A 43530-nucleotide genomic window follows, 5' to 3' on the forward strand; every position below is an offset into this window, starting at 1 on the left:
AGATTAATCCAAGAAAAAATAATAAAGACAAGTCCCTATTGGGATTGTCATGGCCTGCGGTGCGCGGGTATCGGCTCGAAAATATTAACATTCCACTCATCAGGGGGTATGTTAAAAAATCGAGAATCCCCAACTTCTTAAAAGTTGGCGGAAGTTCAATTAGAAACATATTTTATTGTTAAAAATATATTAGAATTTCTCTAAATTATTCATTTTAATTTCATACATATCTGAAAATATCAACGGATTGGTCCTAAAAATATATTACATTGGTTATCTAACATTTATTTATGTACAAGGATATGATAATCATCAGGGGAGCAAGGGTTCATAATCTAAAAAATATCGATGTCGATATTCCCTTGGGAAAGATTGTGGCCATCAGCGGAGTTTCAGGCAGCGGTAAATCTTCTCTCGCATTGGGGGTGCTTTACTCCGAAGGCTCACGCAGATACCTCGATGCCCTTTCAACATATACCCGTCGAAGAATTTCACAGACAAAAAAGGCCAGTGTCGATTTGATACAGTATGTTCCGGCAGCGTTGGCACTGAATCAGAGGCCTAACATTCCGAATATCAGATCAACATTCGGTACCTCGACTGAACTTTTAAATTCCCTCAGATTATTGTATTCAAGATGTGGAAACTATTTCTGTCCCAACGGACATATGCAGGAGCCGACTATGAACGTTGCCCGTGAAATGCCAATCAAATGTCATGAGTGCGGTGAGGAATTCTACGGTCTAGGTGCTGAGGAATATGCATTCAACTCAGACGGTGCATGTCCGACATGTGGAGGAACAGGTTTCATACGTGACGTGGACACATCAAAACTTGTTTTGGATGATACAAAAACACTTGAAGAGGGTGCTGTGGCTGCATGGAATCAGTTTGGAATATCCTGGATGTATCTGGTTGCAGGAGAACTTGGAGTTCGGGTTGACGTTCCATTTAGGGATTTGACCGATGAGGAAAAGGATATCGTATATAACGGACCCGCCGTTAAGAAGTATATCAACATCCCATCCAAAAACGGCAAGCTGTTTGAGTTGAACGCAGAGTATCGAAATGCCCACAAGGCAATTGAGGAGGCATTGAAAAAGGCAAAAACCGAAAAGGGATTGACCAAAATCAACAAGTTCCTCACAACCAAGGTCTGCAGTGACTGTGGAGGGACCCGTTTAAACAAAAAGGCCAATCAAACCCTTCTGGGTGGAATAAATCTCTCAACTGCCTGTGAGATGAACCTTCAGGAATTGGTGCTGTGGATTCCGGAGGTAATTGAAGGTTTGCCTGGAGAGATGCAGCCAATGGCCGAGGCAATTGCTGAGGAGTTCATGGACAATGCAAATATCCTTCTTGATTTGGGCTTAAGCTACATTTCACTTGACCGTCCTGCAAACACATTGTCAACCGGTGAGCTTCAAAGGGTGCAGCTTGCAAAAACCCTGAGAAACCATACGACCGGTGTGCTGTATGTTTTGGATGAACCGTCAATCGGTTTGCATCCCGACAATGTCGACGGTCTGATAAGTGTTATAAGAAGGCTTATTGATGACGGAAACTCCATTATTCTGGTTGACCATGATATAAGAATATTGTCCATTGCAGACTATATGATTGAAATGGGTCCTCGTGCAGGGGCTGACGGCGGAAACATAATAACCCAGGGACCATTGTCTGAAATTGAAGATGACCCTGCATCACAAATCGGACCGTTTTTAACAAACTCCGAAAAAATCATCATCAGGGATAAAAGTGATGATATCTTTGAAAACGGAGAGATTTCAATCAGGACATCTGAAATTCATAACGTAAAAGGATTGGATGTTCGCATTCCCAAAGGAAAGCTCACTGTGGTAAGTGGAGTTTCAGGCAGTGGAAAGACAACTCTACTTCTGGAAGCACTGTACCCTGCAGTTAAGGCGGTTATAAATGGTGAAGACTTGCCTGATGAGATTTTAGACATTGACTGTGGAGACATCAAAAAGATCGACCTCATTGACAGCGTTCCTATCGGCCAGAATGTCAGAAGTACCGTTGCGACATACTCAAAGGTTCTCGATGACCTTAGACGTGAATTTGCCAAGCTGAGCGATGAGTATAAGATGTCCGATTTTTCATATAACACAGGTAAGCTGCGCTGTGAGACCTGTAACGGTACTGGTAGCGTTTCAATGGATGTTCAGTTCCTGCCGGATGTGGAAATCACATGTCCGGACTGTGACGGTTCAAGGTATGACAAGAAAGTTGAGGAGATTACATATAATGGACTTTCCATCGCAGATGTCATGTCTCTCACTGTCGATGAGGCGTTGGAGGAGCTCTTCGGTCTTGAAAAGGTAACCCGTAAACTGCAGAAACTGTCTGATTTGGGACTGGGCTATCTGACTTTGGGAGAAGCCACACCTAGTCTGTCCGGTGGAGAGGCTCAAAGGCTGAAGCTGGCTTCTGAAATCGGAAAGTCACAGAAAAATTCAATATTCATTTTTGATGAGCCTACAATAGGACTTCATCCGCTTGATGTGAAACGCCTGATCAATGTTTTGGATTATCTGATTGATAGGGGAGCTACCGTCATTGTCATCGAGCATGACTTGGATTTAATTGCCAATGCGGACTACATCATTGATATCGGTATTGATGATAACTATTGGGGCGGAGACATTTTGGCTTCAGGTTCACTTGAAGAAATTATCACATCTCCAAAGAGTCTGACAGGCAAATATTTGGCTGAAAAGGATTTGTCCTGAATTCTTTGGCCATTTCAGATACTATTGACTTTCAACAATTAACTTCTCCGTAGGTAATTGTTGAATTACTTTCTTCTTTTTATAGTATACTTTCTAATATCTTACCATGAAAGCTATATTTGACAATACAAAATTCGGTAATCTTGATGTTTCAAGTCGTATAATCAGAAATGGTCTGTGGGAATCTCAGAACGATTCATCAAAAAACCTGACACAGGAAATCTTTGACAGGTACAAAACATTGGCTAAAAACAATGTTGGGGTCATTACAACAGAGATGATTTCAATGTATTCTCATGACCGTTTCAGTGACTTTACTCATTATATTAATTCTCCAATGTTTATAAAGGATTTTAAGGAAGTTGTTGATGATGTACATGACTATAATGTCCCGATACTTGCACAGATTGGTTTTGTAAACTGCAATGTCAACGGCAAGCAGATGATGGAAGTCAACGATTTGACAATTGAGGATATAAGGACAATTCAGGCGGACTATGTGGTGGCTGCCAAAAAGATAATGTTTGCGGGCTTTGATGGAGTTGAACTGTGCATCGGAAACAATTTCTATCTCTCAAGGGTCATGGATCCCTTTGAAAACACACGTGGCGATGACTATGGTGGAAATACATACAACCGTGTAAGAATGATCATTGAAATAATTAAGCTGATTAAAAAGACAACCAATCTTCATGTGCACTGCAAGGTCAATCTCTATCAGGATAAGGATGATTCATTGGAGATATGTAAGATTTTGGCTGAAAACGGTGCTGACCGCTTACAGATTACCAGATTCCTCTCACCTCAATACTTCAGAAAGGGTCAGGATAATCAGGACATGCTTGTTGGCTTTGCAGATAGGGTGGCAAGTTCTGTTGATGTTCCAGTTGTTTTAGGAGGGGGATGGAAAGATATGGAAACCATGGAAAATCTGCTTAACTCTACAAATATTGATTTCATTTCCATGCAAAGGCCTTTCGTTAAAAACCCCGGATTTTTAAGTGAATGGAAGAAAAACGGCTATGGCAAGTCAGAGTGCAGGACCTGCAATAACTGTTACTGGAAAAAGGAAAGCGTTTGTCTGATTGATTCGGACAAATAGTTTTTTTTTAAAACTTAAATATAAAAATTGTTAATATATTATATTGAAGGTGATTAGATGGATTTCATAAGACAGACTGAAGTAATTCAATGGAAAGATGGAAAATACGAAACAATCAAGGAAAACAGTGTGGATGATGAATATACATATCTGTTCATCGATTATTTGCCTCCAAGGAAATTTTCCACATATCCCAAGGATTTGGAGGACTTTGCAATTGGATACTGTTTAGGTGAGGGACTCATCAAGGATTACTCGGATATTGAATCCATCAGGCTCGATGGGACAAATGTGCTCGTTTCAACAAAGCTCTCACATGATCCTGAAGAGGACATGGAACAGGAGGGCATAGTTCAGGAGAGAAAAGGCAACTGTGAACATGCCTGTGTTTGCAGGCTATTGGAATATCAGGGGGTAAACTCTGACAATGCCGGAGGGATTCGTTCCGAACTTAAAACCATAGAGCCCAACACCTCTGATTTGACAATTGATGCAACACAAATCATCAGGGATATCAAGCACCTGACAGATGAGGCCAAAATTTGGCAGAAAACTGCAGGTGTTCATGTTGCACAGCTGAAATTTGAGGATAAAATCATCATCCGTGAGGATGTAAGCCGTCACGTTGCGGTGGACAAGGTAATCGGAGCCGCTTCAAAAGAAGGTTATGATTTTAGCAGATGTTACATTTCATACAGTGGAAGGATGCCCGCTGACATGCTGATTAAGGTGATACGTGTCGGTGTGCCAATAATCATATCAAATGCTGCGCCCGCATCATCAGGTATTGATGTGGCCCAGGCGGGAAATATTACGATGGTCGGTTTTGTCCGTGACAACAGGTTTACAGTATATACCGCACCTGAAAGGGTGAATCTAAAAAAATAAGGTTTAAAGTTCATTTAAAGAAAATGAACTTAAATCAAGCAGGTCGAAAGTCAATATATTTGGAGCTACGGTAACCTTACCGACTCCTGTAATTATTTTATATGCCTCCATCGCCTCAAGACATCCGATCAGATTCGGAGTTGCCGCAATGACCGGTGGAACACCTGATGTAACGTTCTTCAGGGCATCAATGGTTTCATCATTTAGCTCTTTTCCAACAGAAGGCAGGTTGAACATTTCCTCGTAAGTTTTGTCGCTGTTTGGAAGGAATACGGTGATTTGGCCTAATGTTCCATGAATTGCGCCGTGAATGTATGGTATTCCTTTTTCCTTAGCCTTTCTGGATACTATGACACGGGTCAATACATTGTCAAGTGCATCAATTACGATGTCTGAGTCTCCAATGACTTTGTCAATATTGCTTTGGTCTACATGCTCGTCATAGGCGGTAACCTTTACATAGGGATTTATCAGTCTGACCTTTTCCTTGGCAACTGCACTTTTGGAAAGGCCCAATTCGGCAATTGATGCCAATGTTTGGCGGTTAAGATTTGAAAGGTCAAATGCATCCTCATCGACAAGCACCAGTTTTCCGATACCCATTCTTGCAAGCATTTCAATTGTCTGTCCGCCTATTCCTCCACAGCCAATGACCGTGATTTGGGCATCCTTGAATCTTTCCTGTTCACTTCTGGTTACTATACTCATTTGACGGGAAGCTATTTCCCAGTATCCGTCACCTATGTATCTTGTTGGCATGTTATTCACCTATATTTCTTCTTAATTTTGGTAGTATGTTCATGAATGCATTCAATGCATCTTCATAAGTCTTAAAGTCGTTTCCCTCAACCAATCCGTTTTGGCTGATTGCAATATTTTCTAATTCAATTTTGTTTTTGGTTTCATTAATAATTTTACTTTTGATTTCGGACATTGTATTTTCAAGGTTTATTGTAAACGGCAGCCTGTATGAAAATGAACCCATTTCATAGTCAAGAACAATGTCCTCGTTATCATCAATTTGTGATAAATTTAATGCAACTTTTCTAAATCCTTGCCCTTTTAATGCATCATTGATTTCATTATATTTGCCGTCCCTTAAAATTTCACCGATGTCATCCACTTCAATAATACCAACTTCCCCATTGTCCCTGACTTTGACTATTTCACAGTTGGTATTGCCTAAAATGTAATCCTCACAGAAGCTGATTTTTCTGATTTTTTCAGGTGTTGTGGGGGTATTTGCCGCAATTCTTGTTGCAAGACAGGTTGTTGACCTGGAGTAAGGGATATTGTTTCGGTTCAGATATTCATGAATCTCTTTTGAAGTTAATCTTGCCTCAATCAAGGGGGTGTTGAATCCCTTTGAATAGGTTATCAAAATTCCCGGCCTGTCAATTACAAGATCACTTATGTTGTTTCCGTCACAGATAAAGTCAAAGCCTTTTTTGCGGGCAAGCTTTTCGATTTCATCATACATCATGCTGCGGCATGTGAAACATCTTTTCAGGTCATTTTTTAGGAAATTCTCATTTTCATAAAAATTGATGTCGATAATCTCATGATTGATTTTAAATCTTTCACACATTTCATTTACATGATCTATAAAACCGGTTGGAAAGAGATGATTGTCAATTGTTATTGCTAGTGTGTCCTCTGCATATTTTGATGCCAGATGGGCTATCAGCGTTGAGTCCGCACCGCCTGAAAATCCGATGGCTACCTTTTCATCCTTTAGGATGTCTTTGACAATATTGATTTTATCTTCCAGATTCATTTTATCACATATACATTTGTCGTCTCAAATTTAAATATATTAAGAGCACCGGATTAGTGGTGCTCTTGGCGAGTTTCTTGTTTTTGTTGGTAGAATATATATTAAGGAGTTTTGTTTAGACTCTACCTTCTGAATAACTTAATCAAATAACATTTATGCTTTTTTCAAGTTATTTTGTATGGAAAAAATAGAATTGCTTTGAAATGTTAATTATATAACAATAGTTATTTTTTCCATGAAGTTAAGTTAGTACAAAATAATATTTAAATATTTTGAAATTGGATTAGTATTTTATATTAAAAAATGTATAAAATATTGTATATAATAATAAAATTTGGCGAACATGAGGAATATTGTAGTTGTTGAAGTTGCTTCAACAGGGGTAAATTTTATTCAGGATATAATCAACAGGAATTATAATCCTGTTGTATTGCGATTGAATGTAGATGAAGTTACTGAAGAGAACAAGGAATATAACCGAATGGTTGATGAGTATGCCAATTCCATCGATGCTGATTTTGAGACAATATATGAAAAGGATTCCTATGAGGAAACTCTTGAGATGGTTAGGGGATATGACCCGTTGCTAGTGATTCCGGCTTCAGAAAAGGGAGTTATTTTAGCCACACGATTGGCGGATGACTTGAATTTGTTGGGTAATCCCTACAAAAACATTGACTATTTGACTTTGAAGGACAAGATGCAGGAAAAAATTGCAGAAAGTGGCCTTAGACATATAAAGGGTCAGGTCATAACTTCAGTTGAACAGGCCATTGAATACTATGACAGTGAAGGTCTGGAGGAAGTTGTTGTCAAACCGGTCTACAGTTCAGGTTCAGTGGGTATGAGGATTTGTTTAAATCGGCAGGAGTTGATTGAGCATTTAACTGAACAGTTTAAAAGAGTAAACCTCTATGGTGATGAACTGAAAGAATTTGTCGTCCAGGAGCGTATTAAGGGCGATGAATATATTGTGAATACCGTTTCCTGTAATGGAGTGCATCGCGTAACCACCATTTGGAAATATCATAATGTTTCTTCTTCTGATGGTACCTATATCTATGATTATATGGAAACCATTAATGATCTGGGTCTTGGAGAGGCAGATATTGTTGAATATGCATATAATGTGGCTGATGCATTGGGAATCCAATATGGTTCCGTTCATGAAGAGTTTATGGTTGACGATAATGGGCCGGTTTTGATTGAAGTCAACTGTCGTCCTATGGGCGGTAACATGCCAATAAAGTTTTTAGACTTGATTTCAGGTCAGCATGAAACCGACAGTATCCTTGATTCATATTTAAATCCTGAAAATTTTGAATTTGAATGCAGAAGAGGATACAAACTCTACGAACATGGTGCAATTAAATTTTTCATCGTTCCAAGAGAAATTGCTGCTAGATCATCTCCAATTGCAAAAATTTCAAATAATATGAAAAGCCATTTCAAAACCACTGAAATAAGTTTTGACACAATAAAAAGATTTGTCAAAACACAGGATTTAGAAACCATTGGGGGAACAGTATATCTGTGTCACACTGACGGGTATGCTGTTTTAAAGGAAAATATTCATAATTTAATTTTAATATAATCCCGATGTTTTACTGATTCTTACATAGTCTATGGGAATATGAAGTTTGATTTAAAAATCGAAATAACTAATCTAAAGCCTATTTTTTACAAAATGGTTATATAATAAATTAAATAAAGTTAATAACAATATAAACATATTTTCTAATTATTTGTGGGTAATTAAAATGTCAACTCAAAGTGAAGCGGTTTTAGAAGATAATTTAATTAAAAGATTGTCAAATAGTGGATATGAGAGAATCAAAATTAGAAATGAAGAGGAATTAATTGCTAATTTTAAGGTTCAATTAGAACGATTAAACAAATGTGAATTGACAGATGAAGAATTTAAAAAAGTTTTATTGTTTTTGGACCAGGGTTCTATATTTGATAAGGCAAAAAAATTAAGGGATCATTTTTTTATTGACAGGAAAGATAATCCTTTTTATATCAAATTTTTAAACCAAAAGGATTGGTGTAAAAACATCTTCCAAATTTCAAATCAAATAACTATGAAAGGCAAACATAAAAACAGGTATGATGTTACGTTATTAATTAATGGTTTACCTTTGGTTCAAATAGAACTTAAAAGACGTGGAATGCCATTAAAAGAGGCATTTGACCAAATTACTCGCTACACTTTACATTCCTACAAAGGTCTTTTCAATTACATTCAGATATTCGTTGTAAGTAATGGTGTTAACACCAAATATTTCGCTAATGGACTTAAAAAAGACTTGCAATATGAATTCACATTCTTTTGGAAGGATGAGGAAAATAACAATATCCATTCACTTGATGAGTTTGCAGATACCTTTTTGGAAAAATGTAATATTGCAAAGATGATTTCTAAATATATGGTTTTAAATGAGTCATCAAAAACACTAATGGTTTTAAGAGCTTATCAGAAATATGCTGTTGAAGCGGTCCTTCACCAGGCATTGGAAATTAAACAAAATGGTTATGTCTGGCATACAACAGGTTCTGGTAAAACTTTGACTTCTTATAAAGTTAGTCAATTGCTTGCAGAAGATGAATCAATATATAAAGTAATATTTGTTGTTGATAGGCGTGATCTGGACCTTCAAACAAATAAGGAATTCAATAGTTTCTGTGATGGATGTGTGAACACAACAAAACATACAGGAGTATTAATCAAAAACCTAACAACTGATGGAAAAGGTAAATTGATAACTACCACTATTCAAAAGTTATCTAAGGCTGTTAAAACTGCAGGGGATAAGGCTAAACTTCAAAGAATTAAGGATAAAAATATTATATTGATTTTTGATGAGTGTCACAGGAGTCAATTTGGTGAAATGCACAAATCAATCACAGATTTCTTTACTAATGCATTATCCTTTGGTTTTACTGGAACACCAATTTTTGCAGCAAATTCTGACGGTACAAGAACTACAAAAGATATATTTGGTAAAAAACTCCATGAATATGTGATTAAGGATGCAATTGCTGATAATAATGTTTTGGGTTTTTCAGTTGATTACTTTGGTGGAGCGAAATTAAAGGAAATTCCGGATAAAGAAGTTTCAAAAATTGATACTAAGGAATTTTTGGAATCTGATAAACGTTTAAATCAGATTGTAGATCATGTTATTGAAAGTTATGATAGAAAAACTCGCAATAGGGAATTTAATGCAATGTTTACAGTTTCGCGAGGTGGAGTAATTCATAAATATTATGATTTATTTAAGAAAAAAGACCATGATTTAAAAATTGTAACAATATTTACTTTTAAGGCTAATGAGGATTTAAGTGAAAGTGAGCATTCCCAAGATTTATTGGATAAGTATATGCAAGATTATAATGAAATGTTTGAAACCAATTTCACAAGTGATGATTTTAAGCTGTATCATGCAGATGTTTCTAAGAGAATGAAAAATCGTGAAATTGATTTATTACTTGTAGTGGATATGTTTTTAACAGGTTTTGACAGTAAACTGCTTAACACATTATATGTGGATAAGAATCTGCAATATCATGGTTTGCTTCAGGCATTTTCAAGAACTAATCGTATATATAACAAGCGAAAATCACAGGGAAATATTATTTGCTTTACTAATTTAAAAGAAAATGTCGATAATGCTATTGCACTGTTTTCAGATCCTAATGCACTTGATGAAATTATCATGCCTCCGTATGAAACATTTGTTAAATGGTTCAACCAGGATTTGGAAAGATTGTTTAAATTAGTTAAAACAGCTAGTGATGCATTAGAACTTCAGAGTGAAAAAGATAAAGAAAGTTTTGTTTTAATTTTCAGAGATTTGATACGTAATAAAAATAAATTGGATATCTTCACTGAATTTGATTGGAAAGATGTTAAAATTGAAGAGCAGGAATTCAATGATTTTAGAAGTGTCTATTTAGATATTTATGCTGAAATTAAAACTCCTGGTGGTGAGACTGAATCTATTTTAAAAGATATAGATTTTGAGCTGGAATTGCTTAGAAATGATCAAATCAATGTTGATTATATTTTAAACCTTCTAGCCGATTTAGATAAAAATAGTAGTAGTTTTGAACATGATAAACAGCGTATTATTAGCATAATGAAAGAACATGAGAATTTACGCAGTAAAATTGATTTGATTGAGAAATTCATCAATGAACGACTTGGCAATATAGATACGAAAATTACTAATGTTAGTGAAGAGTTTGACAAGTTCATGCGCCATGAGAGGAAAGAGGCTATGTGTGAAATTGTTGATAAGGAACATTTAAATGAAGATAAAGCTCGTAAAGTCTTTGAAATATTTGAATTTTCTGGAAAAATTGATGATGATTTACTTAAACAATCATTTATTGATAAATTAAAATTCAAAGAACGTAAAAAGAAAGTTAATACTATAAAAATTGAAATCATTGATTTATTTAAAAAATTTGATTATTAATTGTTGACTATATGGTTTGGAGGTAAAGACATGTCAAATTATCAAAACAGTTTAGAAAGCAAACTCTGGGCAATAGCAGATGAGTTAAGAGGAAACATGGATGCAAATGAATTTAAAAATTATATTCTTGGATTTATTTTCTACAGGTACTTATCTGAAAAACTGGAAATGCACATGAATGAAGAATTAAAAGAAGATGAATTAACATTTGCAGAAGCTTGGAAAAAAGATGATTATAAAGCAGATTTGGAAGAAGAGGGAATTTCATCATTAGGATATTTCATTGAACCTCAATATTTATTTAGTAATATCATAGAAAATGCTAAAATTGATAAATTCATACTGGAAGATTTGATGAAATCTCTAAATTATATCAGTAACTCTTCAATGGGTGCTGACAGTCAAGATGACTTCAGCAATCTATTTGAAGATGTTGACTTGAATTCTTCAAAACTTGGAAGAAGTGATGATGATAAAAACAAACTGATTTCAAAAATCCTTTTAAACTTAAATGACATTGACTTTAAACTTGATGATGATGAATCAGATATTTTAGGAGATGCTTATGAATACTTAATAAGTCAGTTTGCATCTAGTGCCGGTAAAAAAGCTGGAGAATTCTATACTCCTCAGGAAGTATCAAAAATCCTTGCTAAAATTGTCACATTGGGAAAAAATAAGCTTAAAAACGTTTATGATCCAACATGTGGATCAGGTTCGTTACTTCTTCGAGTTTCAAAAGAAGCTCAAATTGGTGATTTCTATGGTCAGGAGTTAAATCAGACTACTTATAACCTTGCAAGAATGAATATGATTCTTCATGGGGTAAAATATGCTGATTTTGATATAAAACAGGGTGATTCATTAGAATATCCTCAACATATTGACACTAAATTTGAGGCTATTGTAGCCAATCCTCCATTTTCTGCAAAATGGTCTTCAGATAAATCATTTTTGGATGATGAAAGATTTTCCGCTTATGGTAAACTAGCACCAAAATCAAAGGCAGATTATGCATTTGTACAACACATGATTTATCACTTGGATGAAAATGGAACAATGGGAATCGTATTGCCTCATGGAGTATTATTCAGGGGAGCAGCAGAAGGAGTAATACGTAAATACTTGATTGATGAGAAAAACTACCTTGATGCTGTTATTGGACTTCCAGCAAATATATTCTATGGAACCAGTATACCTACTGTAATATTGGTATTTAAAAAATGTCGTGAAGACGATGCGGATATACTTTTCATTGATGCGAGCAAAGACTTTGAAAAAGTTAAAAATCAGAACAAACTAAGATCTCAAGATATTGAAAAAATTGTTGATACCTATGCAAAACGTGAAGAAATAGAGAAATATTCACATAAAGCCAGTTTGGAAGAGATTGAGGAAAATGATTATAATTTGAATATTCCAAGATATGTGGATACTTTTGAAGAAGAGGAAGCAATTGATTTGAATGAAGTTGTTTCAGAACTTAAAAAAATCAATGAAGAAATGAAAGAAGTTGATGCTGAAATTAAAAAGTATTGTGATGAATTAGGCATTCAAGCTCCAATATTTGACTGAGTTGGTATTATGGTTGAAGAAAAAATGGTACCTAAACTACGATTTGGTGGATTTGATGATAATTTTATAAGTGCTAGATTAAGTGATGTTTGTGAGGTTAAAGGCAGAATTGGATTTAGAGGATATGCAAAATCAGATTTAGTTGGAGAAAATGAAGGTGCTTTAACATTAGGTGGAAAACACATTGATTCTAATGATAAATTAAATTTAAATGATCCTGATTATTTATCTTGGGAAAAATATGAGGAATCACCAGAAATTAAAGTCCATACTGGAGATATTATTCTAGCTCAACGAGGCACATTAGGACAATCTGCTTTAATCGATAAAGAAATTGGTAAAGCTACAATAAATCCTAGTATGGTTTTATTAAAGGATTTTAAGATAAATAATGTTTTTTTACATTATTTACTAACTACTTCAAAACTTAAAAAAGAAGTGATTAGAAAATCTTCTAGCACTGCTGTTCCAATGATTAGTCAAGCTGAAATAAAAAAACTGAAAATTTATTACCCTAATCAAACTGAACAAGAAAAAATTGCTAATTTCTTCAGAATAATTGATAAAAAAATTAGATTGTTGGAAAATAAACTTAAATTCTATCAAAATTTCAAAAAGTATTTGATGCAACAAATTTTCACACAGAAATTAAGATTTGATTTTGATGAGGAATGGGAAATAGTCCGATTAAAAGATATTGTTGAAAGAGTAACAAGAAAAAACACTAAGTTAGAATCAAATTTAGCATTAACAATCTCCGCGGAACATGGTTTAATTGATCAAGAAAAATTTTTTAATAAAATAGTTGCTAGTAAAAGTTTAAAAAATTATTATTTAATCAAAAATGGTGAATTTGCATATAATAAAAGTTATTCAAATGGATATCCATTTGGTGCAATTAAACGATTAAATGATTATGATATGGGAGCATTATCTACATTATATATCTGTTTTAAACCAACTAACGTTGATAGTGATTTCTTACAAGAATATTTTGAAACAACAATGTGGTATAAAGAAATATATTCAATTGCTGTAGAAGGTGCTAGAAATCATGGGTTATTAAATATTAATGTTCAAGATTTCTTTAATACGAAACACAAGATTCCTCAAAGTATTGAAGAACAACAAAAGATAGCAAATTTATTTAAAACAATTAATTTAAAAATTTTAAATAATAATACTGAATTAAATGAGGTTATAAAATTTAAAAAAGGTTTGCTCCAACAAATGTTTGTTTGAATGCTTAAATTTTTTAATTTAAATTATTTTTAATAATAATTTAAATTTATTATTTTTGTTTAATTAATTATTGTTTTTATATTATTTTGTTTATTTGAGTCATATTTACCAACTACGATTTAGTGGATTTGATGAAGAATGGAAATCGCATCAATTAGGTGAAATTAGTGATGTTACAAAATTAGCTGGATTTGAATTCACAGAATATGTTAATTATTCTGATGAGGGCAATATTATTGCTTTAAGAGGATTAAACATTAAAAATAATAAATTAGACTTATCTGATGTCAAATATATTGATAATAGTGATTTTACTAAATTAAACAGAAGTAAGTTATATATTGGTGATTTATTATTTACATATGTTGGAACCATTGGTGAAGTTGCATTAATCTCAGAAAATGATAAATATTATTTAGCACCTAATGTATGTAGAATAAGATGTGATGAAGAGGTTAATCCTGATTTACTTAAATTTTATTTTAATTCTATATTAATTAAAAAAGAAATACTAAAATATGTTACTAAAAGCTCCCAACCAGCTTTATCTATGGAAAATATTAGAAAATTCAAAATTAAACTTCCATCTATTTCAGAACAAGAAAAAATTGCTAATTTTTTAATTACTATTGATAAAAAGATAGAATTATTGGAAAAGAAACACGATTCATATGTAAACTTCAAAAAATATTTGATGCAACAGATTTTCGCACAGAAATTAAGAATTATCTGCTTTGGCATATATTCAAACATTTGTTGGAGCAATCCTTTTTTAAATTCATTTGTTTCATCAAGTTGTTTTTGAGTACAGTTTATTTTTATATCAACATTAGAAAACATGTCAGATATTTTATTTTGTTCTTCTAAATTTGGTATAGGCAACTTTACATTTTTTATAATTGAAAAATGTCTTTTATACCCTTCAGGTTTGATATTAAAGTGTTCTAATGCATAAAATAAATATTTTGGAATAGTATTTATTTTTGGTAATAAAAGTTTAACACCATCCGCTCCAACAATAAATGGTTTATCTCTAAATTTAACAAATGTTGTATGGTCTCCATATATAATAATAGGCAACTCATGACATAATTTATTTTTATCATCAAAATAACCAGCAATTTCATCTTGGCCTTGATCAATAACCTCAAAATCACCATAATCATTTATTTCAGCACTTTTTATTTGATATCTTCTTGGAGAAACAGATTTAAAAATATCATTAACACTTAGATACTTCCATTCATCACTGAAGTTAAATCTTAATTTCTGTGCGAAAATCTGTTGCATCAATTAATTTCTGTGCGAAAATCTGTTGCATCAAGTACTTCTTGAAATTCTGATAATCCTCATATTTATGTTCCAATAATTCAATTTTTTTATCAATAAATGAAAATAAATTTACAATATTCTGTTGTTCACTCTTAGAAGGAATATTAACACTTAATTTAGATAAATTATTCTTACTTATTCCCAACACCGAAATTCCGTTTGCAATTCGTTTAATATTTGTTTTTAAATCATCTGTTAAAAATAGATAACCTTTAAAACCATTAATTGTTATATTTTTTTCATCACGAGCTAAAATTGTATGCAAACCGGCTAACACTTTTTCATCATTAATATCTTTAACTTCAATAGCTTTTCCAATATCAGCATAATCTTCTGAAGCATCAGCAATAATTAAATCCCCATCTTGTAAATATTGACTATCTTTGTATTTAGACAAATCTATGTCATTGTTAATAAAAGGAATATCCTTATTATCATGAACAGATAATATTGTTGGGAATTTAGTGTGAATATCGCCATAATGTATGTTTTTAACATTTCCCTGTTCATAATTCAATTTTTCTCTTGAAAATGAATTTGTAGAATAAAATGTTAAAATATCACCCAATTTAACCGATTTCCATTCATCATCAAATCCGCTAAATCGTAGTATTTGATGCTGTATATAATTTCAAAATTTATTAAAAAGATATTTGTATATGGTGATTTTTCATGAAAAATATTTTAATTAATTTAATTAAAACTAAAATGAAATATTATTTAAATGAATCTCAAATATCTGAACTTAATCATGCTCTTGAATCAGTATTAAATGATTTTGAGGTTATTAAAAAGGATAAGAATTTAACAATTGATGAATCAAAAGAAAATCATGATTTGGTGGTTAATTTTCTTTCAGCTAAACAAATTGAGGGATGTTCAGAAAGAACTATTGCTTATTATAAAACAACTATTTTCAAGATGTTGGGTTCAATTAATTTAAAAATTGAAAACATCACTACTGATGATTTGAGAAAATATTTGTCTGACTATAAAGACCAAACTACTGCATCTAAATCAACTATTGACAATATACGTCGTGTTCTTTCAAGTTTTTTCAGTTGGCTTGAAGATGAGGATTATATTCTTAAAAATCCTGTTCGAAGAATTCATAAGATTAAAACCAGAAAGGTTGTTAAAGAAGTTTTATCGGATGAAAATTTTGAGATTTTAAGGGACAATTGCAGCAACATTAGGGATTTGGCAATGATTGAGCTTTTGGCTTCAACTGGTATACGTGTGGGTGAGCTAGTTAATTTGAATATTGATGATGTTTTATTTAATGAACGGGAATGTGTAGTATTGGGTAAAGGAGACTCTGAACGTATTGTTTACTTTGATGCTAAAACAAAAATTCATCTGCAAAAATATCTGGCGTCAAGAAAAGATCATAATCCTGCATTATTCGTGTCATTTAAAAAACCTTACAATAGACTTGGGATTAATGGAGTCGAGAGGAGAATACGTGAACTTGGCAGGGAGGCCAATATTAAAAAAGTGCATCCTCATAAATTCAGAAGAACAATGGCGACTAATGCAATCGATAAGGGAATGCCGATTGAACAGGTTCAAAAGTTATTGGGTCATGTACAGATTGACACTACTATGCAGTATGCAATGGTTAATCAGAGTAATGTGAAAATAGCTCATAGGAAGTTCATAGGGTAATTTTAATGGTATTTTATAATAATTTATGGATATTATTTCCAAAATCAAAAGAGATAGTAGAAAATATTAACTCCACTCTTGAAAAAACAACGAATCATACAAGAGTTATCCCTTAAGCTTTTCAATGTACTATTTGTCATTCATTTCATATGAAAAGGCTTCCTGAGCCATCAAATCATTATTGGCCATGAACCATTCCTTGAATATCTCATCGATGATTTCCTTTTCATTGCAATAGACTGTCACCAGCAGTTCATCGAAGCTTCTTGACCGATAATGGCCCTCAACATTAGATTTGTTGAGTTTTTTAAGGTATTTGGTTGGTTGGAGTTCTTTATAGGGGATATTTTTTTTCAAAAAATTCAAAAATGAATTGGGAGGCGGCTTAATGTTTAACAATAATGTGAATTAAATATATTAATAAAGATGGTTTATTCGCCTTTTGTTTGCTTCAAAAAATTCCGGGGGAGATATCATGATAAGTGATGAGGAAAAAGATAAAATCAAAAAAGAGATAGTGGAAAAAGTTAACTCCACTTTGGAGAAAAACAACGAATCATACAGGATGGATCAGGTAAACATTCTCAAAACCAGTGATACTGTTAAGTTCATGGGAAATTACCGTGTCTATGACAGAAAAAACTATCAATCTGTCTCAAATGAAATCAATACTTTCCTAAAGCAGTACGGAAATGTTGACATCAAGTCCAAAAAAATCAGGGACAGCGGAATGAAGTTTACAACAGTAAGCTTTAACTTTGAGCTATAACATTTTTTAAATCTCTTTTTTTATTTTTCCCTGACACTTGGGGAAATATTTGTTTTACTTTTTTTCATAACATTAAACATAATCTATATTAATGCTGCAGATTAGTGATTTAAATTGACAAAATTGCAAACTTCACAGACTATGACCACGCAACCCATGGTGTCAGTGAAGTCATAAAAGCAGACGGAAAAGAATACATCGTAGCAATCTGGGCAAAAGACTCAAGCAACATAAAAAACAATGACCTAATGTCCAAATTAAACGAATTCAACAAAAACAACAAAGTGGAAGCTGTTGCATTCTAAGATGCAATAACATCTACTTAAACTCTTTTTTTTTAAATTATTTTTGAGCAATAACTACCAGAATATAATCATTTGGCTTAACGCTACTTTTCACACTCTTGAAACCTGCATCAAGAAGATATTCTTCCAGTTCCTCCGGAGTGTATACGCTCATTCCCTCAACTGTGGCCAGCCATTTTTCATCATCGGGATGGTTGCCGTCGGTTCCAAGAGCTATCATGAACTGTCCTCCTGGTTTGATTATTCTTGCCACTTCCTTGAATGTTTTCCTTATTTCTGGCCAGAAGTAAACGGTTTCAAAGGCAGATGCCAAATCATAGCTTTCATCGTCAATCGGCATGTCGCACACATCGGCCTGCATGATTTTACATCTTTCATTGTCCACCGCATCCTGGTTTTGTCTTATTGATGCGGCAACTGATACTTCGGAATAGTCAAGTCCGTCAACACTGTTTGAAGTAAGCTTTAAAAACTTTTCAATGTTTACTCCGCCGCCGCAACCGATGTCCAATATCCTGTCGTTTTTGCCAACTTCAAGGCATTCGAATGCATATTCGGAGATTTCCTGATGGTTCTCGTTCATGTTTTCAATGGTCTCGTAGCCCTCTTCTCCGTGGGGTTTCATGCATTGAGTGATCTTTTCCGCTACCATAATCAAAACCTTTTAATCATTTCTTTAATATAATTATTATTGGTGATTAAATGGATAATAAAGTTATCGCAATTATTATTGCAATTATCGTTATTGTTATTGCCGGAGGATATTTCCTTTTGGGAGGTTCAGGCGATACTGTAACAATCGGGTATCTGCCTTCTGATCACGATGCGGCATTGTTTGTTGCAGACGCTCAGGGCAAATACAAGGAAAATGGAATCAATACCAAACTGGTACAGTTCAACAATGGTGGAGATTTGATGACTGCAATGGCAAGCGGTGAAGTTGATGTGGGTTATGTTGGAATCACACCGGTTCTTTCATCAATTGCCAAAGGAGTTCCGGTCAAGGTAATTTCCGCCGCACAGACTGAAGGGTCAGGAATCGTCGTTGCCAAAGACTCAGGAATTAACGATGTTTCCGATTTGGCTGGCAAAAAGATAGCAACACCGGGTGAGGCTTCAATCCAGCACATGCTGTTGACCTACTACCTTGAGCAGAATGGAATGAAAATCTCTGATTTGAAGGTTTCAGCAATGAAGGTTCCTTCAATGAATGATGCTCTCAAAACCGGAAAGATTGACGGTATGATAACATTTGAGCCTTATGTGACTATTGCTGAGAAAAACGGTGCTACCGTCCTTGCAGGTTCAAAGGACATACTGCCTGAGCATCCATGCTGTGTTGTTGTGGCAACAGACAAGTTCCTTGAAAACAAGCCGAACGAGACCCAAAAGATATTGGAAATCCATGAAAACGCAACAAAATTCATTAATGAAAAACCTGATGAGGCTGCGGAAATGCTTCCAAGTGACATTGTAAGTGATGTTGAGGTTGAAAAGACTTCAATGGCAAGTTTCCCATTCATATCAGGTTTGAATGATACCTACAAACAGGATGTAATGGACTTTATGAACCTGGAAGTTAAGTTGGGTGTTTTAAAAGATCCTTTATCACAGGATAAGATTTTCTGGAAAGGCAGTTAAATCTGCCTTTTTTCTATTTTTTTTGCTGCTTGTGTCTTATTTTCTTGACTGATTACATCATGTCAATGTTATAATTGTATATTGTCAAGTATTTAGGTAATGCTAAACTGTATAAATTTTTTTAACTATATTCTCATTTTGTAAAATTTTGATTTTAAAATTTATTAAATTGTATAACTATTTATATAATGAAAGTTAAATAATCAATTAACTATTTTTAATAGTTCAAAAAGTAGAGGTTAAGAAAATGAAAGTTACAAAAAAACTACTTCTTGTTGCTTTGCTACTTTCTTTAATATTGTCCATAGGAGCGGTAACGGCCCAGGACAATATAACTTTCGAGAAAAGCAACTTACAAGACATTTCAACAGAAACAATTAATCAGATTGATGAACAGACTTCTTCTGATGATGTTCTCAATGAAAATAATGAAGATAACAAATTAAAAGAGGACGTCGTCAGAGCATATGAGTTTTCAGATATTCAAAGTTGGATAAACTCCGCTAGCGAAGGAGAAACAATTTATCTCAACGGCGAGTATTATTCAAATTCAGGAAACCCAATTGATGTAACAAAAAATAACATAACCCTAATTGGGGGCTCACAGTCAAACCCTAACTCAATAGCCACACTGGATGCGAATGGAATATCAAGCATAATGAATATTGCCGCAAGCAATGTGGTTATAAAGGGCATCAAATTCATAAATGGATATGCGCCAATAATTCAGAAGTATAATATGCATGAGGGGAGTTATTATAATGAGAGTACAGATGTTGGTGCTATTGACATAACCGGTTCAAACTGTAAAATAATGTCCTGCAGTTTTATAAATAATGCTGCAACCCAAGATGCAGGAGCCATTAAAATAGGACAATTTACCGCAAATAACATAATAGATGAATGTGTTTTTGAAGATAATAATGCAAGAGCGGGTGGTGCTATTCTTATACGGGGTGATAATGTTTCCGTATTGAACTCTAATTTCACCAATAATTTTGCATCAAGTGGCGGAACAATTGAATCAAGTGGTAGGAATGCAATTATTGACAATTGCAATTTTATCAACAATTATGCATATTTTGATGGGGGAGCAATAGGAGTATCTGGTTTCAATTCCACTATAATTAACTCCAACTTCATCAACAGTTCATGTAATCGTGATGGGGGAGCAATTTCCATTAATAGAGATAACATTACCGTAAAATCCAATAAATTCATTGATAGTCATTCCACAAGAAACGGTGGTGCAATTTATATTTTTGATAATAACAATTGTGTTGTCGAAAACAATAGATTTCTTAACAGCACTGCTGGTGACGGTGCCGATATTTGGATAAAAGGAATGAACAATCAGATTTTAAGCAATTCTTTTTATGGTCCTATGGGAGTCTATGAAGACAATCCCGGCAGTGCCATTATCGAAAACAATGCTGAAAATGTTGAATTCTATTCAATAAATGTTAACTCATCGATTGTCGATTTTGTCGGCAGGACAATTCAGATTCCAATCTATATTACTGATATCTTAGACACTCCGGTCTCCGGAACAGTGACCTTATATGGTTGGGGCGACCAGACACTGGTGGGCGGAAAGGCAATGTTTATCATCAATCTGCCGTCAACTCCAACAGTTTTAAAATCCTATGTGAAATATGGGGATGAAATAAAAAACATCACAATTGAAAGCATTGCCCATGATTCAATTGAAAGCATCTCTCAAAATGCTAATGATGATATTATCGTCAAGCTTTCATCTGGTGCTACAGGCACTATTATAGTAAACATCAACGGAGTTAACTATATTGCTGATGCGGTAAACGGAACCGCCACAGTCAGACCTAAAGGTTTGGTTAACGGAGAATACACTGCTATTGTGTTATATTCCGGTGATGATGAGTATTCTAATGAATGGAGCATTATCCCAATCAACATTACACAGTCTCCAGTCTATAAGCTAACTCAAAACAAGGACATTAATGTCATGTACAGCGGCAAGGCATCATATAAAGTACTGGTTATGAAGGATGGTAAGCCGGTTGCAGGCGAAAATGTTGTAATCAGCTTCAACGGCAAGAACAACAATGTCAAAACCGATGCAAATGGATATGCAACCCTGAACCTTGACACAGGCATCAAGCCTGGATCATACAATGTCAAAACCACTTATAATGGTGTAAGCGCAACCAACAAGGTCAACATTAAACAGATTATAAAAGCATCAGACAAAAAGGTCAAAAAGTCTGCCAAGACCACTAAAGTCAAGATTTCCCTGAGCAAGGTTGACGGCAAGTATCTGAAAGGCAAGACCCTGAAAGTCAAGTTCAACGGCAAGACTTATAAGGTCAAAACCAACAGCAAGGGCGTTGGAATATGGAAAGTTAAAAAATCCATGGTTAAAAAGCTTAAAGTCGGCAAAAAGGTTAAATATACAATAACTTATGGCAAGGACGCCTTAACCAAGAAATTAATCATAAAAAAATAGGGATTTTCATCCCCCTTTTTCTTCTTTTTTTTAGCAAATTTTTATATACTATAAAATTCTATATAACATATGTTATCGCAATATAACAATTGTGATAAACCAATGAGGGAGGATAATATATGTGTGAAATTTTTTGTTTTAATTCTAATACGCCAAAACAAGTAAATAAGTGCCTTGAATGTTTTTACGAACACTCTGATGAACATCCACATGGATGGGGATTGGCAACTATGCAATCCGATGAATTTATTATACAAAAAGAGCCGGTAAAAGCAACATGTAGCAAACACTTAAAGGATATATTATCCAATCCCATTGTTGGAAAGAATGTGTTCGCTCACATCAGGTTAGCTACGGTTGGTGAAATCATATCTCCCAATTGCCACCCATTTACCGAAGCAGATGATAACAACAGATCATGGATGTTAATTCATAATGGAACCATTTTTGATTATCCTGAACTTGACAAATACAAAGATAAGGAGAATGGGGACACTGATTCTGAGCGAATACTATTATACATTATAGACAAGGTGAATGAGTTTGAAAGCGCAAAAGGCGCACCATCAACCATAAAGGAACGCTTCAATCTATTGGCCGGGATAATATCAGACTTATCAAAAAACAACAAGCTCAACATAATGATTTACGATGGGGATTTGACCTACATCCACTCTAACATGAGGGAATCATTGTACTACCTTAAAAATGATGATGGATTTTTGGTGGCTTCAACTCCTGTAAATGATGATGAGGACTGGAAGGAAGTTGAGATGAACAAGCTGTTCGGTTTGATTGACGGCAATATCGTGTTTGAAAGCGAGGAACATGATAATGAATTCATTTTCACAGAATTTCATGAAAAGGCAATTGAAGAATTTTTGAAAACAGTAAATCAGGATGGTAATGATGATCAATAAAGAGATGGTTAGAAATCAATTGTATGGAGAGTTTATAAGACCAACCAATCAGAACAAGAATTTCATAGGCATTGAAATTGAAATTCCGATTATTAATCTTGATAAAAAAGCGGTTGATTTCAATGTGGTCCATGAAATCACAGGGAAGTTCCAAAGGCAGTTCGGTGATTTCAAAACAGACGGTGTCGATTATGACGGGAATGTATTTTCCCTGAAAAATCATTTGAATGATGATATAGTCTGTTATGACTGTTCATACAACAACATTGAATTTGCTATGGGTCGTGAAAGGGATTTGTTTTCAATAAATGAGAGATTCAGTGAATATTATACATTTGTAAAGGAATCCTTTGAGCAGCATAACCACACATTGACCGGAATGGGAATCAACCCCTACAGGAAATACAATGTCAATGAGCCAATTCCATCAGAAAGGTATCTGATGCTTTATCATCACTTGAAATCCTTTAAGAATTATGACAATGTTCCAATGCATTTCCATAAATACCCTGAATATGGAATGTTTTCATCAGCATCCCAGGTTCAGCTCGATGTAACCCGGGAAAATCTGGTAAAGACAATCAATGTATTTTCAAAAATAGAGCCGATTAAGGCATTGCTCTTTTCAAATTCAGTATTATACGGTGAAGATAACCAATTTACTTGCTTTAGGGATGCGCTATGGGAATATTCAACCCATGGCGTAAATCCTCACAATATTGGAGTCTATGACGTTGAATTCAAGGACTTGAATGACCTTCAATCATATCTGGAATCATTAAATATCTATTGCGTGATGCGTGATGGTGCATATATAAACTTCCCGTCTATGAATCTTTTGGAATACTTTGCACAGGATTACGTTTCCGGTGAAATCTATTGTAATGGAAGATATCGCCAGATTGACATCAAGCCATGCATCAATGATATTAAATACCTAAGGCCGTTTAAGTTTATCAATCTCACATTCAGAGGAACCGTTGAATTTAGAAGCATATGCACACAGCCGATAAGGGATTCAATGTGTGTGGCGGCATTCCACTTGGGTCTTAAGGATAAACTGGATGAACTGGAAGACATCATAACCAACGATACTGTATTGTATCATAGGGGATACACCGCAGGTGAACTTAGAAAGCTTCTGATACAGGAAAAACTTCCAGGATTCATTAATAAAAATGATTTGTGCCGTTTATCTAGAGACATTGTTGATCTCTCATCTGATGGTCTAAAGGAAAGGAACATAGGTGAGGAGATATTTCTAAAACCATTGTATGATAGAATTAAAAAACATTCAAACCCTGGAAAGGATTTAATAAATTTGACAAAAAATGGAATTGATATTGAAAAAATCATCAAGGATTATGGAAAATTAGACATAACTATATAAGTTAATGAGATACAAATTTAAACTAAAAGGGGGATGAAAATGATTTTAAAGAATTTAGCCAAAATACCCTCAGATGAAATTTTGGAAGGTTCATTTGGAATAGAATGGGAAAGCTTGCGCGCCAATGAGGATGGTAAGTTATCTTTAACACCTCATCCAGCTATTTTTGGCGATAAATTAACAAATCCTCTTGTCACTACTGATTTTTCAGAAAGTCAAATCGAAATTATCACTCCCACTTTCGACACCATAGATGAGGCTTTTTCTACATTTTCCCTATTGTCTGATTTGGTCAATTCATCTCTTCCGGATGATGAATACCTGTGGTTTCAGTCAATCCCATGTATCCTGCCGTATTGGGACCAGATACCGATAGCCCAATACTCTGAGGAAGGGGAGGAATCTCAAAAGTACCGTGAGGAATTGGCTAAAAAGTATGGTGTTAAAAAGCAGATGATTTCAGGAGTGCATTTCAATTTCTCATTTAAAGATCGCTTTTTAAAGAAATTGCACTCAATTGAAAACTCTAAACTATCATTCAAGGAGTTTAAAAATCATGTTTACCTAAAGATAGCCAGAAACTACCTTAGGTATTGCTGGCTGATTATTTATTTGACAGGCTGTTCAATAGGATCTCACAAGACATTCTCCAATGACTGCATTCACCTGATGGATGCACAAGACGAGCATGGCAGCTATTATTCAACAAGGGGACCATCATTTAGAAACGCATCCTGCGGATATAAGAACCTGAAGGAATTGTATCCGTCATACGATACTGTTGAGGATTTCACAGCTGATATTCAGAAATTCATTGATGACGGCGACTTGTCAGAGGCCAAGGAGCTTTATACCCAAATCAGGTTGAAGCCTAAAAATCCTAAGGACATGCTTAATTCATTGAACAGTGACGGAATAGAATACATTGAGATAAGGACATTGGACATCAATCCGTTCTATAAGTGCGGCCTTGTCCTGCACGACATGAACTTCCTCCATCTCTTTTTGATTTACATGTACGTCAAGGAAGAGTCTGACTATTCTCTCTGGCAAAAGGAAGCCAAGATAAATGAGGAGAATGTTGCCGAAAAGGCATATGTCGATTCAATGAGATTATTAAGGGATGGTGAAGAGGTAACATTAAGGGAATGGGCTGCTGAAATAATCAATGAAATGTATGGAATGTGTGAAGTGTTGGGCATTGACTATGCTAAAACATTGGACCTTATGCTCACCCGTGTTGCAAATCCTGATTTCACCTATGGAAAGAGAATGTTGAGGCTCATTGAACAGGATGGTTACATCAACGCTCATATGAAATTGTCCAAGAACAACAAGAACGTGAGCATTCTCAATCTGAAAAATATCGGTGATGTCAACTGTTCAGAGTATGAAAAATATGTCAATATCGCTCTTGTCGGTAAATAATTGATAAAAAACTTTATATATTATTTTTTTAAATATTAAAATTAGGGATTCTAATATAACAATTGTTAATTTATGTAAAGTAATTTATATATAATACTCATTGTAAATTAATAATTGTAATTTATTTAAATAAATTAATGGAGAAATAATATGAATAAAAAAATTTCATTTGTTTTGGTGTTAGCACTTGCCGCATTTTTAGTAATGGGATCCGCCAGTGCAGGACTCTTCGACTTTTTAGGAGGAGATTCTTCTAACACAGTAAAAATCGGATATTTGCCATCCGATCACGATGCTGCATTATTTGTAGCAGATGCACAAGGTTTATACAAAGATAAAGGAATCAACACTGAATTGGTTCAATTCAACAATGGTGGAGATTTAATGACCGCTATGGCTAGTGGAGATGTTGATGTGGGTTATGTAGGTATTTCCCCAGTATTGTCATCAATATCTGCTGGTGTGCCGGTTAAAGTTATTTCCGCTGCACAAACAGAAGGAAGCGGAATTATCGTCAACGATGCTTCTCACATCGAAAAAGCACAAGACTTGAAAGGAAAAACCATTGCAACTCCTGGTGATGCATCCATTCAACATGTATTGCTTTCAGCATACCTGAAAAATAATGGAATGTCCTTGGATGACATTAACGAATCCGCAATGAAAGTTCCATCAATCAACGATGCATTGAAAACAGGCAATCTTCCAGCTGCAATAACATTCCAACCTTATGTAAGCCTTGGAGAAACCGATGACGCAATTGATGAATTGGCTGATTCATCCGAAATCATGCCAGGACACCCATGTTGTGTTGTTGTAGCATCTGAAGATTTCATTAAAAACAATGAAAACACTACTAAAGACATAATCGCAATTCACGAAAACGCAACAAACTATATCAACGAACAAATCAAAGCAGATAAAACAGCTGATGTCGTAAAATTATTACCTAAAGACATTGTTGCAAATGAAGATGCAGAACAAGATTCATTAGAAAGTTTCCCATTCATCTCCGGTTTAAATGAAACCTACAAAGCAAATGTGGATGCTTTCCAACAATTAGAAGTTGAATTAGGAATCTTAAATCAAACCATTTCCCAAGATAAATTATACTGGGAAGCATAGTTGAATAACTATGCTTTTTTATTCTTTTTTTTAAAATCAGTTTTTTTCGTATTCGGCTTTCAAATCAGCCATTGCTTTAATTGTTTTCTCATCACTGACCTTTTCGATAATCCTTTGGTTTTCAACAAGCCTGTCCATGTATTCCTTTCTTTTTTCATCATCGACAATCTTGTATCGTGAGAAGTTTACAAGCCCTTCAATCAGTCCGGACAGTCCCCTGTTGAATGCCTGTGCGTTTTCATCATTGATGACGAATTTTCTGATTTTTCCGGTTATGAAAAATATGTTTTTGTCACCCTTGAGGGGAAAGTCATCAGGTGTCTTTTTCTCAATCCTTTCAACATCAACAATAATGTAAGCTGGAGTGTTTTTAATGATGGCAATGTCATCATCACTGGTATAATATTCATCGCCCATGCAATCTAGTGTGGCATATGTGAAAACAAGTGGATCTTGTGTGATGTTAACTACATACTCTTGTCTATCCTGTATGTTTTTCAATGTTTTTGACCCTTCAAAGATTCTGCAGAAGACCCTGTTCTCGCCGAGATACTTGAATGCGAAGGCACCCGCATTTTTCACGCCATCCTCACTGATTGTGGTGGTTATGCATTCATACTGCAAACCCTTTTCGATTCCAACTTTACTCAAATCGCAACTCATTATAATCTTCCTGCTTGAATCCGTCGGCAATCTTGTTTAGATTGTTGAAAACGTTTATTAGTGGATTTAAGGTATCGTCAAGTTCATCATTGTCAATATTTCCCAAAACTTCAATGTATTGTGGAAAAACCTGTTTGCCGTTCTGGAAAAAGAGATAATATTCATTAATGTTGACCTCTTCTTGATTCAGGTCACTTACAATGTCTCTGTACAGCTTATCCAAATCCTCAAAGCTTTCACAAAACAATTCTTTAATCTCATTGATGTTTTCGTTCGATTCAAGTTTGGACAGGGCTGTGTTGATTCTTATAATTGAAATGGTATAGGATTCTAAGTCAATTTCACCATCCATAATATCACCATGAATAGTTAATAAAAAAGAAAAAAAGAGTAAATTTCTCAAAAGAGAAATTATAATTTGATTTTAATATCGAGTGCGGAAGATCCTTCTTCGTAAACGAAGATTGGGTTAATGTCCAACTCGGTAATTTCTGGGAAGTCTAAAGTTAATCTGGCTACTCTTTTGATAGCTTCTTTAACTTCTTCTACATCACAAGTAGCTTCACCACGGTATCCTGCAAGGAGTTTGGATACTTTGGTTTTTTCGATTTGCTCATCGATTTCCTGTGAACTCATTCCTTTAGCAAGGTTGAATGCGACATCCTCAATAAGGTTTACATAGATTCCCCCCATACCGAATGCAATCATAGGACCGAATTGTTTGTCTTTAATCATACCGACAATTACTTCCTCACCGGAATCCATCATTTTTTGTACTTCCACACCGTCAGGGATAATGTCAGGGTGAGCTTTCTTAGCGTTTGCAATGATTTCATCATATGCTGCTTTAGCTTCATCCGCATTTTCAATTCCCACTTTTACACCACCGATATCGGATTTGTGTAAAATCTTATCGGATGCGATTTTAAGTACAACAGGGAATTCCATCTCTTCTGCAAGTTCTGCTGCTTCATCAGCGGAAGTTGATAATTTGATTGGTGCTGCTGAAATTCCGTATGCTTCAGCTACTGCGTATGCTTCACTTCCAAGCAGGGTGTCTCTTCCGTCAGCAACAACCTTGTCAAAGATTGCTTTTACAGCATCCTTGTCAACGTCATCAACGTTTTCAATGACATCATCGTACACTCTGTCTTCCAGTCTTGCATATCTGGTCATTGCTTCAAGTGCAGTTACTGCAGTTTCAGGGAATACGTATGTTGGCACACCGTTTGCTCTTAAAGCTTCATTTGCAGCTTCAAAGGATGGACCACCCATGTTAACTACAATGATAGGTTTGTCGAATTCTTTTCTTTCCTCTAAAATGGCATTTGCAATTCCGTCAGGATCTGCTGATGCGGTAGGACAAACCATGATGATTAAACTGTCCACATCTTCGTAACCTAAAACAAGTTCGAGGGATTCTTTGTATCTGCTTACAGGTGCGTCTCCCAACACGTCAATAGGGTTTTTTGCACTTCCTTCGTCAGTTACACATTTTTTCAGTTTTGCAGTGGTTTCTTCATCAAATTGAACGAGGTTCAGACCTGCTTTTTCCATTGCGTCTACGGTCAGTACTCCTCCACCACCTGCATTGGTAATAATTGCAACATTGTCACCTTTTGGAAGTGGTGCTTTGGAAAATGCCAATCCTAAATCGAAGAGTTCTGCCATGGTTTCAACACGCATGATTCCTGATTGGTGGAATGCGGTATCGAATGCAAGGTCACTTCCAGCCAATGCTCCAGTGTGTGAGGATGCAGCTGCTGCTCCAGCTGAACTTGAACCGGATTTGAGTATAATTATTGGTTTTTTGTGTGCGGTTTCCCTCATGGTTCTTACGAAGTCTTCATCGTCGGAAATGGATTCGAGGTAACAGATGATAACGTTTGTTTCATCGTCTTCTGCAAGGTATTGTAACAGCTCGATTTCAGTTACTCCAGCCTTGTTACCTAAACTGATAACTTTACTGAATCCGATTCCTGAGGTTACGCTCCAATCGATAATTGCTACCATCATTGCTCCACTTTGTGAGATGAATGCAATGTTTCCTGTTGGTGGCATCATTTGTGAAAATGAACCGTTTAACGGGGTGTGTGAATCGGTTATTCCTAAACTGTTTGGTCCGATAATGTTTATTCCGTATTCTTCTCCGAGTGCGGTTAATTCTGCCTCTAATTTTGCACCTTCTTCGCCGACTTCCTTAAATCCTGCGGTAATGACAACCATATTTTCTATGCCAACTTCACCACATTCCTTAACTGCGGCATTTACGAATGGGGAAGGAATAGTAATGATTACCAAATCTACTTTTCCAGGTACATCTTTTATATTTGCGTAAGCTGTTTTTCCAAGGATTTCCCCACCTTTAGGGTTTACTGGATATATTTCGCCTTCAAATCCGTCATTGATAAGATTGTCCACGATAATGTATCCGACTTTTCCAGGCGTATTGGAAGCTCCAATAACAGCTACAGACTCAGGTTTAAACATCTTAGTGAGATCTTTCATGTTATTTCTCCTGTTGTTTTTATATTGTCATGTTAATCTATAATGATAAATAATTAACATTTAATATAATTATATATATTGTTATATTGTTATTTAAAGATATTGTTTAATCATTTAAAACGTAGTTTAAACCCTTTTCTTCTTTTTATTTAATCTTTTAAAAATAATTAATTAACTTATTAACATTTATAATATATGATTACAATAAATATTATTAAATTATAAATTATTGATATTTTAAATAATTTAGAAAAATATCAAATTAGGAGATATTATGAGCTTAATTATCGCTTATGTTGGAAAAAAAGGATGTGTAATGGCGAGTGATAAAAGAAAAATAGGATACTTTGGTGATAAAAAGAATTTAAGTAAATTAGAAGAAGAATTATATGAAGGACACATTGACAATGATGATGATTTCCTTAAACGTGCCAAGGAACTTGGTATTTCAATCAAGATTACCGATGATGCAAATAAGCTGAAAATAATCGGAAACACAATTCGTGGGGAAGTAAGTACTAAAGGAACCTTTGAAACAAGAAGAAGACGTATTTACGGAACCAAAAACGGTTATCAGATTGTTGAACTATTGGGTTCTGAAACTGAATCCCGTAAGGCCGGAGACAGTGGACTCATCGTCTTTGGAAATGAATTTGCAAAGCGTGCTGCTGAAACATTAATCAAAAGAAACTGGAAGGCCTCCCAAAGTTTAAGGTATATGGGTGAGATTTTCCAGGGCATTATAGAAGAGGTTGCTTCCAAAACTCCTACCGTAGGCAAAAATGTTGACGTGCTGATGCAACAGCCGGATTTTGATAAAACTAAAGCTCAACAACATTTGAATATTACAATTGACCATGATATTAAAGTATTGACCAAATTCAGACAGGAACTGACTGAAAAATTGGTCCAGCAGAATCTGGAAATAGAAATGGCAAATAAAATCATCGATAAGGGTGAGGTTGGCCGTGTTGTCCAGATTGATGGAAACATGCTTTATGTTCAATTAAATGATAAGACTCAGGCTGTTGACGGCAACTGGAAAAGACTTGCAGGCCCTGGCCAAAACGTATTGATGTTTACAGACAGCGATGATGCAAAGATTGGAGATAAGGTTATCATTGAAAACGAAGATTTATGTCTTAAAAAGGATAAGTCTTCCCTTAAATGTGATATCATTTTATGCTCATTATAAGCTGGGGTTTAAATGAAACTGACGTTTTTGGGCAGTGGTGGAGGAAGATTTTCCGCCATTAGCCAAAGAAGAATGACTGGAGGATTCAGAATTGATAATTTGGGCGGAAAGAATTATCATATCGATCCTGGTCCAGGAGCATTAATCAGAACATATCAGTTCGGATTCGACCCCCGTAATCTGAATGGGGTCATCGTGTCACATTCTCATACTGACCATTACAATGATGCCGAAATCCTCATCGAGGCAATGACAAGAGGGGTAACAAAGCCATTGGGTACTGTTGTAGGTAGTGAAAGTGTACTGAAGGGTTATGATATGTGGGGTCCCTGCATCTCAGCTTATCACCAGTCAAAACCTGATACAATGGTTTTAAAGCCTGGAGAGTGGCAACAGCTGAACAATGTAAAAATCAAGGGTACTGCCACATCACACGGAGACCCGACAGGTGTTGGTTTTCAGATAGATTACAGGGGCTTTAAGTTGTCCTACACATCAGATACAGGTTATTTTGAGGGATTGGCTGATGAGCACAAGGGTGCTGATATCCTTATTGCAAGTGTTTTAAGGCCTGGAAACCGTACCATTAACGGACACATGTGTTCACGCAATTTCATCGATTTGATCAATGAAGTGAAACCTAAGGTTGCGGTAATGACACATTTGGGATTGAAGATGATTTCAAACAATCCTGTTACAGAAGCCAAAAAGATTTCAAAAAAGACAGGTGTAAAGACAATTGCCGCATATGATGGTTTGTCATTCAATGTGAACTATAACAATCCCCGTAAATTTAGACTGATATCTCTCAAGGATGTTCAGTCTTCAATTCACAGTACTAGTCATGCATTGTATGAAAATGAAAGAAAGAATTCCTATAATCTGGCTTTCAAGCACAAGGAATTCGATGAACTTTCCATATTGAGAAGAGAATAGTTATTTTTCAAGATTGTTTGGATGTATGAATCCTGAGCGAATCATATGGTCTGCAAGAACAATTGCAGTGCTTGATTCTGCCACTACTGTCACTCTAGGACAGATGCAAGGGTCATGACGTCCTTTAATTTCTATTTTTTTATTTTCCATTGCTTTTATATCAACACTGTCTTGACATTTGGAAATGGATGGGGTAGGTTTGACTGCTATTCTTGAAACGATTGGCATTCCGTTGCTCATGCCTCCAATGATTCCGCCTGAATTGTTGCTTTTTGTTGTTACCTTGCCGTCTTCGATTTGGTAGCCGTCGTTGATCTCGCTTCCTGTGTGTTTTGCCACATCAAATCCAAGTCCGATTTCAACGCCCTTTACCGCACCGATGTTCATTAATATTCTTGCAAGGTCTCCGTCAAGCCTTTCAAATACCGGTTCTCCAAGACCTGCCGGAACATTGGCTGCAATGGTTTCAACAATTCCTCCAATGGAATCTCCTTCCTGTTTTTTGGCCAAAATCAAATCTTCCATTTCTTTGGCAGCCTTTAAATCTCCACAGCGGACAGGATTTTTCTCAATGTTTTCTTTGATGGTATTCAAATCCAATTTTTCGGCCTTGATATCTCCGATTTGTGTAACGTGTGATATGATTTCAATGTTTTGGGTTTTGAGTAACTTTTTGGCTATTGCGCCTCCGATTACATGGCCTATGGTGACTCTTCCGCTTCCTCTTCCACCACCGTTGTAGTCATAGTTTCCGTATTTCATCATCCAGCCAAAATCTCCATGGGATGGGCGTGGAGTGTTTTTAAACATGGAATAGTCTTTGGAATGCTGATTTTTATTGAAGATTACTCCGGTAATTGGTGTTCCGTCGGTTTTTCCTTCAAAGATTCCGGATAAAATCTGGACTTCATCAGCTTCCTTTCTTGGAGTGGTAACACTGCTGGTTCCTGGTTTTCTTTTATCAAGTTCCTTTTGTATATCTTCTGCTGTTAATTCTAAGTTTGCTGGGCATCCATCAACTACCGCTCCCACAGCCGCACCGTGGCTTGCTCCAAAACTTGTTATTTTAAATTTTTCTCCAATTGAATTTGACATGTGTTGGCCTCTCTAAGCAATTGTTTTAATTTTTGTTTTTTAAGTTATATTAATGTGAAGTAAAAATTTTAAATATTTTCAAAATAATACTATACATTAAGTGATTATTATGCAATTTCCAACTACAAGAATGAGAAGACTTAGAAAAAACGCTAAAATTAGAAATATCGTTCGTGAAACTAAACTTGAAAAGGATGATTTGATTTACCCTATTTATTTCAAGGAAGAACTCGAAGGAGACCAAAAGGAAGAAATTTCATCTCTTCCTGGAGAGTACAGGTACTCTCTTGACAGTGGTGTCGAGTTTGCAAAGCAGCTTGAAGAAAAAGGTTTGAAATCAATTATTGTATTTGGAATTCCAAAAGAGGAAGATAAAGATGAGATTGCAACTCCTGACTATTCAGCAACAGGAATCGTTCAAAAGGCTGTCAGAAGGCTTAAAAAGGAAACAAACCTTGTAGTGATAACTGATGTCTGTCTGTGCCAATACACTTCACACGGACACTGCGGCATGATAGTTGAAAACGATGACACTGACGATGGAATTGAAATCTTAAACGACGAATCCCTTCCATACATTGCAAAGGTTGCACTGTCCCATGCGGAGGCAGGTGCCGATATTGTTGCACCTTCAGACATGATGGACGGAAGAGTTGGAGCAATAAGGCAGTGCCTGGATGAAAACGGATACACAAACGTCATGATAATGTCATACTCCGCCAAATACGCATCTGCTTTCTACGAGCCATTCAGGGTTGCAGCATGTTCTTCACCTCATGCGGGAGACAGGAAATCCTATCAGATGGATCCTGCCAATGCGGTTGAGGCAATCCGTGAATGTGAACTTGATGTCATTGAAGGATGTGACTTTTTAATGGTCAAACCGGCCTTGCCTTACCTTGATGTTGTCCGTATGGTTCGTGACGAGTTCATGTTGCCTTTGGTTGCATATAATGTAAGTGGTGAATATGCAATGCTTATGGCGGCCATTGAAAAAGGATTTTTGACTGAAAGGGCAATAACTGAATCATTGCTTTCAATAAAAAGAGCTGGAGCGGACTTAATAATCACTAACTTTGCACCATATCTGCTTTTAAATGATGTGATAGAATGAATCCAAACGAAATTGCAAAAATAGCACAAATAGCATCAGGATTGGAAGTGAGCGGTTATCCGAAACCTGGAAATGTTCATCGTACCCGTGACTATGATGATATGGAGTTTGAAGACTTCATCATCAGCGGTATTGTAATTGGTGATACCATCCGTGAGGCTTGCAGTGATGTTGACATAGAAAACCCTGAGCTTGGTAAATATATCCTTCAGGGTGTTGCAGAAACCGACAGGTGGATTAAAAACAACACCAACCTTGGTATTGTCATGATGACAACTCCTATTGCAGTTGCAGCGGCAATAAGTGACAGTTTTGATGACATACGTGAAAACGTTAAACTTCTAATGGCTAACACCTCAGTTGATGACGCATGCGATTTGTACGATGCAATCAACATTGCCGATGCAGGTGGAATGGGTGACCAGGACGAGTATGACGTTGCAAGCGACAATGCAAAACAGGAACTCCGGGAAAACAATCAGACAATGTATGATGTTTTGAAAATATCAGCCCCTTGGGATATGCTTGCACGTGAAATGACCTCTGACATGCCAGCCGTTTTTGAAATTGGCTATCCGACCTATCATGAATTGAGAGAGCAAAAGACCAAAAACGAGGCCTGCCTTTTAACATTCCTCACCATTTTGTCCCATGTGCCGGACACCCTTATTTCACGTAAATACGGCGATGATGAGGCACTTAAAATCTCAATGATGACAAGGGATCTTCTTAAGATGAAGGATGCTGATGACTTTATTGAGAGGGTTGGGGAATTTGATGAGTATCTTTTCAAAAACAAATACAATCCTGGAACCACTGCGGATTTGACTGCTGCATCAATTTTTGTCAGCTATCTGAAATCTAATTTTGATTAGATTTCATTTTTTTTAATTTTTTTTTTAACTAACATCCGTTAGTTTTATATAACTTTCAATTCAAAATATAACTAACAACTGTTAGTTTGATATTATGAACAACAAGGAAAAAATTTTCAATGTTTCAATTGATTTATTCTCACAGTTTGGTTATGATGGTGTATCCATAAGACAAATTGCTCGTGAAGTTGGAATCAAGGAAAGCTCAATATACAATCATTATAAGAGTAAGGAATCGATTTTAGATTCCATTCTTGAGTTTTACATTGCTCAAATGTTGTCTCAAGATATTCCCATTGAGGATACAAGTGCAAATCTGGATGTAGGTTTTGATTTTTTCTATCAGTCAGGCCTTGATGCTTTTGCAACACATCTCAAAGACGATAAGATGTCAAAGATAACAAGGATAATCCTGATTGAGTCCTATCACAACGAAAAGATCAATGCATTTCTCAAAAAGAGAATAATAGATGATGCAGTTGAGGGATGGGTCAAGCTATTTGACCTTATGAAGTTCAAGGAACTGATTCGTGAGGATGCTGACTCAAGGCAGCTTGCCGAGTCATTCTACAAGTACGGCATGTTCCTTTTGTATGAGCACTATATTGTCAATTATCCTGAGGATGACAATGAATTTGTAGAGAGACTGTGTGAAAAGTCAAAAAATCATATAGAATTGATATATAATTCCGTTAGGGGGTAAAATCATGGAAATCAGACTTGAAAATGAAAATGACTATCGGGAAGTTGAGGAACTTGTAAGGGACTCCTTTTGGAATGTGTATCGGCCTGGCGCTTTTGAGCATTACATTGTTCATCACCTGCGGGATGATGATAGTTTCATCAGGAGCTTGGCATACGTGGTTGAAACTGACAATAAAATCATTGGCCACATCAATTATTCGACAGGATTCATCGATTACGGGGGAGATAAAATCGATGCTGTGGTATTGGGTCCGGTTTCAGTTGATAAAAAACATCAAAATAATGGTGTTGGATCAAAACTGATCAGTTTCACATTAAGTCTTGCTGAAAGTAGAAAAATTCCTTTTGTTCTTGTGATAGGTGATGAAAATTATTATCACAGGTTCGGTTTTGAATCAGCGTCAAACTATGGCATATTCCTGGAAGGAACAGACACAAGTGATGAATGTCCTTTTTTCATGATTAATGTATTTGATGAAAGCGTCTTGAGGAATGATTTGGGAATTTTCCACAATCCTCAGGTGTTTGATGTGGATGAAAAGGAAGTGGATGAATTTGACAGGCAGTTTGAATTTAAGGAAAAGCTGGTCTTAGACACTCAGCTTAAGGAGTTATGATTATGAAATATGTTATTATAAACGGTTCACCAAGGCGTAAGAACACCTGGAAAATGGTCGAGCAGGCCAAAAAGAATTTGAATGGGGAGTTTGAGGAAATCCATTTGATGAAGGAAAAGATTCCATTGTGCAACGGATGTTTTAAATGCATCGTTGAAGGTGAGGAGAGATGCCCTCACAGGGACATCATTCAGCCGATTGTTGATAAGATGAAGGATGCCGACGGAATCATCATTGCATGTCCCGTTTATGCAATGAACGTCACCGCCCTTTTGAAGAATTTCCTGGACCACACTGCCTATTTCTATCACAGGCCGGAGTTTTTCACTAAAAAGGCATTGGTTGTTGTCTCAACTGCCGGTGCGGGCCAGAAGGATGTTGCCAAATACATTGACGAAACCTTGAGGCACTGGGGAGTCAACAAGGTCTACAAGATTACCTATGCCTGCGGAGGAAAGGATTCGCTTGATGTTAAAAACATTAATGAGGTCTCCCAAAAGTTCGCCCGTGATGTCGAGTCAGGAAAACTTCACAATCCGAAATTTGGAGATATCGTGTTTTTCAATGTATGGAAGGCAATGGCATTTTCCAAAGATCCAATTAAAGCGGATAGGGAATTCTGGTTCAATAATGATTTGGCTAGCCATGACTTTGCTCCTGAAGTCAAATTGAACATTGCTAAAAGGCTATTTTCAAAAGTGATGTTTTTCATCTTGAAAAGGGTGATGAAATAATTAAGATTATTATCATGGGGGATAAAATAGATACTATGACAAATACTTTTCAAAGAGTGGATGACTTATTTTCCCTTTGCGGTTTGAATTGCAGTTTATGTCCTTTAATCATACGGAAAAACTGTCCGGGCTGCCGTGCAGGAAGTCCATGTGCGGTAGTTTGTGAATTTGCACCGTGCAGTGTGGAACATGGTGATTTGACATACTGCTTTGAGTGTGAAGAGTATCCCTGCCCAAAATATGACGGTGTTGACGAGCATGACTCACTGATGTCTCACAGAAACCAAAAGACAGACATGATTAAGGCCAAAACAATGGGCATTGAAAAATACCATGAGGAGCAATTGGCCAAAAAGGAAATCCTGGACACTCTTTTGAGAGATTATGACAATGGCAGAAGGGATGTGTTTTTCTGTCTGGCAGTCAACCTCCTGGATATTGGTGATTTAAAGGTTATTCTTGAAAAGGCTGATGAATCAACACGTAAAATGGGATTGAATGATAAGTCAGATTATATGAAAGGATTATTGCTTGAATGTGGAGATAAAAAAGGAATTGAACTTAAATTGAGAAGGGATGGTTATTATGGCTGAAAAGATTGCGCTGGCGCCCTGCAATGGGATGAGTGCCAACGGACTGGTATCACGTGTGGCTGTCGGAGACTGCAGAAAGGCAAATGGGAATGCAATATCAATATGTATGGGTTCAACATCGGCAGATGTTGAAGGCAAAAACAATGAGATGCTTAAAAAATATCCTATAGTTGCCGTCAACGGTTGTCCGAACGGATGTGTCAACAAGATTTTGGAAAACAAGGGGATTGATGTGGCTGGTACTGTTGCAGTAAATGAGATTTTGGACGGCTATGAAGTATCTGCAAAAGACCCATTCAGATTGGATGATGAGGCAGAGGAATGCGTTAAAATAATTGCCGAAAAATTAAATAAAACAGTCGACGATTTGATTCTAAAAAGTTAATAGTGATGAACAATTAATATTACATTATGAATGTTGTAGTTTTAAATGCAAGTCCCAGAAAAAGGGGAAACACTGCACAGTTATCTAAAGTATGCAAGAATACCTCGACTTCTTAAGTCGAGGATGAATTGCACAAGGAGATGGCAAGAAATATTACTTTTCAAATGCTCTCTCATTTGATTTAAATATTACTAATAATTAAAATAATAGATAACAATCAACTTAATTCATTAAATTTTCAACGATAACCAAGTTGAAATAAAAAAATGATTTAAAAATGGATTGTTGAACCTTAGGGACTAGGGGGATAGCACGATAATCCTATACTCATTCGAGTATACAGCCCGTGAAGTAAGAATCCTCAACTTCCATAAGTTGAGGTAGTTCAATTAATTCTCCGGCTGTTGTGTATTTGACTCTTCCAAAAGACCATACCAAATGGTCAATCTATGACTTAGGCGGATTTGGAATGAGTCTGATGCTTGCAGCAACCGATTTGGGAGTGGATTCAATCCCTGCATATGAACTTGTCAAATATCCATATATCCTAAGGGATAATCTTCCAATACCAGAAGATGAAGACATCATCATGGGTATCGCACTTGGATACGAATCCGAAGAACATATCAATACCTATGAATCTCCTAGATTGGATTTGGATGAAATCTTAAAAATCAACTAATTTTTCATCTATTTTTTTATTTTATTTCTTTTTAACTTTTTTTTTAAAACTATCACTATATTTATAAATCAATTTAAACATATATTATTATATTATTAATTTATGAATTATGGTGTTTAAATGAGTGAGGATATTAAAAAAACCATTAGAGAATTACACATATACGAAAAGAAACTTTTAAAGGAACTGGAAGCTAATCCAAAAGCCACTCCTGATGAGATTGCACAAAATTCAGGTATGGACATCAAATCAGTAATGAGTGCTGCAGGATCACTTGCTTCAAAGGACATTATTGAAGTCGATAAGCAGGTCCAGGAAACCTATTCCCTGACTGAAGACGGTCTTGAATATGCAGAACACGGACTTCCTGAAAGGAAAATCCTCAATGCTTTGGCTAAAAAAAGAGAAATCGCAATGAAGGATTTGGCCAATGAAGCTGGAATTGACAAAAGGGAAACCGGTATCGCTCTTGGATGGTTACGTCAGAAAAATTGGGCTCAAATCGATAAGGGCGTAATTAACATCACTGACATCGGACTGGACTTTGTAGACAAGGCCGGTGTTGATGAAAAAGTACTTGATTACCTTAAGCTCAATGCTGATGGAGTTAAATTATTCACTGATGATTTAAGGGAAGGATTTAAAAAATTAACCGGTAGGAAAAATATCTTAAATGTTAAAAAAGAAACCTCACACTCATTTAAAATCTTGCCGAAAGGTGAAGAAATCCTGAAAGTCGGATTCACCATAAAAGAACAGGCTACTCAATTGACTCATGAACATTTAAAGAATGGTGAATGGAAAAGCCTCGAATATCGTCCATATGATATCAATGCAGAAGCACCATTGGTATTTGCAGGTAAAAAACACCCATTAAGGGAAATCATCGATGAGATAAGGGAAATCTTCTTGAACATGGGTTTTGTAGAGGACAACGGAGAATATGTCGAGTCTGCATTCTGGAACTTTGATTCCCTTTTCCAGCCACAGGACCACGCTGCCCGTGAAATGCAGGACACATTCTATCTCAAAAATCCTCTCACATGTGACCTGCCTGATGATGATTTGGTAAAGCTCACTGCTGAAACCCACGAAACCGGTGCCGATACAGGTTCAATAGGTTGGCAATATGACTGGGATTATGATGTTGCTCGCCAAAGTGTTTTGAGAACCCACACAACCGGAATTTCAACAAAACACCTCTTTGAACATGAACCTCCAATCAAAATGTTTTCAGTTGGAAGAGTGTTCAGAAGAGAAACTTTCGATTACAAACACTTGCCTGAGTTCCATCAGGTTGAAGGTCTTGTCTGCGGTGAAGGAATAAGCTATCAAAACCTTTTAGGTACCTTGAAGGAATTCTACAAAAAACTCGGATTTGAAGTAAGGTTCAGACCTGCATACTTCCCATACACATATCTTTCAACCGAGTCTGAAATCTATCTTGAAGAGAAAGGAAGCTGGATTGAGCTTGGTGGGGCAGGAATGTTCAGGCCTGAAGTATTAAAACCGTTAGGCATTAACCAGCCTGCACTTGCATTCGGTATGGGTATCGAAAGGCTTGCAATGATAAGATATGATGTTGAAGACATCCGTATGCTTTATAAAAGTGACATCAAGTGGCTTCGTGAAGTGCCTCTTGACAGGGGAGTTAGATTATAATGTCCATCAAGCTGGTTTCTTGGAATGTTAACGGTATCAGGGCAGTCTCTAAAAAGGATGAATTCTGGGACTGGTTTGACAATACCGATGCGGACATCATAAACTTTCAGGAAGTGCGTGCAACACAGGATAAGATTCCAAAGAAATTGGCTGACGTTGACGGATTTCACCAGTCATTCAATGAAGCTGAAAAGAAAGGATACAGCGGTGTTGGAACATACTCAAAAATCGAGCCCGTTGAGGTCATAAAGGGCCTGGGGGTTGAGGAACTTGACAGCGAAGGAAGGGTTTTAAGAATCGAGTATCCTGACTTCATTTTATATAATATCTATTTCCCAAACAGTGGAATGAATGCCAAAAGGCTTGATTTCAAGGTGGCATTCTGTGATGCTCTTTTAGAACAGCTCGTTGAACTTAAAAATCAGGGCAAAAATGTTGTAATCACTGGAGACTACAATATTGCACACCATCCTATTGATGTGTACAATCCTAAAAACTGTGAAGGAAAATCAGGATATCTTCCTGAAGAGCGTGCATGGTTGGATCAATTGGAGGAAGCCGGTTTTGTTGACACATTTAGAATGTTTGATGAGGGTGAAAACAACTTTACTTGGTGGAGTTACAGAACCAAGGCCCGTGACAGAAATGCCGGTTGGAGACTGGACTATTTCTATGTCAACGAGGAAATGAAGGATAATGTAAAATCAGCTGAAATATTGTCTGACATCTATGGTTCAGACCACTGTCCTGTAACTTTAGAATTAGAATTTTAATTGGTGATTAGAGGATTGTGTCCACATCACCAATATCATCAATAAGAGTTATATCTAACTTTTCTTTTTTTATGTAGTCCCTGTCCTCTTCGGTAACATCGGCGTTTAAAAGTATTGCGCGCATTCCGGCATTGACCGCTCCAAGTGCATCTGCCTTGAACTTGTTACCAATCATAATGGACCTTTCAGGGTTTCCTTTCATTTTTCTGAGTGCAACATCAAAAATCAATTTGTGAGGTTTTTCCTTTCCGACCTCTTCGGATGTGATAACTGCATCGAAAAATGAATGGATGTTGAGCCTTACTAGTTTTTCCCATTGTTTGATGGTAATTCCGTTTGAGATTACCGCTAAACGATATCCTTGACTTTTAAGATAAATCAATGTGTTGATTGTTTCTGGAAACGGTCTTAAAAGTGCCATTTTAACGTTGTGGTAGGTAATCATTCCTAAAGCTACAAGCATAGGGTCCTCATGGCCCAATACGACCTGGGTCAGGACATTGAAGTGTTTACCATAATTTGATCCTTTCTCACGTATGATGGTTTTTAAAACTCCGTATGCTTCATCCTTGTCAAGTGGCAGTCCATTGTCTACCATTAATCCTATTGCTGCTTTTCGTGCAGTTTCTGCAAAATCAGATGTGTCCAATAGGGTTCCATCAATATCGAAAAATACTACACGGTCATCATCATTTTGAATCATATGATTTTATTTTTATTTTAAAAATATTTATATTTTTAGAAATATGCATCGAGGCTTTGCTGAACTTCACCTTTTGCAAGATCTTCAAGTTCCTTTTTTGAATATCCGAAGGCATACATAATTCTCTCCATTGCAGGAATCATCTGGTTGTTTATGTAATAGTCCTTGTCATATTCGTATCCTTCGCTATACTCATAGGGAACCGCCCTTTGGCTGATGGATCCTTTTCCCTTGACGATGATGTACTGGACGATGGTTCCACGGCTAACCTTGATGCCGTGCTCCTCTATTCTTCTTGCGGCCACTACGTGAGGTCCTACCTGCTTGTACTGGTCAAGAGGCTTGGTGATTTGGGTGTGTATGATGAGCTCTTTTCTTTCAACATCTCCATTTTTGAGTCTTTTGAAAACCTTTTTAACTTCTTTAATGGCTTTGTCGGAGTCTCCTTCATTTAAGATGGCCATCAGAATGGCTTCTTGGGTGTTTTTTACGATAGGTGCCCAGTCTCTTCTAACTAGCTCCAGACCTTTCGCAATAATCTCTCCATCTTCGATTACTGCATACCTTTTTTTGCTTACAAAGAAACCTCTTCTGTAGAACCCTTCATATTCCAGTTCCATGCTTTCCGGAAGGGTTGAATTGAGGTATTTCAGGAATTTTTGAGCTTGCTCTTTAATTTCAGCTTCAAGTTCGAGTTGCTCTTTTGTCTCTTCAACCATTTTGACACCTAATTTAACTATATTTAAAATAGTTTTAATATTTTTCGACAACAATTTTTCAAGGTTAGGTCAATTTCATTGCCTTGATGCTGTTAAATTTATCTGAAAAAAACTGATAGGCAGTTTTCAAATGCTCTACGACTTTATATATATTTAAATAAGGATAAATTATTTTTGAGGCTTGATAAAATGGAAAAAAGAATGATTTCAAGTTATGATGAAATAAACGATACCTTTGTAGGTAAGGTAGATGGAGAAAATGGCTATGCTGCAGATTATGGAATAAGTGAAGGCATATTTTTAAGAATTAACAATTCCAACCTTCCAACATCAGTATTTATTCCAAACGCTTCAAAAGTCTTAAACATTTCAAAAAGCATTTTAGAAAGTTCAGATGTTAAGATTGGCATTAAATGTGATGATTTCTCTTTGTCATTCAGGATGTGCATTGACGATTTGCTTGTATTTTCAACAAAATGCAAAAACAGCTTCGGCATCCCAAATTTGAACTTTCTAATCGACTGCAACATGTAGTTAAAAAATAGGGATTTTCATCCTTATTTTTTTTTGGAAATTTTGTTCAAATGGGACTCTTTCAAAAACTTTGTTGATTTGAAATTTTTTGATGAAATTGGTTTGGAATTTTTAATTTTATCTAAAAATAGTTAAATTTAATAAATAGGTGGA

General features: G+C 35.8%; 41 protein-coding genes and 1 pseudogene. 30 read left to right on the plus strand and 12 right to left on the minus strand.

The annotated features are described in order from the left end of the window. The 4 genes from QZV03_RS09155 to fdhD all read left to right on the plus strand — a co-directional run. The coding region (locus QZV03_RS09155; protein ID WP_296876067.1) for a hypothetical protein at positions 1–182 on the plus strand (182 nt) is incomplete at its 5' end. Between the two features lie 108 nt (positions 183–290). Further along, the gene (locus QZV03_RS09160) at positions 291–2753 is read left to right on the plus strand and encodes an ATP-binding cassette domain-containing protein (protein WP_296876068.1); all 2463 of its coding nucleotides are present in this window, start codon (positions 291–293) and stop codon (positions 2751–2753) included. A 106-nt stretch (positions 2754–2859) separates the two neighbouring features. After that, complete coding sequence (locus QZV03_RS09165; protein ID WP_296876070.1) at positions 2860–3855, plus strand: HisA/HisF-related TIM barrel protein; 996 nt, start codon at positions 2860–2862, stop codon at positions 3853–3855. Between the two features lie 57 nt (positions 3856–3912). Then, entirely contained in the window at positions 3913–4743 is an 831-nt protein-coding gene (gene fdhD / locus QZV03_RS09170; RefSeq protein WP_296876071.1) for a formate dehydrogenase accessory sulfurtransferase FdhD, read from the plus strand. A gap of 3 nt (positions 4744–4746) precedes the next feature. On the opposite strand, the gene QZV03_RS09175 is transcribed toward fdhD, so the two are convergent. Beyond that, positions 4747–5502 (minus strand): HesA/MoeB/ThiF family protein, encoded by a 756-nt coding sequence (locus QZV03_RS09175; RefSeq protein ID WP_296876072.1) that lies wholly within the window; start codon positions 5500–5502, stop codon positions 4747–4749. A gap of 1 nt (position 5503) precedes the next feature. Continuing rightward, positions 5504–6520, minus strand: coding sequence for an ATP-binding protein (locus QZV03_RS09180; protein ID WP_296876073.1), 1017 nt, complete (start codon positions 6518–6520; stop codon positions 5504–5506). 343 nt (positions 6521–6863) lie between these two features. On the opposite strand from QZV03_RS09180, the gene QZV03_RS09185 reads away from it, so the two are divergent. From QZV03_RS09185 to QZV03_RS11305, 5 genes are all read left to right on the plus strand, one after another. Continuing rightward, on the plus strand, positions 6864–8114 hold the full coding sequence (locus tag QZV03_RS09185) for an ATP-grasp domain-containing protein (protein ID WP_296876075.1): 1251 nt from the start codon (positions 6864–6866) through the stop codon (positions 8112–8114). Positions 8115–8280: 166 nt separating this feature from the next. Then, complete coding sequence (locus QZV03_RS09190; protein WP_296876077.1) at positions 8281–11004, plus strand: type I restriction endonuclease subunit R; 2724 nt, start codon at positions 8281–8283, stop codon at positions 11002–11004. A 30-nt stretch (positions 11005–11034) separates the two neighbouring features. Beyond that, positions 11035–12579, plus strand: coding sequence for a type I restriction-modification system subunit M (locus QZV03_RS09195; protein WP_296876079.1), 1545 nt, complete (start codon positions 11035–11037; stop codon positions 12577–12579). 9 nt (positions 12580–12588) lie between these two features. Further along, complete coding sequence (locus QZV03_RS09200; protein ID WP_296876081.1) at positions 12589–13821, plus strand: restriction endonuclease subunit S; 1233 nt, start codon at positions 12589–12591, stop codon at positions 13819–13821. A gap of 94 nt (positions 13822–13915) precedes the next feature. Then, positions 13916–14626: a restriction endonuclease subunit S gene (locus QZV03_RS11305; RefSeq protein ID WP_394350687.1), complete on the plus strand. Its 711-nt coding sequence runs from the start codon at positions 13916–13918 to the stop codon at positions 14624–14626. Here the strand turns inward: QZV03_RS11305 and QZV03_RS11310 are convergent. Both QZV03_RS11310 and QZV03_RS09210 read right to left on the minus strand, forming a co-directional pair. Beyond that, positions 14620–15111, minus strand: a pseudogene (locus QZV03_RS11310) (restriction endonuclease subunit S); the annotation flags it as partial. The gene QZV03_RS11305 and the pseudogene QZV03_RS11310 overlap by 7 nt on opposite strands. Continuing rightward, the gene (locus tag QZV03_RS09210; RefSeq protein ID WP_342764238.1) at positions 15077–15778 is read right to left on the minus strand and encodes a restriction endonuclease subunit S; all 702 of its coding nucleotides are present in this window, start codon (positions 15776–15778) and stop codon (positions 15077–15079) included. The pseudogene QZV03_RS11310 and the gene QZV03_RS09210, both read right to left, overlap by 35 nt. A 47-nt stretch (positions 15779–15825) precedes the next feature. On the opposite strand from QZV03_RS09210, the gene xerA reads away from it, so the two are divergent. Then, positions 15826–16821: a site-specific tyrosine recombinase/integron integrase gene (gene xerA, locus QZV03_RS09215; protein ID WP_296876085.1), complete on the plus strand. Its 996-nt coding sequence runs from the start codon at positions 15826–15828 to the stop codon at positions 16819–16821. 129 nt (positions 16822–16950) lie between these two features. On the opposite strand, the gene QZV03_RS09220 is transcribed toward xerA, so the two are convergent. Next, positions 16951–17187: a hypothetical protein gene (locus QZV03_RS09220; protein ID WP_296876087.1), complete on the minus strand. Its 237-nt coding sequence runs from the start codon at positions 17185–17187 to the stop codon at positions 16951–16953. Positions 17188–17296: 109 nt separating this feature from the next. Here QZV03_RS09220 and QZV03_RS09225 point away from each other — a divergent pair, with 109 nt between their 5' ends. After that, positions 17297–17590 (plus strand): hypothetical protein, encoded by a 294-nt coding sequence (locus QZV03_RS09225; protein ID WP_296876088.1) that lies wholly within the window; start codon positions 17297–17299, stop codon positions 17588–17590. Between the two features lie 342 nt (positions 17591–17932). Here QZV03_RS09225 and QZV03_RS09230 read toward each other — a convergent pair whose 3' ends face one another. Continuing rightward, positions 17933–18547: a class I SAM-dependent methyltransferase gene (locus QZV03_RS09230; RefSeq protein WP_296876091.1), complete on the minus strand. Its 615-nt coding sequence runs from the start codon at positions 18545–18547 to the stop codon at positions 17933–17935. 50 nt (positions 18548–18597) lie between these two features. Between QZV03_RS09230 and QZV03_RS09235 the strand changes: the two genes are divergently transcribed. From QZV03_RS09235 to QZV03_RS09260, 6 genes are all read left to right on the plus strand, one after another. Then, positions 18598–19536 carry an ABC transporter substrate-binding protein gene (locus tag QZV03_RS09235; RefSeq protein WP_296876094.1) on the plus strand — a complete coding sequence of 313 codons (939 nt, stop codon included), beginning with the start codon at positions 18598–18600 and terminating at the stop codon, positions 19534–19536. Positions 19537–19783: 247 nt separating this feature from the next. After that, on the plus strand, positions 19784–22021 hold the full coding sequence (locus tag QZV03_RS09240) for a hypothetical protein (protein ID WP_296876099.1): 2238 nt from the start codon (positions 19784–19786) through the stop codon (positions 22019–22021). A gap of 119 nt (positions 22022–22140) precedes the next feature. Then, positions 22141–22941 (plus strand): class II glutamine amidotransferase, encoded by an 801-nt coding sequence (locus tag QZV03_RS09245; RefSeq protein ID WP_296876101.1) that lies wholly within the window; start codon positions 22141–22143, stop codon positions 22939–22941. Beyond that, entirely contained in the window at positions 22928–24331 is a 1404-nt protein-coding gene (locus tag QZV03_RS09250; protein ID WP_296876103.1) for a hypothetical protein, read from the plus strand. Before QZV03_RS09245 ends, QZV03_RS09250 begins: the two co-directional genes overlap by 14 nt. Positions 24332–24370: 39 nt before the next feature. Further along, positions 24371–25759: a glutamate--cysteine ligase gene (locus tag QZV03_RS09255; protein ID WP_296876105.1), complete on the plus strand. Its 1389-nt coding sequence runs from the start codon at positions 24371–24373 to the stop codon at positions 25757–25759. Between the two features lie 150 nt (positions 25760–25909). Further along, positions 25910–26884 carry an ABC transporter substrate-binding protein gene (locus QZV03_RS09260; protein ID WP_296876107.1) on the plus strand — a complete coding sequence of 325 codons (975 nt, stop codon included), beginning with the start codon at positions 25910–25912 and terminating at the stop codon, positions 26882–26884. A 36-nt stretch (positions 26885–26920) separates the two neighbouring features. Here QZV03_RS09260 and QZV03_RS09265 read toward each other — a convergent pair whose 3' ends face one another. The 3 genes from QZV03_RS09265 to acs are packed head-to-tail and all read right to left on the minus strand — an operon-like array spanning position 26921 to position 30055. Continuing rightward, positions 26921–27547, minus strand: coding sequence for a DUF447 domain-containing protein (locus tag QZV03_RS09265; protein WP_296876109.1), 627 nt, complete (start codon positions 27545–27547; stop codon positions 26921–26923). Then, entirely contained in the window at positions 27528–27899 is a 372-nt protein-coding gene (locus QZV03_RS09270; RefSeq protein WP_296876111.1) for a hypothetical protein, read from the minus strand. The genes QZV03_RS09265 and QZV03_RS09270 overlap by 20 nt, the downstream gene beginning before the upstream one ends. Positions 27900–27958: 59 nt before the next feature. Continuing rightward, positions 27959–30055 (minus strand): acetate--CoA ligase alpha subunit, encoded by a 2097-nt coding sequence (gene acs, locus QZV03_RS09275; protein WP_296876113.1) that lies wholly within the window; start codon positions 30053–30055, stop codon positions 27959–27961. A 274-nt stretch (positions 30056–30329) separates the two neighbouring features. Here acs and QZV03_RS09280 point away from each other — a divergent pair, with 274 nt between their 5' ends. Further along, on the plus strand, positions 30330–31250 hold the full coding sequence (locus QZV03_RS09280; protein ID WP_296876115.1) for a DUF2121 domain-containing protein: 921 nt from the start codon (positions 30330–30332) through the stop codon (positions 31248–31250). Between the two features lie 12 nt (positions 31251–31262). Further along, positions 31263–32186, plus strand: a complete 924-nt coding sequence (locus QZV03_RS09285; RefSeq protein ID WP_296876117.1) for an MBL fold metallo-hydrolase — start codon at positions 31263–31265, stop codon at positions 32184–32186. Here QZV03_RS09285 and aroC read toward each other — a convergent pair whose 3' ends face one another. Further along, entirely contained in the window at positions 32187–33281 is a 1095-nt protein-coding gene (gene aroC / locus QZV03_RS09290) for a chorismate synthase (RefSeq protein ID WP_296876120.1), read from the minus strand. A 109-nt stretch (positions 33282–33390) separates the two neighbouring features. Between aroC and hemB the strand changes: the two genes are divergently transcribed. The 10 genes from hemB (at position 33391) to QZV03_RS09340 (ending at position 41421) form a co-directional block, all read left to right on the plus strand. Further along, on the plus strand, positions 33391–34395 hold the full coding sequence (gene hemB, locus QZV03_RS09295) for a porphobilinogen synthase (protein ID WP_296876122.1): 1005 nt from the start codon (positions 33391–33393) through the stop codon (positions 34393–34395). Further along, positions 34392–35270, plus strand: coding sequence for a triphosphoribosyl-dephospho-CoA synthase (locus QZV03_RS09300; protein ID WP_296876124.1), 879 nt, complete (start codon positions 34392–34394; stop codon positions 35268–35270). The genes hemB and QZV03_RS09300 overlap by 4 nt, the downstream gene beginning before the upstream one ends. A gap of 94 nt (positions 35271–35364) precedes the next feature. After that, positions 35365–35973, plus strand: a complete 609-nt coding sequence (locus QZV03_RS09305; RefSeq protein WP_296876126.1) for a TetR/AcrR family transcriptional regulator — start codon at positions 35365–35367, stop codon at positions 35971–35973. A gap of 4 nt (positions 35974–35977) precedes the next feature. After that, positions 35978–36592 carry a GNAT family N-acetyltransferase gene (locus QZV03_RS09310; RefSeq protein WP_296876128.1) on the plus strand — a complete coding sequence of 205 codons (615 nt, stop codon included), beginning with the start codon at positions 35978–35980 and terminating at the stop codon, positions 36590–36592. A 2-nt stretch (positions 36593–36594) separates the two neighbouring features. Continuing rightward, on the plus strand, positions 36595–37326 hold the full coding sequence (locus QZV03_RS09315) for a flavodoxin family protein (protein ID WP_296876130.1): 732 nt from the start codon (positions 36595–36597) through the stop codon (positions 37324–37326). A gap of 35 nt (positions 37327–37361) precedes the next feature. Next, positions 37362–37919 (plus strand): DUF3795 domain-containing protein, encoded by a 558-nt coding sequence (locus QZV03_RS09320; protein ID WP_296876132.1) that lies wholly within the window; start codon positions 37362–37364, stop codon positions 37917–37919. Then, positions 37912–38304: a putative zinc-binding protein gene (locus tag QZV03_RS09325; protein WP_296876134.1), complete on the plus strand. Its 393-nt coding sequence runs from the start codon at positions 37912–37914 to the stop codon at positions 38302–38304. Before QZV03_RS09320 ends, QZV03_RS09325 begins: the two co-directional genes overlap by 8 nt. A gap of 412 nt (positions 38305–38716) precedes the next feature. Then, complete coding sequence (locus QZV03_RS09330) at positions 38717–38986, plus strand: nitroreductase family protein (protein WP_296876136.1); 270 nt, start codon at positions 38717–38719, stop codon at positions 38984–38986. Positions 38987–39106: 120 nt separating this feature from the next. Then, positions 39107–40648, plus strand: coding sequence for a phenylalanine--tRNA ligase subunit alpha (locus QZV03_RS09335; protein ID WP_296876138.1), 1542 nt, complete (start codon positions 39107–39109; stop codon positions 40646–40648). Continuing rightward, complete coding sequence (locus QZV03_RS09340; protein WP_296876140.1) at positions 40648–41421, plus strand: exodeoxyribonuclease III; 774 nt, start codon at positions 40648–40650, stop codon at positions 41419–41421. The genes QZV03_RS09335 and QZV03_RS09340 overlap by 1 nt, the downstream gene beginning before the upstream one ends. Positions 41422–41428: 7 nt before the next feature. Here the strand turns inward: QZV03_RS09340 and QZV03_RS09345 are convergent, their stop codons facing one another. Both QZV03_RS09345 and QZV03_RS09350 read right to left on the minus strand, forming a co-directional pair. After that, positions 41429–42124: a TIGR02253 family HAD-type hydrolase gene (locus QZV03_RS09345; RefSeq protein WP_296876142.1), complete on the minus strand. Its 696-nt coding sequence runs from the start codon at positions 42122–42124 to the stop codon at positions 41429–41431. 35 nt (positions 42125–42159) lie between these two features. After that, the gene (locus tag QZV03_RS09350) at positions 42160–42843 is read right to left on the minus strand and encodes a DNA polymerase domain-containing protein (RefSeq protein WP_296876144.1); all 684 of its coding nucleotides are present in this window, start codon (positions 42841–42843) and stop codon (positions 42160–42162) included. 189 nt (positions 42844–43032) lie between these two features. Here QZV03_RS09350 and QZV03_RS09355 point away from each other — a divergent pair, with 189 nt between their 5' ends. Next, the gene (locus QZV03_RS09355) at positions 43033–43377 is read left to right on the plus strand and encodes a hypothetical protein (protein WP_296876146.1); all 345 of its coding nucleotides are present in this window, start codon (positions 43033–43035) and stop codon (positions 43375–43377) included. The last annotated feature ends 153 nt before the right edge of the window (positions 43378–43530 follow it).

The organism is uncultured Methanobrevibacter sp., from assembly GCF_902788255.1.
GTDB lineage: Archaea > Methanobacteriota > Methanobacteria > Methanobacteriales > Methanobacteriaceae > Methanocatella.

Coding starts and splice junctions, on each gene's coding strand:
- QZV03_RS09160 (WP_296876068.1), top strand. CDS start 291: ATGTACAAGGATATGATAATCATCAGGGGAGCAAGGGTTCATAATCTA.
- QZV03_RS09165 (WP_296876070.1), top strand. CDS start 2,860: ATGAAAGCTATATTTGACAATACAAAATTCGGTAATCTTGATGTTTCA.
- fdhD (WP_296876071.1), top strand. CDS start 3,913: ATGGATTTCATAAGACAGACTGAAGTAATTCAATGGAAAGATGGAAAA.
- QZV03_RS09175 (WP_296876072.1), bottom strand. CDS start 5,502: ATGCCAACAAGATACATAGGTGACGGATACTGGGAAATAGCTTCCCGT.
- QZV03_RS09180 (WP_296876073.1), bottom strand. CDS start 6,520: ATGAATCTGGAAGATAAAATCAATATTGTCAAAGACATCCTAAAGGAT.
- QZV03_RS09185 (WP_296876075.1), top strand. CDS start 6,864: ATGAGGAATATTGTAGTTGTTGAAGTTGCTTCAACAGGGGTAAATTTT.
- QZV03_RS09190 (WP_296876077.1), top strand. CDS start 8,281: ATGTCAACTCAAAGTGAAGCGGTTTTAGAAGATAATTTAATTAAAAGA.
- QZV03_RS09195 (WP_296876079.1), top strand. CDS start 11,035: ATGTCAAATTATCAAAACAGTTTAGAAAGCAAACTCTGGGCAATAGCA.
- QZV03_RS09200 (WP_296876081.1), top strand. CDS start 12,589: ATGGTTGAAGAAAAAATGGTACCTAAACTACGATTTGGTGGATTTGAT.
- xerA (WP_296876085.1), top strand. CDS start 15,826: ATGAAAAATATTTTAATTAATTTAATTAAAACTAAAATGAAATATTAT.
- QZV03_RS09225 (WP_296876088.1), top strand. CDS start 17,297: ATGATAAGTGATGAGGAAAAAGATAAAATCAAAAAAGAGATAGTGGAA.
- QZV03_RS09230 (WP_296876091.1), bottom strand. CDS start 18,547: ATGGTAGCGGAAAAGATCACTCAATGCATGAAACCCCACGGAGAAGAG.
- QZV03_RS09235 (WP_296876094.1), top strand. CDS start 18,598: ATGGATAATAAAGTTATCGCAATTATTATTGCAATTATCGTTATTGTT.
- QZV03_RS09240 (WP_296876099.1), top strand. CDS start 19,784: ATGAAAGTTACAAAAAAACTACTTCTTGTTGCTTTGCTACTTTCTTTA.
- QZV03_RS09245 (WP_296876101.1), top strand. CDS start 22,141: ATGTGTGAAATTTTTTGTTTTAATTCTAATACGCCAAAACAAGTAAAT.
- QZV03_RS09250 (WP_296876103.1), top strand. CDS start 22,928: ATGATGATCAATAAAGAGATGGTTAGAAATCAATTGTATGGAGAGTTT.
- QZV03_RS09255 (WP_296876105.1), top strand. CDS start 24,371: ATGATTTTAAAGAATTTAGCCAAAATACCCTCAGATGAAATTTTGGAA.
- QZV03_RS09260 (WP_296876107.1), top strand. CDS start 25,910: ATGAATAAAAAAATTTCATTTGTTTTGGTGTTAGCACTTGCCGCATTT.
- QZV03_RS09265 (WP_296876109.1), bottom strand. CDS start 27,547: ATGAGTTGCGATTTGAGTAAAGTTGGAATCGAAAAGGGTTTGCAGTAT.
- QZV03_RS09270 (WP_296876111.1), bottom strand. CDS start 27,899: ATGGATGGTGAAATTGACTTAGAATCCTATACCATTTCAATTATAAGA.
- acs (WP_296876113.1), bottom strand. CDS start 30,055: ATGAAAGATCTCACTAAGATGTTTAAACCTGAGTCTGTAGCTGTTATT.
- QZV03_RS09280 (WP_296876115.1), top strand. CDS start 30,330: ATGAGCTTAATTATCGCTTATGTTGGAAAAAAAGGATGTGTAATGGCG.
- QZV03_RS09285 (WP_296876117.1), top strand. CDS start 31,263: ATGAAACTGACGTTTTTGGGCAGTGGTGGAGGAAGATTTTCCGCCATT.
- aroC (WP_296876120.1), bottom strand. CDS start 33,281: ATGTCAAATTCAATTGGAGAAAAATTTAAAATAACAAGTTTTGGAGCA.
- hemB (WP_296876122.1), top strand. CDS start 33,391: ATGCAATTTCCAACTACAAGAATGAGAAGACTTAGAAAAAACGCTAAA.
- QZV03_RS09300 (WP_296876124.1), top strand. CDS start 34,392: ATGAATCCAAACGAAATTGCAAAAATAGCACAAATAGCATCAGGATTG.
- QZV03_RS09305 (WP_296876126.1), top strand. CDS start 35,365: ATGAACAACAAGGAAAAAATTTTCAATGTTTCAATTGATTTATTCTCA.
- QZV03_RS09310 (WP_296876128.1), top strand. CDS start 35,978: ATGGAAATCAGACTTGAAAATGAAAATGACTATCGGGAAGTTGAGGAA.
- QZV03_RS09315 (WP_296876130.1), top strand. CDS start 36,595: ATGAAATATGTTATTATAAACGGTTCACCAAGGCGTAAGAACACCTGG.
- QZV03_RS09320 (WP_296876132.1), top strand. CDS start 37,362: ATGACAAATACTTTTCAAAGAGTGGATGACTTATTTTCCCTTTGCGGT.
- QZV03_RS09325 (WP_296876134.1), top strand. CDS start 37,912: ATGGCTGAAAAGATTGCGCTGGCGCCCTGCAATGGGATGAGTGCCAAC.
- QZV03_RS09335 (WP_296876138.1), top strand. CDS start 39,107: ATGAGTGAGGATATTAAAAAAACCATTAGAGAATTACACATATACGAA.
- QZV03_RS09340 (WP_296876140.1), top strand. CDS start 40,648: ATGTCCATCAAGCTGGTTTCTTGGAATGTTAACGGTATCAGGGCAGTC.
- QZV03_RS09345 (WP_296876142.1), bottom strand. CDS start 42,124: ATGATTCAAAATGATGATGACCGTGTAGTATTTTTCGATATTGATGGA.
- QZV03_RS09350 (WP_296876144.1), bottom strand. CDS start 42,843: ATGGTTGAAGAGACAAAAGAGCAACTCGAACTTGAAGCTGAAATTAAA.
- QZV03_RS09355 (WP_296876146.1), top strand. CDS start 43,033: ATGGAAAAAAGAATGATTTCAAGTTATGATGAAATAAACGATACCTTT.